29 protein-coding genes, 2 tRNA genes, 1 rRNA gene and 1 pseudogene are annotated in these 45,398 nt (G+C 66.4%); 21 read left to right on the top strand and 12 right to left on the bottom strand.

Annotation, left to right across the window (positions count from 1 at the left end; all coding sequences use genetic code 11):
* From AC1AYR_RS10580 to tgt, 4 genes and pseudogenes are all read right to left on the bottom strand, one after another.
* Positions 1-261: pseudogene (locus AC1AYR_RS10580) on the bottom strand (ISL3-like element IS2001 family transposase); the annotation flags it as partial.
* Positions 262-408: 147 nt separating this feature from the next.
* Positions 409-491 (bottom strand) — tRNA-Leu (locus tag AC1AYR_RS10575).
* 68 nt (positions 492-559) lie between these two features.
* The gene (locus AC1AYR_RS10570; protein WP_476512589.1) at positions 560-1,315 is read right to left on the bottom strand and encodes a nitroreductase family protein; all 756 of its coding nucleotides are present in this window, start codon (positions 1,313-1,315) and stop codon (positions 560-562) included.
* Positions 1,316-1,372: 57 nt separating this feature from the next.
* A complete protein-coding gene (gene tgt, locus AC1AYR_RS10565) occupies positions 1,373-2,734 on the bottom strand; it encodes a tRNA guanosine(34) transglycosylase Tgt (protein WP_476512588.1) in 1,362 nt (453 codons plus the stop codon).
* A 499-nt stretch (positions 2,735-3,233) separates the two neighbouring features.
* Between tgt and AC1AYR_RS10560 the strand changes: the two genes are divergently transcribed.
* Positions 3,234-5,111 (top strand): S1C family serine protease, encoded by a 1,878-nt coding sequence (locus tag AC1AYR_RS10560; RefSeq protein ID WP_476512592.1) that lies wholly within the window; start codon positions 3,234-3,236, stop codon positions 5,109-5,111.
* 751 nt (positions 5,112-5,862) lie between these two features.
* Positions 5,863-8,640: an HAD-IC family P-type ATPase gene (locus AC1AYR_RS10555; RefSeq protein ID WP_476512591.1), complete on the top strand. Its 2,778-nt coding sequence runs from the start codon at positions 5,863-5,865 to the stop codon at positions 8,638-8,640.
* Positions 8,641-8,921: 281 nt separating this feature from the next.
* Here the strand turns inward: AC1AYR_RS10555 and AC1AYR_RS10550 are convergent, their stop codons facing one another.
* Together AC1AYR_RS10550 and AC1AYR_RS10545 are read right to left on the bottom strand one after the other, a co-directional pair.
* Positions 8,922-9,917 (bottom strand): asparaginase, encoded by a 996-nt coding sequence (locus AC1AYR_RS10550; protein WP_476512587.1) that lies wholly within the window; start codon positions 9,915-9,917, stop codon positions 8,922-8,924.
* 115 nt (positions 9,918-10,032) lie between these two features.
* Positions 10,033-11,517 carry an amino acid permease gene (locus tag AC1AYR_RS10545; RefSeq protein ID WP_476512586.1) on the bottom strand — a complete coding sequence of 495 codons (1,485 nt, stop codon included), beginning with the start codon at positions 11,515-11,517 and terminating at the stop codon, positions 10,033-10,035.
* A 310-nt stretch (positions 11,518-11,827) separates the two neighbouring features.
* Here AC1AYR_RS10545 and AC1AYR_RS10540 point away from each other — a divergent pair, with 310 nt between their 5' ends.
* From AC1AYR_RS10540 to xylA, 4 genes are all read left to right on the top strand, one after another.
* Positions 11,828-13,300 carry an FAD-dependent oxidoreductase gene (locus AC1AYR_RS10540; protein WP_476512585.1) on the top strand — a complete coding sequence of 491 codons (1,473 nt, stop codon included), beginning with the start codon at positions 11,828-11,830 and terminating at the stop codon, positions 13,298-13,300.
* 212 nt (positions 13,301-13,512) lie between these two features.
* Entirely contained in the window at positions 13,513-14,895 is a 1,383-nt protein-coding gene (locus AC1AYR_RS10535) for a serine hydrolase (protein ID WP_476512584.1), read from the top strand.
* A gap of 90 nt (positions 14,896-14,985) precedes the next feature.
* Positions 14,986-16,017: a zinc metalloprotease HtpX gene (htpX, locus tag AC1AYR_RS10530; RefSeq protein ID WP_476512583.1), complete on the top strand. Its 1,032-nt coding sequence runs from the start codon at positions 14,986-14,988 to the stop codon at positions 16,015-16,017.
* A 646-nt stretch (positions 16,018-16,663) separates the two neighbouring features.
* Positions 16,664-18,010 (top strand): xylose isomerase, encoded by a 1,347-nt coding sequence (xylA, locus tag AC1AYR_RS10525; RefSeq protein ID WP_476512582.1) that lies wholly within the window; start codon positions 16,664-16,666, stop codon positions 18,008-18,010.
* Positions 18,011-18,875: 865 nt separating this feature from the next.
* On the opposite strand, the gene AC1AYR_RS10520 is transcribed toward xylA, so the two are convergent.
* Positions 18,876-20,426, bottom strand: coding sequence for a xylulokinase (locus tag AC1AYR_RS10520; protein WP_476512581.1), 1,551 nt, complete (start codon positions 20,424-20,426; stop codon positions 18,876-18,878).
* Positions 20,427-20,608: 182 nt separating this feature from the next.
* On the opposite strand from AC1AYR_RS10520, the gene AC1AYR_RS10515 reads away from it, so the two are divergent.
* The 4 genes from AC1AYR_RS10515 to rsmI all read left to right on the top strand — a co-directional run bounded on the left by AC1AYR_RS10515 (position 20,609) and on the right by rsmI (position 24,835).
* Positions 20,609-21,844 (top strand): ROK family protein, encoded by a 1,236-nt coding sequence (locus AC1AYR_RS10515; RefSeq protein WP_476512580.1) that lies wholly within the window; start codon positions 20,609-20,611, stop codon positions 21,842-21,844.
* Positions 21,845-22,009: 165 nt separating this feature from the next.
* Positions 22,010-22,083, top strand: a tRNA-Gly gene (locus tag AC1AYR_RS10510).
* 549 nt (positions 22,084-22,632) lie between these two features.
* Positions 22,633-23,700 (top strand): class II fructose-bisphosphate aldolase, encoded by a 1,068-nt coding sequence (gene fbaA / locus AC1AYR_RS10505; protein WP_476512579.1) that lies wholly within the window; start codon positions 22,633-22,635, stop codon positions 23,698-23,700.
* Positions 23,701-23,779: 79 nt separating this feature from the next.
* Positions 23,780-24,835, top strand: coding sequence for a 16S rRNA (cytidine(1402)-2'-O)-methyltransferase (gene rsmI / locus AC1AYR_RS10500; RefSeq protein ID WP_476512578.1), 1,056 nt, complete (start codon positions 23,780-23,782; stop codon positions 24,833-24,835).
* Between the two features lie 97 nt (positions 24,836-24,932).
* Here the strand turns inward: rsmI and AC1AYR_RS10495 are convergent, their stop codons facing one another.
* Positions 24,933-25,331, bottom strand: coding sequence for a variant leucine-rich repeat-containing protein (locus AC1AYR_RS10495; protein ID WP_476512577.1), 399 nt, complete (start codon positions 25,329-25,331; stop codon positions 24,933-24,935).
* Entirely contained in the window at positions 25,328-26,053 is a 726-nt protein-coding gene (locus AC1AYR_RS10490; RefSeq protein WP_476512576.1) for a hypothetical protein, read from the bottom strand. The genes AC1AYR_RS10495 and AC1AYR_RS10490 overlap by 4 nt, the downstream gene beginning before the upstream one ends.
* Before the next feature lie 237 nt (positions 26,054-26,290).
* On the opposite strand from AC1AYR_RS10490, the gene metG reads away from it, so the two are divergent.
* Positions 26,291-28,156 carry a methionine--tRNA ligase gene (gene metG, locus AC1AYR_RS10485; protein ID WP_476512575.1) on the top strand — a complete coding sequence of 622 codons (1,866 nt, stop codon included), beginning with the start codon at positions 26,291-26,293 and terminating at the stop codon, positions 28,154-28,156.
* Between the two features lie 740 nt (positions 28,157-28,896).
* Here the strand turns inward: metG and AC1AYR_RS10480 are convergent.
* Positions 28,897-29,178 carry a hypothetical protein gene (locus AC1AYR_RS10480; RefSeq protein WP_476512574.1) on the bottom strand — a complete coding sequence of 94 codons (282 nt, stop codon included), beginning with the start codon at positions 29,176-29,178 and terminating at the stop codon, positions 28,897-28,899.
* Positions 29,179-29,270: 92 nt separating this feature from the next.
* On the opposite strand from AC1AYR_RS10480, the gene AC1AYR_RS10475 reads away from it, so the two are divergent.
* From AC1AYR_RS10475 to AC1AYR_RS10455, 5 genes are all read left to right on the top strand, one after another.
* Positions 29,271-29,375: an oligogalacturonide transporter gene (locus AC1AYR_RS10475; protein ID WP_476512573.1), complete on the top strand. Its 105-nt coding sequence runs from the start codon at positions 29,271-29,273 to the stop codon at positions 29,373-29,375.
* 30 nt (positions 29,376-29,405) lie between these two features.
* On the top strand, positions 29,406-30,365 hold the full coding sequence (locus AC1AYR_RS10470) for a TatD family hydrolase (RefSeq protein ID WP_476512572.1): 960 nt from the start codon (positions 29,406-29,408) through the stop codon (positions 30,363-30,365).
* 159 nt (positions 30,366-30,524) lie between these two features.
* Positions 30,525-32,864, top strand: coding sequence for a KUP/HAK/KT family potassium transporter (locus AC1AYR_RS10465; protein ID WP_476512571.1), 2,340 nt, complete (start codon positions 30,525-30,527; stop codon positions 32,862-32,864).
* A gap of 111 nt (positions 32,865-32,975) precedes the next feature.
* On the top strand, positions 32,976-33,848 hold the full coding sequence (locus AC1AYR_RS10460; RefSeq protein WP_476512570.1) for a class II glutamine amidotransferase: 873 nt from the start codon (positions 32,976-32,978) through the stop codon (positions 33,846-33,848).
* 350 nt (positions 33,849-34,198) lie between these two features.
* Positions 34,199-35,008, top strand: a complete 810-nt coding sequence (locus AC1AYR_RS10455) for an HD domain-containing protein (RefSeq protein ID WP_476512569.1) — start codon at positions 34,199-34,201, stop codon at positions 35,006-35,008.
* 69 nt (positions 35,009-35,077) lie between these two features.
* Here the strand turns inward: AC1AYR_RS10455 and AC1AYR_RS10450 are convergent, their stop codons facing one another.
* A complete protein-coding gene (locus tag AC1AYR_RS10450; RefSeq protein ID WP_476512568.1) occupies positions 35,078-36,379 on the bottom strand; it encodes an ATP-binding cassette domain-containing protein in 1,302 nt (433 codons plus the stop codon).
* Positions 36,376-37,731 carry an ABC transporter permease gene (locus AC1AYR_RS10445; protein ID WP_476512567.1) on the bottom strand — a complete coding sequence of 452 codons (1,356 nt, stop codon included), beginning with the start codon at positions 37,729-37,731 and terminating at the stop codon, positions 36,376-36,378. The genes AC1AYR_RS10450 and AC1AYR_RS10445 overlap by 4 nt, the downstream gene beginning before the upstream one ends.
* A gap of 251 nt (positions 37,732-37,982) precedes the next feature.
* Between AC1AYR_RS10445 and AC1AYR_RS10440 the strand changes: the two genes are divergently transcribed.
* The 5 genes from AC1AYR_RS10440 to AC1AYR_RS10420 form a co-directional block, all read left to right on the top strand.
* Positions 37,983-39,599: an MFS transporter gene (locus AC1AYR_RS10440; RefSeq protein WP_476512566.1), complete on the top strand. Its 1,617-nt coding sequence runs from the start codon at positions 37,983-37,985 to the stop codon at positions 39,597-39,599.
* 288 nt (positions 39,600-39,887) lie between these two features.
* Positions 39,888-41,072, top strand: a complete 1,185-nt coding sequence (locus tag AC1AYR_RS10435) for a LacI family DNA-binding transcriptional regulator (RefSeq protein ID WP_476512565.1) — start codon at positions 39,888-39,890, stop codon at positions 41,070-41,072.
* A 524-nt stretch (positions 41,073-41,596) separates the two neighbouring features.
* The gene (locus tag AC1AYR_RS10430; protein WP_476512564.1) at positions 41,597-42,961 is read left to right on the top strand and encodes an MFS transporter; all 1,365 of its coding nucleotides are present in this window, start codon (positions 41,597-41,599) and stop codon (positions 42,959-42,961) included.
* Positions 42,962-43,320: 359 nt separating this feature from the next.
* On the top strand, positions 43,321-44,373 hold the full coding sequence (ilvC, locus tag AC1AYR_RS10425) for a ketol-acid reductoisomerase (protein ID WP_476512563.1): 1,053 nt from the start codon (positions 43,321-43,323) through the stop codon (positions 44,371-44,373).
* 885 nt (positions 44,374-45,258) lie between these two features.
* Positions 45,259-45,398, top strand: a 16S ribosomal RNA gene (locus AC1AYR_RS10420); the annotation flags it as partial.

Below are 45,398 nucleotides of genomic sequence, written 5' to 3'. Positions count from 1 at the left end.
CAGGTGCACCGCGTTCTGGCCGACCGGCACGTGCGCGAAACGGCGCCGCCACGAGGGACGGACACGTCCCGCGGCCCCGCATCCGCCGCAGTACCGGGCGGTCTCGTCCGGCGGGTCGCAGCCGATCAGCCACACGCCGGCACGCGAGCCCGACGTGACGTGGCGTTGCGAGACCGGATTCAGCCCGAGCCTGTCCAGACCGAGCAGCACCCGGCCGTCGAACGCGCTAGACTCGGAACCAAGCCGCGCGGTTTTCTTCACTTTTTCGATCACACACCGAATAAAACCGCACGGCCCATACACACCAAAATGCGAAGAGCCGGTTTTTGTAGGGTTTCCCATTTGCCGGCGGATACAGAAAACCCCGGAACCTTGGTGTTCCAACGTTCCGGGGTTTTGTTCCCTGCGTGCGAGTGGGGGGAGTTGAACCCCCACGAGCATACACTCACTGCCACCTGAAGACAGCGCGTCTACCATTCCGCCACACTCGCAGACAAGTGGATAACTTAGCACTGCTTCTACAGGAGACGCAAATCGAGTGTGTCTTCGGCGTGTCGCGCTAGCGCCACGTCACCTCGTGCGGAGCCGCCCCGACTTCGAAGTGGTATTTGGCGCAACCGAGGCCCACGTGCGCGAACAGGCCGTCCAGAGCCTCGGCGGTCACCGAACCGTCCGTGTTGAGCGTGAAATGGAACGGCTGTTGGCTAAGCGATGTGGGCGCGGCCATCGCCGCCTCCATGCCGCTCACGAACCAGTCCGGCCACGTGGCGGCATCCGATTCCGCCACGCTCGCCAATTCCTCCAGCGGCTTGCTCCGTCGCCGTCCGCCGGGGCGCGCGCCGTGGCCGAACGCGATCACCCACACCACGGATTCGCCGTCGTCGAGCGTCCACCACGCATCGGCCACCGGCACGGTCTCCGCGCCGTCCAACACCGCCCATGACGTCGCCAGGCCGAGCTGCACCGCACGCAGCACGAGTCGTTCGCCGTAGTAGCCGACACGCTCCTGCAGTGCGGCCGCCGCGGGCGAGACGGGTGTGCCGTCCTCATCCTTGAACGATTGCAGCGTGTCGCCGTCGCCGCCATCGCGCCCGATCAGCGCGATCGCGTTGTGCACGCCCTTGAACCGGCCGTAGTGCGTCTTCAGGCCGAGGAACGCGTCGTCCAGGCCGGCGGCCATCTGGATGTGCAGGCCGCTCGCCGCATTGCATGCGTCGATCTCGGCCTGCAGTGCGGCGAGCGTGTCCTGCGCCACCGGTTCGTCCGTGTATGCGCGAATCGCGTGGCGCGCGTCGATTGCTTCAAGAAGATTCATGATGATGCTTTCTGGATGATTGGGCTGTGGAGATGGTCAAGCCGGGATGGCGACCCATCACTTGCCGTAGAAGTGCGCCAGCGACTCGTTGCGGAATTCCTCGAAGTAGCCGCCGTCGATCGAGGCGCGGATGTCGTCGAGCAGCTTCACGAAGAAGCGCTCGTTGTGGATCGTGGCGAGCGTGAACCCGGTGAACTCGTGCGCGCGCAGCAGATGGTCCACGTAGGCGCGCGAATAATGCGCGCACGTGTAGCAGTCGCAGCCCTCCTCAAGCGGGCCGAAATCGAACTTGTGCTGCGCGCGTTTGATGTTGTAGCGGCCATGGCGCGTGAAAATCGCGCCATTGCGGGCGCAGCGCGCGGGCGCCACACAGTCGAACGTGTCGCCGCCGTTCTCCACGCACGCGAAGATGTCGTCCACGGATGCGATGCCGAGCACGTGGCGCGGTCGGTTCTCCGGCATCGCGTCGCAGATCCACGCGCACGTCTCGCCGATGATGCGCTTCTCGATCGCGCCGCCGATGCCCACGCCGTCGAAATCGAGCGACGCGATCTGTTCGGCCGCGTGCCGGCGCAGATCCTCGTAGTTCGCGCCCTGCACCACGCCGTACAGCGCCTGATACGGCTTGCCGAGGCGCGCCTCGGTGAGCCGCTGGTGCTCGGCCACGCACCGCTGCGCCCAACGGTACGTGCGCTCCACCGACTCCTCCTGGTAGGAGCGCGTGTTCATCAGCGTGGTGAGCTCATCGAACGCGAACATGATGTCGGCGCCGATCTTGTGCTGGATGCCCATCGAGATCTCGGCGGAGAAGCGGTGCTCGTCGCCGTTGAGCGGCGACTTGAACGTCACGCCGTCCTCGTCCACCCAAGCGAGACGCTCCTTGCCTTCCGCGATGATGTCGTCCGACTTCATGCCGGTCACGTCCATCGCGAGCGTCTTCTTGAAGCCGACGCCCAGCGACATGACCTGGAATCCGCCGGAATCGGTGAACGTCGGACCATGCCAGTTCATGAACTTCGCGAGGCCGCCGGCCTGGTCGAGCACGTCCTCGCCGGGGCGCTCGAACAGGTGGAACGCGTTGGCGAGCAGGCACTGCGCGCCGAGATCCTTCATCGATTCCGGCAGGACCGCCTTCATCGCGGCCTGCGTGCCCACCGGTACGAACGCGGGCGTCTTGATGTCGCCGTGCGGCGTGTGGATGATGCCGGTGCGGCCGTAGCGTGCGCCGCCCTTGCCTTTGCCGTCAGCGGCGTCCGCCAAGCGCGTGATGGTCTCGAAGGAGAATGCGGCACGGTCGCCGGGCTTGCCGGGCGCGGCGCCGCGCGGATGCTCGTTGAGGTCGATCGCGGCGGTGTCGCCGGTGGGGGCCGGGGTGCTCGCCTCGGCGTCGATCGTGGTGTTCGTGGGGTTGTCGGTCATAGCTTCACTTTAGGCGGACAATCGGATTGCGGGAATGGATTGCGGTGGCGAGGCGGCGAGGGGTGAGGGCGGGGAAACGCGGGCATTCATCGCACGTCGCGTTGGATGGATTGGAGAGGCGTTTGCGGGAAGTCGGTAGAAGATTCTCCCGGCACTTCCAATGAACATTCAGGAAACATCCAGAGCCACTGCCTTTACTCTTAGGTAGCAATACGAACCGACGGCAGGCTTGCCGAAGCACGTACCGTGCAGAACCGCGCAGAACCGTGCAGACACCGATACGGAGCCGCCGTTCCTATGCGTTCATATGAAGGAGCAGACGATTATGGCTGATGAGCAGAACAGCTGGAACCCGCAGGGTGGCCAGAACGCGCAGCCGCAGAGCGCGCAGACCCCGGCCGCGCAGCCGCAGACGCCGCAGTACGAGTATGGTGCGCCGGCCGCATCGCAGGGACAGGACGCGCAGTCCACGCAGAGCTTCGCTCCGGCCTCGAACGGTATGCCGGCTGCGAACGAACAGCCCACCGAGGCCATCGACCCGTCGGCCGTGCAGGGCGCACAGGCCGCCGCGGCCTCCGGCGCCGCCCCCACCCAGACGTTCCCGGCCGCATCGACCACGCCGATCGCTCCGATCTCTACCACGCCAGCCACGGCATCGGGCACCCCCGAAATGACTCCCGACTACGCCGCCGCCAGAGGCGAGCAGACCGTGGTCTCCTCCGCGCCGGCCTCCTCGGCCGATTCCGCGGGGCAGCCCCAGCCGGTGTCTCAGCCGGCATCCCAGCCCGCGTATGGCCAGTACCGTCCGGCTCCCGAATACGGCGCCTACGGCCCGACTCCCACGCAGCCCGGCGCTCAGGGCGCTCAGGATGCTCAGGGTGCCCAGTCCGGTCAGCCCACGTCCGCGCAGGACCGCAACCCTTACGCCACCCCCGGTGCGGGTGCGTCCGGTAACCCGTTCGCGCCGCAAGGCCAGTTCGGCGGCGCTTCCGGTGCCGGCTTCGGCGGTCCGGGCACCCCGAACAACGGCAACCCGTTCGGCCCCAATCCGAACAATCCGAACGACCCGAACAACCCGAATGGCCTGAACGGCTTGAACGCCGCCGCCCGTCCGAAGGCTTCCAACGGCACGGTACGTGGCGTCGTCATCGGTGTGGTCGCCGCGCTCCTGTCCGCCGGCCTGTGCCTCGGTGTCGGCTACGCGGCCATCACCAGCGGTGCCGTCAAGGTGCCGACCACCAGCTCCCTGGCCAACGTCGACTCCAGCACGTCCGGCTCCGGCTCCGCCACCGCGAAGTCCGGCGAAGCCCCCGACTGGCAGGCTGTCGCCAAGGCGGTCTCCGGCTCGGTCGTCTCCATCCAGACCCAGCTGTCCGACGGCACCGCGCAGGGCTCCGGCGCGATTCTCGACACCGAGGGCCACATCGTGACCAACAACCACGTGATCTCCGGCGCCCAGCAGATTCAGGTGACGCTGTCCAACGGCCAGATGTACTCCGCGCAGGTCGTCGGCACCGACACCACCACCGATCTGGCGGTCATCAAGCTCGACAATCCGCCGAGCGACCTCAAGGCCGTCGAGTTCGCCGATTCCGACAAGCTCGCCGTCGGTGAGAACATCATGGCCGTCGGCAACCCGCTCGGCTACGACGACACCGCCACCTCCGGCATCGTCTCCGCACTCAACCGCCCGGTCACGGTGATGGACGACAACAACAACGACATCGTCACCAACGCCGTGCAGATCGACGCGGCCATCAACCCGGGCAACTCCGGTGGCCCGACCTTCAACGCGGCCGGTCAGGTGATCGGCATCAACTCCTCGATCGCCTCCACCTCCAGCTCGTCGTCCTCCAGCACCTCCGGTTCGATCGGCATCGGCTTCGCGATCCCCTCGAACCTCGTCAAGCGCGTCGCCAACGAGATCATCGAGAACGGCTCCGTCAAGCACGTGGCGCTTGGCATCACGATCACCTCCGACACAGTCGAAGCGGACGGCGTGACCCGCGCCGGCGCGAAGATCACCAAGGGTTCCTCCAGCTCCGCGGTCGTTTCCGGTTCCCCGGCAGACAAGGCCGGTCTGAAGGAAGGTGACACGATCGTCGCGTTCAACGGCAACGCGGTGTCGAGCAACGCCTCGCTGCTCGGCTTCGTGCGTGCCGCCGCCCTCGGCGACAAGGCGACGCTCACCATCGTGCGCGACGGCAAGACCATGGATGTCGACGTAACGCTCGACCAGCAGGAGGAGAAGGTCAACGGCTCCAACCGCTCCGACTCCAACAGCGGCTCCGGCAGCCAGAACGACAACGGCTCCGGTTCCGACGGTTCCGATGGCTCCGGCAACGGCAACAACGGATTCCCGTTCAACATGTGGTGATTCCCACACATGTGGTGAGCTCCACACGCGGTGACCTTGGCACATGGTGACCGCTAACAGTCAGCGGGGGCCGGTGGTTTTTCCACCGGCCCCGCTTCATTTGGCTCCTGATTGATTCCTTTGGTGGCTTGTGCGGGCCCCTCGCGTATGGGCCTATCGAAAACCGCGGAATGGAGCCATCGCCGAATAGCCGGATCTACGGGACGGCCGTACGGGTTACCAAAAGAACGAATCAGGAACCAAATGAAGGTCCGCTCGCGCGTTTCGTCCTTCTCCTAGGTCTCCACACGAGCCCTGTAGTTCCGCCTCGCGGGTTTTGCGATGTCTCCATCCCGCTGTTAAGCTGTCTGGCGATAACCGAATATCGATTCTTTACGCCGTGTATCGAGCAGCGCATCATACGGGGATTGCCCGCCGTCGATGCCGCCGATGGGTTAACAAGGCGTGACCGCACCAGCCGTGCGCCACGCTTTCGCATACCATCGGACCGATCCGGACCCGAGCGGAGCAAAGCGGCACGCCCGGCCCGTACCAACGTAAGGAGCATCAGATGAGCCAGCTCATCCCATCCCGCACCGATTCAGGCGACCAAACCGCCCCATTGAACCAGCATGCCGATTCGCATGCCGATAGGCGAACCCACACTGTTCCCGCGGCGGCTCTTCCAACTTCCTCGACTCTTCCAACTTCCCCGGCTGCATCGCATCGCGGCGTCGTTCCCGCGGTCGTCGACCTGTGCTGCCGCCTGCCGATGCTGCCGGTCGTCATCCTCTCCGCAATCCCGATCGCGCTGCTGTGGAACGTCCGCCCATGGAGTGCTATCGCGCCTGCCGCCCATTTCGGATTCGCGCGCGCGTTCGCCGCATTGCCCCATCCGTCGCTCGGGCAATGGGTCGTCGTTGCACTCGTCGCCTACACGGTCGCCGTCACCGTTATCGGCATGATCGACGACATCCGACACGGCCAGGTGGGCATCGACCTGCTCGCCGTTCTCGCCATGCTGTCCACGCTCGCAGTGGGCGAATACTGGGCATCCTGGGCGGTCGTGCTCATGGTCACATCCGGCGAGGCGATTGAGGAATACGCGCAGGCGAAAGCGGAACACAGTCTCACCGCACTGCTCGACGCGGCACCGCGCACCGCGCACGTCGCGAACCTGCCCGGCGTGGGCAGAGGAACGCCGCGTGGCTCCAGTAATCGCGACGCCACCGAAGCGCCCCGCGCCGCGCGCAACGTCGCGCCGATCCGCGACGACGACGGATTCCGCCACGTGACGGCCCATGACATCGCCGACGGTCGGAGAAGTGGTTCGGCCGCCCGCCGGGGTGCATTGGGCGGCGGCCGTTCCGTCGGGTCCGTGAAGGAGCCCGTGAAGGGGTCCACGGATGGGGCCACGGAGGATGTGTGCGTGTTCACCGGCCGCGAGCCTGAAACGTGCGACCCGGCTGTCGCGCGCGCCGACGCTCGCGTGCGACCGAACACGGACGCGCGATTCGACACCGTTCCCGTCGAACAGGTGCGTCTCGGCGACGTGATCATCGTGCTTCCCGGCGAAACCGTGCCGGTCGACGGCGAACTGTTGTCCGGTGCGGCCACGCTCGACCTGAGCGCGATCAACGGCGAGCCGGTGCCGCGCGAGGTGTATGCGGGCGCGCGCGTCATGTCCGGCGCAGTGAACGGTTCGACGACGCTCGCGATGCGCGCCGTCGAAGTCGCCGCCGACTCGCAATACCAGCGGATTCTCACGATGGTGAGCCAGGCGCAGGAGTCGCGTCCGGCGGTCGTCAGGACCGCGGATCGGCTCGCCGTGCCGTTCACGATTCTGTCGCTGCTCATCGCCGGTGTCGCATGGGCGGTGGCCGGCACGCCGCTACGGTTCGCGCAGGTGCTCGTGCTCGCCACGCCCTGCCCGCTGCTCATCGCCGCGCCGGTCGCGTACATCGCTGGTACGTCGCGTCTCGCCGCCGCGGGCGTGCTCATCAAGACGCAGGACGTGATCGAGAATCTGGGACGCGTCACGCAGGTGTTCTTCGACAAGACCGGTACGTTGACCGTCAAGCAGCCGCAGGTCGTGCGCGTGGAGATGGTGGATGGCGGTGCCGTCGGTGATGTCGGCGTTGCGGGAGGCGCCGATGCCGCAGATGCTGTGAGTGGTGCTGTGAACGGTGCTGTGAACGGTACTGAGGATGCTGCTGCGGGGGATGCCGCCATAAGCGGTTCGCGCGCGCCGAAGCTCGACGAGGATCATGTGCTCATGTTCGCGGGCGTGGTCGAAAGCTATTCGGTGCACGTGCTTGCGAAAGGCATTGCGGCGGCCGGACAGGCGGCGTTGGGACGGCTGCACGCGCGGTATGCGGCCGGTCGGCGAGACTGCCCGGAACCGGAGGCGAGCCGGCCCGGGCACGGCCGCGACTATCCGGTCGTGACGAACGTGAAGGAGGAGCCCGGCAAGGGGATCTCCGCCGAAGTCAACGGGCACGCCGTGCGCGTCGGACGATTGGCATTCGCGGAGGCCGGCGAGGACGGGTTCGTGGCGGTCGATAGTGCAAGGCTGGCTGACCGGGTTAATGCGCTTGAGCGGGTTACCGAGGTGGGCCCGTCCGTGACCACCCCCAGTCGGCTTTCAGCCGACAGCCCCCGCCGGCGGGGGCGGGACGATGGGGGAGTCGTTGGGTCGGATTGGTCTACGGTCACCCCCAGTCGGCTTTCAGCCGACAGCCCCCGCCAGCGGGGACGGGAAGAGGGCGTCGTCCGGGATGCTGTCGGTGGTGGATTCCGTCTGCGGGGGCGGGAGCAGAGAGGCCGCGCGAGGTTCGGGATGCTGGCGGCGGACGAGATGGCGTCGTATGTGGCCGTGGATGGGCGGCTGGTCGCGCGCATCGTGCTACGCGACGTGCCGCGCGCGAACGCGAAAGCCGCGCTCGCGAAACTGCACGGCCTCGGCGTCGCCAAGCTCACGATGCTCACCGGCGACAAGCGCGCCTCCGCCGAAATCATCGCGCGCGAGGTCGGCATCGACGAGGTGCGTGCCGAGCTGTTCCCCGAAGACAAGGTGGCCGCGGTCCGCGAGGCCACGTGGGGGAGCGGTGCCGGGCGCTCTGGAAGTGCCGGGGGAACTGGCCGCGCCGAGGGAGCCGGCCGCGTGGGACGCGTCGGACGCGCCTCGTTGGGCCGTGCGGACGCACCCGTCACGATGATGGTGGGCGACGGCGTGAACGATGCGCCGGTGCTGGCGGCCGCGGGCATCGGCGTGGCGATGACCGACGGCACGTCCACCGCCGCATCCGAATCGGCGCAGGTCGTTGTGATGAACGACGACATCGCCGCCGTGCCGCGCGCCATCGCGATCGCCCGTCGCACGAAGCGCGTGATGCTCCAGGCCGTGGTCGCGGGTCTTGCGCTCGCGGTCGTCGGCATGGTGGCGGCCGCGTTCGACCTGATTCCGGTGGTCGTCGGCGCGTTCCTGCAGGAAGGCATCGACGTGGTGAGCATCCTGTGGGCGCTCACCGCCGTGTTGGATTGGGATTAGGGGGCGCCTCGTGCGCGCTGCGTGTGCGGCGCGCACGGGCGTTCGAGGGGCGTCGGGGCGGATAGTGGTCGGACGCGCGTTTTCTGGGTTGCCTATCCGCGTATCCACAGACGAAAAACCGGTGTCCCCGGGGATTTTCCCGGGAACACCGACCTAGGGAATGCGCACTGTGCTGAAGAGGCGCGTGGAGCCGACAGTTGCTGCGGCTCCGGTTACACGGGACTGCATGGCGATTATGGCCGTGCAGTCCCGTGGCTCGTGCACCGTATATCCCGCCGAATTCACACGGTGATCTCGCCGGCGATGGATCGCGGAATCCAGGCGGCCAGATCGCTGCCGGTCAGGCCCTGCGAGAGCAGGAACACGATCTTCGCGTAGGCGGCCTCGAGCGTCATGTCGCCCGTGCCGACCGCGCCCGCGCGCGCGATGGCGTCGCCGGCCTCGTAATGGCCGAGCAGCACGTTCGCCTGTTGGCACTGCGACGCCACCACGACGGGCACGCCTTCGTCCAGCACTTTCGCGAGCACGTCGGTCAGACCGGGTTCGGTGCACGGCACGTTGCCGACGCCGTACGCGCGGATCAGCACCGCTTCGGGCCGCGGCGTGAGCATGGCCTCAAGGCGCGCGGCCGTGATGCCCGGCGCCATGTCGATTACGGCCACGTCATGCCGCGTGTACGGCAGCGGATCGTACCAGCCTTCGCCGCGGCCCTCGTAGGATTCCCAATGCCAAGGCGCGCCGGTCTGCGCGAGCAGTCCGGCCGACGGCGCGTCGAAGCCCTCGAACGCCCACGACGACACCTTGCTCACGCGGTTGCCCGCAATCAGGTGGTGTCCGAAGAACAGCGAGACGCCGTGCGCGCGGCCGCTGATCACCGCGTTGAGCGCGCCGGTCACGTTGGCCGTGGCGTCGGTCTCGACCATGCCGAGCGGATACTGCGATCCGGTGAACACGATCGGCTTGCCGAAGCCGGTGAGCGCATACGACACCGCGGCCGACGAGTAGCTCATCGTGTCGGTGCCGTGCAGCACGACGAACGCGTCGGCGTCGTTGCGGTGGGCGCGCAGGTCGTCGATGATCGCCTGCCAGCTGTCCGGTGTGGCGCATGACGAGTCGATCAGCGGGTCGAGTTCGGTGTACGAGACCTGATCGGCGCCGATTTGCGTGCCGTCAAGCAGGCCGCGCAGCCAGCCGAGCATGTCGGCGCCGGGGGCCAGTCCGTGCGGCGAGGCGACCATGCCGATCGTGCCGCCCGTATAGGTGATGTGAATGCGCATGATGCGTCCCTGCCCTTCGTTGTTTCTTGTGGTTTCGCGGGTTTTGCGGTTTTGTGGGTTCCTGCGCGGTTGCGGGCCGCGGGTTTCGCGCGTCCCGCAACCGCGCAGGTCGCGCCTACTTGGCGGCTTCGACCTCGTCGACCGCGTCGGCGTCGAGCATTTCGTCCAGCAGGTTGCCGTCGATGCGGCCGCGCACGTAGAACCAGCCGATGACCATGGCGATGACCACGACCACGAACAGCGCCAGCGTCCAACGGCCGGAGACGCTCGTCAGGTTCGAGATCACGACGATCGCGAAGAACACCAGCGACACGTAGTTCGTGTACGGGGCGCCCGGCATGCGGTAGTCGGGGCGCGTCTCCTCGCCGGCCTTCACCTTCTTGAGGAACGCGAGATGCGTGACGAGGATGGCGGCCCATGTGCCGGCGATGCCGATGCCGGCCAGGTTCATGATGATGTCGAACGCGTCGGACGGCAGCACCGCGTTGAGCACCACGCCGATCAGGCCCAGGGCGGACGTGATGATAATGCCGCCGTACGGGATGTGGTGCTTGTTCATGCGGGCAGCGAACTTCGGGCCGGAACCGGCGATGGCCATCGAACGCAGCGTGCGGCCCGTGGCGTACAGGCCGGCGTTCAGCGACGAGAGGGCGGCGGTGAGCACGACCACCTGGATCACGTCGCCCGCGTGCGGGATGCCGATGCCGGAGAAGAACGTGACGAACGGCGACTCGTTCGACGAGTACGCGGTGTACGGCAGCACGAGCGCCATCAGGATCACGGAGCCCACGTAGAACACGAAGATGCGGATGATCATCGAGTTGATGGCCTTGGGCAGCACCTTCTTGGCCTCCTGCGCCTCGCCGGCGGCGACGCCCACCATCTCGGTGCCGCCGAACGCGAACACCACACCCAGCGTCAGCGCGAACACGGGGGCGATGCCCATCGGGAAGAATCCGCCGTGCTCGGTGATGTTGGCGATGCCGGCGTGCGTGTCGCCGACCGGGGCGCCGGTGACGATCGCCCAGATGGCGATGACCATGAACGCGATGATCGTGAACACCTTGATCGCGGCGAACCAGAATTCGGCCTCGCCGAACATCTTCACGCTCATCATGTTGAGCACGAACACGAGGGCCAGCGCGCCCAGCGCGAGCAGCCACTGCGGCACGTCGGCGAACGCCTTCCAGTAATGGAAGTACACGGCCACGGCGGTGATGTCGGCCATGACGGTGGTGGACCAGTCGAGGAAGAACATCCAGCCGGTGATGTACGCGCCCTTCTCGCCCAGGAACTCGCGGGCGTAGGAGACGAACGCGCCCGACGACGGGCGGCGGATCGCCAGTTCGCCCAGCGCGCGCACCATCAGGAACGCGAAGATGCCGCAGATCGCGTAGGCGATGGTCAGGCCGGCGCCGCCCTGCGCCAGACGGCCGCCAGCGCCCAGGAACAGGCCGGTGCCGATCGAGCCGCCGATGGCGATCATCTGGATGTGGCGGGGCTTGAGCTCCTTCGCGTAGCCGGCGTCGCCCTTGTCCCGTGTGACGGTGGTTCCAGGTGCGGGCTCCGAAGCCTTCGTCTTTTCGGTTCTCTCACTCATGTGAATCTTGTCCTTTTGCTCTGTGCTCTCTGTCTCGGTGGTGTGCCGATTCGCGCGTGCCGGTCGATGCACGTCATGGACGCGGCATCATGGCACGCGGTCGGTGAACATGATATGACGCTCGATGACCGTTCACGTGAACAGGTCTCGTGAACGGGGGAGTGCCTCCGTCAGTCGGCTGAAGCGCGCGGACGCGTATGGAATGCATATGGAATGTGCGCGGGATACGCGCGAAACGCGCACGGAATATGCGTGAATATGCGGAAAACAGGGGTTCCGCGATTCGGTGGCCTGCGATACCCTGTAATGCGTGACTGAATCTTCGAATACCACTGAAACCGCCGCGAACGAACTCCGTATCGCCGTGATCGGCGCCGGCCCCGCAGGCGTCTACTCCTCCGACATCTTCCTGCGTCAGCTCAAGAAGCTCGGCGAGGAGCTGGGCCTCGGCACGAAGGCCCGCATCGACCTGTTCGAGAAGCTGCCCGTGCCGTTCGGCCTGGTTCGCTACGGCGTGGCCCCCGACCACCCGTCCATCAAGTTCATCGCCTCCGCGCTCGAGAAGACACTCGACAATCCGGACATCCACCTCTACTGCGACGTGGAGTTCGGCAAGGACGTCACGCTGGAGGACCTGCTCGCCCGCTACGACGCCGTGCTGTTCGCCACCGGTGCCGTCAAGGACAAGCCGCTGCGCATCCCCGGCGCCGACCTCGACGGCGTGTACGGCGCCGCCAAGTTCGTCGAATGGTACGACGGCTATCCCACGGGTGCCCGCGAGTGGCCGCTCACCGCGGAGAACGTCGCCGTGATCGGCGGCGGCAACGTGGCCATGGACGTCGCGCGTGAGCTCATGCGCAACGCCGACGACCTCAAGGCCAAGACCGACATCCCCGACAACGTCTACGAGGGCATCGGCCGCAACAAGGCCAAGGTGCTCCACCTGTTCATCCGCCGCGGCGTCGCCCAAGCGAAGTTCAGCGTGCAGGAGCTGCGCGAGATGGAGAAGCTGCCCGGCGTGCAGCTCATCATCAACGAGGACGACTTCGAGCTGGACGACGACACCATCGAGGTCGCCGGCAAGGACAAGCTCACCCGCCAGATGGTCGAGGAGCTGTTCGCCATCCGCGAGATGGCCGAGGACATGGAGGATGACGGCGACGTCGACTACGAGGGCAACCCGGCCGACCGCAAGTACTACGTCCACTTCAACTCCGCGCCCACCGAGATCCTCGGCGAGGACGGCAAGGTGAAGGCCATCCGCGTCGAGCGCACCGAGACCGGCGCCGACGGCGTGATGCACCGCACCGGCGAGTTCACCGACTACCCGGTCGAGGCCGTCTATCACGCGATCGGCTACCAGCCGGCCGAGGCTCCGGGCATCGCCTACGACAACCACGGCGCCCACCTCGCCAACGCGAACGGCGACGGCCGCATCACCACCGAGGCCGAGGGCGGCGAGGTGCGCGAGCGTCTCTACGCGACCGGTTGGGCCAAGCGCGGCCCGGTCGGTCTGATCGGCTCCACCAAGTCCGACGCGCTCGCCATCGTGACCAACATGCTCGAGGACCTCGCCAAGGCCGCCGAGGGTGGCCGCGTGGCCGCCGACCGCGACCCCGAGTCCATCGACCGCCTGCTGGCCGGCCGCGGCGTCAAGCCGATCGACTTCGCCGGCTGGAAGAAGGTCGACGCCTTCGAGCGTGCCGAGGGCGCGAAGGAGGGCCGCGAGCACAAGAAGGTCATCGAGCCCGCTCAGATGCGCGAGCTCGCCCACGCCGAGTGATTGCGCGCGAATCGACGCCCGCTCAACACCCCCGCTCGATACCTCCCAATCCCCCGAAGCCGCGATTGACGGCAATCCCGGATTCATCCGGAACCCGTCAATCGCGGCTTCGTCATATTCTCGTACCAAGTACCAAGACATCATCGAACGGTTCGACGTCCCCGCGATTCCGCGCACGCCACCCGTTTCGCACATCGGGAAGGTGATCCGTCATGAAGCAGCCGCGTTCCGCCGGCTCCTCGCGCAAGGGGAGTGGGTCTGGCGGCACACGCTCGTCGCGCGGCGGATCGTCCCTGCCGCAATCGCGTGGTTCCCGTGGCGGCTCCCGCGGCGGAGTCCGCGGCGGTGCCGGCGGCGGCACCCGTTCGCGCAACGGCGTGAGCGCGGGAAACCGGCGCAACGGCACGCGGCGCAACCACGCGACGCAATACCAGCGCGCGTCGAAACGCATGCGCGCCGTGTACCGCCGCCGCCGCATTGTCGTCGGCGCGTCGGCGCTCGCCGTCATCATCCTCGTCGTCAGCGTGATCGCGCACGTGCCCGGCTGGGTGGCGGGCGCGGGCGACGCCGTGGATGCCGCGACCGGTCATCCCACGCTGGTGCGCGCGACGGTCTCCAAGCCGCGCGCGCACACCGCCGCGGAACGCGCGGTGGCGGCGATCGGCAAGCTCGACGGCGCGGCGGACGTCTCCACGTCCGGTTTCACGCTATCCGACGACGATCGTGCGACGCTCGACCAGGCCGTCGCGGCCGTCACCTCCGCCGGATACCACGTGTCGGTCACGATGGTCGACATGACGACCGGCCGCGCGCTCGCCGTGCACGGCGGCGACGCACGCTACTCCGCTTCGGCGATCAAAGGACCGTACATCCTCTCGCTCGCCGCGACCGGCACGATCGATCTCGACGCGGTCGCGCAGTCGTCGGACGCCGATCCGACCGGACTGGGCGCGAACGGCAAACCGGTCTCCACGGCAGGCTCCGACAAGACCGGCGCGACGGGCGGCACGTCCGGCGAAGACGAGTCGGCGATCGCGTCGGACATGACGCTGACATCGACCGGCGCGGGCGTGAACCAGCTCATCGCGCAGGCGATCACCGTATCCGACAACAGCAGTTTCGCGGCGCTCCACCGCACATACGGTTCCGGCTCGTTCGCGGCGTGGGCGACGCGCGCGCACGTCGACGCCGACGTGAAAGCGCACGCCTATCCGGACATCTCGTCGGCGGACATGGCGCGCATGTGGGCGATGGGATGCGGCTACCTGTTCGACGGCGATTCGACGATCGCAGTGCACGGCTCGACGCCCGCCACATCCGACGACGCGCGGCAGTGGCTTGCGGGCGAGTTCACGGACACGCTCAACTCGAGCATCCACAACGCGCTCGGCGATGCGGACGGGTATACCGTGTACACGAAGGCGGGGTGGATCGACGACGGCGACTACCATGCGCTCAACGACGCCGGCATCGTCGCGAACGGTTCGGGCAGATACGTGCTCGCGGTGATGACCGATGCGGCCGGTCAGTATGATCTGGTCGCCGGATTGGTGGGGGCGCTGGATGGCATCCACTCGTCGGCGATGGTGAAGTGAGCGGCTTCGCTGGTTTTCCGGTTCTTTGGTTTTCCGGTTTTCCGGGCGATGTCCAGTGAAATTTCAGATACCCCCGATAGCGTGAGCCGTATGGACGGCAAACTGCGTGTGCATGGCCATTGCAATGGCCTGAAGACGACCCTGCTTTTCGGGTTGATGTGGGGCGTCATCATGCTGGTATGGTGGGCCACCGGCGGCTCGCGTGGGACGCTCGGCATCTTCATCCTCATCGGAATCGGCAGCACGTTCTTCTCCTACTGGTTCTCCGACAAGCTCGCCATCGCATCGATGGGGGCGACGGAGGTCAGCGAGGCGGAGGCTCCCACGCTGTACAAGATCGTCCGCGAGCTTTCCGCCACAGCCGGCAAGCCGATGCCGCGCATCTACGTGGCGCCGACGATGAGCCCGAACGCGTTCGCCACCGGGCGCAACGAACGTCATGCGGCCGTCTGCTGCACGCAGGGCATCCTGCGTATCCTCAACGAACGCGAGATTCGCGGCGTGCTCGGCCACGAGCTCATGCACGTGTACAACCATGACATCCTCACCTCGGCGGTCGCTTCGGCGATGGCGACGGTCATCACGTATCTCGGCTATTCGCTCATGTATTTCGGCGGTGGCACGTCCCGCGACGACCGTGACGGCGGTTCCGGTGGACTCGGACTGATCGGCGTGCTGCTCAGCGCAATTCTCGCGCCGATCGCCGCTTCGCTGCTGCAGATGGCGATCTCCCGCACACGCGAATACGATGCCGACGAAGACGGCAGCCGGCTCACCGGCGACCCGGAGGCGCTCGCCTCCGCACTCAACAAGATTTCGTATGGAGCGCAGACCACGCCGATGCGTAAGACCGCGGGCACGCAGTCGGTTTCCGCGATGATGATCGCGAACCCGTTCTCCGCCGCCGGGTTCTCGAAGCTGTTCTCCACCCATCCGCCGACCGAGGATCGTATCGCGCGCCTCATGCAGATGGCGCAGGAGATGCGCGCCGCCCAGGTCGGTTTCGGTGCGGGCCGTGCCGGCTGGGGGGCCGGTGCCGGTTGGGGCGCTGGTCAGGGTGTTGGGCAGGGTGCCGGACAGGGAGTCGGTCAGGGGTCCGGCCCTGCCCAGGTCCGGTACTGAGCGGGCCTATTCCCGGTCCTGCCCAGGTCCGGTACTGAACTGGCTCATTCCCGGTCGAAATCCCTGTTAGCGCCAATTCTCTCGGTCAAGACCTCTACTAGTGCCGATTCCCTCGGTCAAGACTCCTGTTAGTGCCGTTTCCCTCGGTTGGGACCCCTGTCGGTGCCGTTTCCCTCGGTTGGGACCCCTGTCGGTGCCGATTCCCCGGCCGAAACTCCCGTTATCTTCGATCTACAGCGTCAAACACCCGTTTGGAGGCCTCTGAACCGTCCGTTTGGCGCTGTAAAAACCGGATAACGGGGGTTTGTGCACGGGGTGGGTGCTTGGGCAGTGGTGCTTGGTCGGGAGCCCCCGCCGGCGGGGCTTTGAGGCGGGTGTGGTGTGTCGGGGTGGTATTGGGGCGGCGATGCTTGGGGGTGGCGGTTCCGAGGTGGCGGCCGATATGGCGTATCGAGGTGGCGGCTGGCGTTGGAATTCCGCCGCAACACGCCACGTGCATCCCATTAAGTTCATTCGTTTGATAAAGATTGTTTAATCATTTAACATATGAATCGTCAGCCGGAAACGGGCGGCGGCGCAGAAGTACAAGGCGCCGCGCGGGACCGACGCAAGCAACGCAGTGAACAACACATCAAAGGAGACTGCAATGGGTCTGTGGGACATCGACAAGATCGAATACGTCGGCCGCAAGGGCGGCGCCAAGGAAGGCCTCGGCTTCCGCTACTACGATGCCGACAAGGTCGTCGCCGGCAAGAAGATGAAGGACTGGCTGCGCTTCGCGGTCGCCTACTGGCACACCTTCGACCAGCGCCTCGTCGACCCCTTCGGCGACGGCACCGCCGAGCGCCCGTACGACAAGTACACCAACCCGATGGACCTCGCCCTCGCCAAGGTCGACTACGCCTTCGAGTTCTACACCAAGCTCGGCGTCGAATACTTCTGCTTCCACGACCGCGACATCGCCCCGGAAGGCGACACCTTGCGCGAAACCAACGCCAACCTCGACAAGGTCGTCGACAAGATCGAGGAGAACATGAAGTCCACCGGCGTCAAGCTGCTGTGGAACACCCAGAACCTCTTCACCAACCCGCGCTTCGTCTCCGGCGCCGCCACCTCGCCGTTCGCCGACATCTTCGCCTACTCCGGCGCCCAGGTCAAGAAGAGCCTCGAGATCGCCAAGCGCCTCGGCGCCGAGAACTACGTGTTCTGGGGCGGTCGTGAAGGCTACGAGAACCTGTGGAACACCGAGATGCACCGCGAGCAGGCCCACATGGCCCAGCTGTTCCACCTCGCCGCGGACTACGCCAAGGAAATCGGCTTCACCGGCCAGTTCCTCATCGAGCCGAAGCCGAAGGAGCCGACCTCGCACCAGTACGACTTCGATGCGGCCGCCGCGCTCGCCTTCCTCAAGACCTTCGACCTCGAGGACGTCTTCAAGCTGAACCTCGAAGGCAACCACGCCAACCTGGCCGGCCACTCCTACCAGCACGAGGTGCGCTTCGCCCGCGAGAACGGCATCCTCGGCTCCCTCGACGCCAACCAGGGCGACAAGCTCATCGGCTGGGACATGGACGAGTTCCCGTCCGACCTGTACGACTGCGTCGCCGTGATGTGGGAGGTTCTCGCCAACGGCTCGATCGGCCCTCACGGCGGTCTGAACTTCGATGCCAAGCCGCGCCGCACCTCCTTCGCCGCCGACGACCTGTTCCGTGCGCACATCGTGGGCATGGACTCCTACGCCGCCGGCCTGCTGGTCGCCGCCAAGATGCACGAAGACCACTACATCGAGGATCTGCAGGCCGACCGCTACAGCTCCTACGAGTCCGGCATCGGCAAGTCCATCGAGGACGGCACCGCCACGCTCGCCTCCCTGGAGGAGTACAGCCTCGACAAGACCCAGGCCGAGCTGCGCGCCGCCACCAAGTCCGACCACCTCGAGCAGGTCAAGGCCACCATCAACAACTACATCATCGACGCGCTGGCCGAAGCGTGAGCTGAAAGCCCGGTGGGCTTTCGGGTAGCTTCGGGCGAGACTGAGGCGGTAGCTGAGGTCGAGCTGATGTGTGGTGCGCGTAGCGCTCCGCGCTTGCGGGCCGAAGCGTGAGCTGAAAGCCCGGTGGCTCCTTCGGCACGGCTTGTAACGGTGAAGGCCCGTCTGTGGTTCACTCAGTGTGAACCACAGACGGGCCTTTTCGTATTGCTCCCGCTAGAGCGCGCGAGGATCGGCCCGGCATCGGCTGGAGGTAGCCCGGTATAGGTGGGATGGGTGGGCATTGATAAGTGAAGTGAACAGTGGTTCAGTGGTTCGGCGGTTCAGTGGTGCTGTGGGCGTGGGGGTTGCGGGTTGGTTCGGCGGCGCAGTTTGGCGGCGCAGGGTTCGGTGTGGGGTTGGTTCGGTGGCGATGCGGGTTGGGATTATGCTCCCGCTGGCGGGAGCTGGCCGCCGTAGGCGGTCTGAGGGTGGTTGGGTTGGGGTGCCCTGCGGGGACCACCCCCAGTCGGCTTCGCCGACAGCCCCCGCCGGCGGGGGCGAGAAATGTGGGCGGGGAAATCTCACGTGTGCCGATACGCCTTGACAGCCCCCGCCAGCGGAGGTGAGGAATTGGTTTGGCGGAGGTGGAGTTGTCCTGACGGTGGTCGGTGGGGCGTGGGGACTGGTTTCCCGCCGGTGTGCCGAGGTTGGGATTATGCTCCCGCTGGCGGGAGCTGGCCGCCGTAGGCGGTCTGAGGGTGGTTGGGTTGGGGTGCCCTGCGGGGACCACCCCCAGTCGGCTTCGCCGACAGCCCCCGCCAGCGGTGGCGAGGAGGGTAGTGGAGACAGAATTGGTCTCCACTGCCGGGGCGGGGTGGGAGGGCGTTTAGCCGCGGGCTTGTACATAGGACTCATATACGGCTTCGGTGGGCTCGCCGGTCTCCACGCCGTCGATGGTGAGCTCCCATGCGGGCGGTTCGATTTCGCCGGACGGTTCGGATTGTCCGGACACTCCGGCGAGCACCCAGACGGCCTGACGGGCGGCGCCGATGGCCACGTACTCGTCGGTGGCCGGGCGGGTCACGTCCATGCCCAGGATTGACGGGGCGAGCGTGCGAATCGCCTCGGACTTCGCGCCGCCGCCAATCAGCAGGATGCGGTCGATCTTCGCACCCAGCGAACGGATCAGCTCCAGGCAGTCGCGCTGCGAGCACAGCAGCCCCTCGACGAACGCGCGCGCCAGGTTCTCCTTCGTGGTGTTACGCAGGGTCAGACCGGTGAGCGATGCGGTCGCGTCCGGGCGGTTCGGCGTGCGCTCGCCGTCGAAGTACGGCACGAGCGTGATGCCGCCGGCGCCCGGCTCGGCTTTGAAGGCCAGTTCGGCCAGTTCGTCGTAGTCCACGCCGAGCGCGGCGCGTCCGGCGTCGATGATGCGCGAGCCGTTGATCGTGCAGGCGAGCGGCAGGTAGTGGCCGGTGCAGTCGGCGAAACCGGAGACCGCGCCGGTCAGGTCGTACACCGGATTCTCGGCGATTGCCGCGGCCACGCCGGACGTGCCGAGCGAGATCGATACGTCGCCGACGCTCATGCCGAGGCCGAGCGCGGCCATCGCGTTGTCGCCGCCGCCGGGGCCGAGGATGCATCCGCCGTTGACGTCCTTGCCGGCGATGGCGGGGGATGCCTTCACCGCGGCCGCTTCGCGCGGGCCGAGCACGGTGGGCAGCACGATGGCCTCGGCGTGGGCGCGTGCGGCCTCCTCACCTTCGGCGGCGGCCAGCACCATGGCGATGAGGTCGCGGCGGTACTCGTCGTGCGCGGCGTCGTAGTAGATGGTGCCGGACGCGTCGGAACGGTCGGTGAACAGCTTGTCGAGGTGCGCGTCCTCGCCGTCCGCCACGGGGCCGTAGCCGGCGATGCGCCAGCTCAGCCAGTCGTGCGGCAGGCAGATCGCGGCGATGCGCTTCGCGTTCTCGGGCTCGTTTTCGGCGACCCATGCGACCTTGGTAAGCGTGTAGGAGGCGACGGGGGAGGAGCCGACCGCTTTGACCCAGCGCTGCTTGCCGCGCGCGACGATGTCCTCCGGTTCGTCGTCGCCGGCGGGTGCGGCCGAACCGAGGCGTTCGATGAGCGCGGCGGCCTGCGGGGCGGAGCTGGTGTCGTTCCACAGCATCGCGTCGCGGATCACGCGGCCTTGCTCGTCCAGAATCACCATGCCGTGCTGCTGTCCGCCGACGGCCAGCGCGGCGACGTCGTCGAGTCCGCCGGCCTGTTCGGCGGCGGTGCGAAACGCCTCCCACCAGTGTTCGGGGTCGACGGACGTGCCGTCCGGATGCTTGGCTTGCCCGAAGCGCACGAGTTCGCCGGTCGCGGCGTCGGTGACGCGTACTTTCGTGGATTGGGTCGACGTGTCCACGCCGGCCACGAGCGTTCTGGTCATATGTTCCTCCTCGACGAGCATGGGCGTCTGGGCGGTCGGAGGGGTACGCCGACGCGCCGCGCCCAATAAGTTAGACGATTAAACTATAGTGTGGTTCGGTGATGGAACGCAAGCGAAGGCGCGCGCGTCGCATACCATGAATCAGATGACGCCGTACGACGAATAGGAAGAGGCGAAGGAACATGGCCGGTCCAAGGAGAATCAACCAGGACGATCTGCGCAACCACAACCTCTCCGTATCCCTCGACGCCCTGCTGTGCGCGAAGGAGCCGCTCAGCCGCGCCGACCTCGCCAAAGAGACTGGACTCACCAAGGCGACGGTGACGCTGCTCGCCGGACTGCTGATCGAATCCGGCGTGATCGAGGAGGGCGAACCATCCGTCGCCGCATCCCACGGACGCCCCAGCACCCCGTTGCGTATCCGCGGCGGCCGCATCGCCGGCATCGGTCTGCAGATCAACACCGACGGCTACGGCTGCCTTGCCCTCGACCTCAACGGCGATGTGCTCGGTCGCCAATGGGTGGACGCCGACATGACCGCCGCGAACCCCGACGACGTCTTCGCGGCACTTGACGGCATGGCCGCCGAACTGGTGGACACGCTCGACCGCCGCGGCTGCACGGTGGTCGGCGCGGGGCTCGCCCTGCCCGGCATCATCGCCGGAGACCGGCTGCTCATCGCGCGCAATCTCGGATGGAAGGATCTGGACCTCTCCCGCTTCGACGTCGTGCGCCGACTCGACGCCATCCCCGACAACGAAGCGAAGATGGCCGCCGTCGCGCAGATCCCCGGCTACGCCACCGCGTGCGCGGACTTCCTGACCACAGTGGGGCGGCGCGACTCCTTCATCTACGTCTCCACCGACATCGGCATCGGCGGCGCCGTCGTGCGCAACGGCGAAGTGGTGCGCGGGTCGCACGGATTCTCCGGCGAAATCGGGCATATGTCCGTCGCGATGGACGGACCGCGATGCACGTGCGGGCGCAACGGTTGCCTCGAAATGTACGCAGGACGTCGCGCCATGGTCGAAGCCGCCGGCATCGGCGACGATGCGGACGCCACCAGAATAGAGTTCGCCGACCGGCTCCTCGACCGTTGGCGTTCCGGCGATCCGCGGGTGATCGCAGTGGTCGACCAGGCAGTGGACGCGCTCGTCTCCGCCATCGCCTCGGCGGTCAACATCATCGACGTCGACACCGTGGTGCTCGGCGGCCTGTGGACGCACTTCGGCGAGGACCTGTCCGCCGTGATCGAACGCCGGCTGCGCGACGAAATCGTCGGTCCGCCCAGCATGACGGTGAAGGTCGCCGCGGCGCAGGTCGGGCAGAATCCGTCACTGTACGGCGCCGCCGAGCGCGGTCTGCGCCGGTTCGTCGACGCCCCGCTGCGGTTCCTGGCGGGTGGTGCCGGCGTGTGATTGGTGGCGGGGTGGTGTCGCATGACCCGTGACGGGAGGACTCCCGTTGCCGGGCGGTCGTGTAGGCGTCATGTGGGGTGATGGACGCCCGAGTAGTGAGACGGTGCGGTGTCAAGTCCCGCGCCGTGTTTACACTGGTGGCTCGCGTCCAAAAGACGCACCCTTGCGGATGTAGTTCATCGGTAGAACGAAAGCTTCCCAAGCTTTAAAGGCGGGTTCGACTCCCGTCATCCGCTCCAGTTGGAACCGGCGGGCCATCGCCGGTTTTTTCGTCTCGGGCGTCGCAGGGCATCGCAGCCATTACGTGCGGAGTTTTGGGTATTACGTGCGCAGTTTTCGAACGAATGTGTGGAGTTCTATGGCGAACGTGTGGAGTGGGTTCCGGAAGACGGCGTCATATTGCGTCGTCGTGAACGACAAGATCCTTGGAATCATGCGGATTTCCGGGGCGGGCGGAGGCCGTCGCCGTGCGGTCTTCAGAAGGTCGGTCCACACGTTCGTTCCCAAACTCCGCACATTCCCTTTGGAACTCCACACGTTCGTTCCCAAACTCCGCACATTTCCTTTGGAACTCCACACGTTGTGCCGCTCCTGGAAGCCGTCCCCTCCCGCCCCCTCTGGAAACTCGCACGTTCATCCAGGGGATTCGCATGACGGCCCGTTGCCGCGCGGTGCCGCCGCCAGTGCACATGGCCGTGGGGCGTCGCGCATGTTACGTGTGCGAAAATTCACAGCGTCCGGTGAACATTCCCGGCGCATCGGCCAAGCGATGGCGCGATAATGGCCGTATGACTATCGCAACTCCCGAACGTTATGCTGAAATGCTCGACGCCGCCCGTCGCGGCGGCTACGCGTACCCCGCCATCAACGTGACGAGCACGCAGACCCTGAACGCCGCCTTGCAGGGCTTCGCCGAAGCCGAATCCGACGGCATCATCCAGGTGTCCGTTGGCGGTTCCGCCTACTTCTCCGGCCAGAGCGTGAACGACCGCGTCACCGGATCGCTGGCGTTCGCCGCGTTTGCGCACGAGGTTGCAAAGCAGTACCCGAACATCACCGTCGCGCTCCACACCGACCACTGCGCCAAGCAGTACCTCGACGAATGGGTGCGCCCGCTGCTCGCGCACGAGGCCGACGAGGTCGCGCACGGCAAGGAACCGACCTTCCAGTCGCATATGTGGGACGGTTCCACCGTGCCGCTCGCCGAAAACCTCGACATCGCCGAGGAATTGCTCGACAAGTCCGTCAAGGCGCACACCGTGCTGGAGATCGAGATCGGCACGGTCGGAGGCGAGGAGGATGGCCACCGCGCCGAAATCAACGAGAAACTGTATTCCACGCCGGAGGACGGTGTGAAGGTCGCGCAGCGTCTGGGGCTGGGCGAGCGCGGACGCTACATGGCCGCGTTCACGTTCGGCAACGTGCATGGCGCGTACAAGCCGGGCGTCGTCAAGCTGCGTCCGGAACTCCTCGGCGACATCCAGCGCGAGGTCGCCACCGCCGTGGTCGACGGCCGCGTGGCGTCCGCCGCCGGCGCGGTCGACTTCCCCAACGGCAAGCCGTTCGCGCTCGTGTTCCATGGCGGCTCCGGCTCCCGTCCGGAGGAGATCGCCGAGGCGGTCAGCCACGGCGTCGTCAAGATGAACATCGACACCGACACCCAGTACGCGTTCACGCGCGCGGTGGCCGGCCACATGTTCGAGCACTACGATGCGGTGCTCAAGATCGACGGCGAAGTCGGCGAGAAGAAGTTCTACGATCCGCGTTCGTGGGGTCGCGAGGCGGAATCCGCGATGGCCGCGCGCGTGGTCGAGGCGTGCAAGGAGCTCGGTTCCGCCGGCAAGGCGCTCAAGTAACGGCGGATGACGCGGGTGACGGCGGGAGACGGCGGATGACGTATCCCGCGCGTCCGAGGGTGTGGGAGATACTGGAGGCATGACCAGCATGACCAACGCGGCGGATGCGACCGTGAACAGCGTGAACGACACGACCGTGAACGATGCGACCGGCATCGTCGCCATCGACGATATCAACGGCGTCGACGATGCGCATGACGTGAACGCGCCGGCCCCGGCATCCGCGCGAGCAGCCGCCACCGTGTCCGTCGCCATCCCCGCGGGCACGGTGGTGCTCGCCGCCACCCCGATCGGCAATGTGGGCGACGCGTCCGCGCGTCTGCGCGCGTTGCTCGAACACGCCGACATCGTCGCCGCCGAGGACACGCGCCGCCTCTACGACCTCGCGAACCGTCTCGGCGTGCATGTAAACGGCCGCGTCGTCGCCTACCACGACCACAACGAGCGCGACAAGGCCGACGGCCTGCTCGACAACGTGGAGACCGGCGCGACCGTGCTCGTCGTCTCCGACGCGGGCATGCCCACGATCAACGATCCGGGGCTCGCGATCGTGCGCCGCGCCATCGAACGCGGCCTGCCGGTCACCTGCGCTCCCGGCCCGTCCGCCGTGCTCGACGCGCTCGCCCTGTCCGGCCTGCCCACCGACCGCTTCTGCTACGAGGGATTCCTGCCGCGCAAACACGCCGAGCGCGTGCAGCATCTGCGCATGCTGCAGGGCGAGCGCCGCACGATCGTGTTCTACGAGACGCTGCATCGCATCGACGATTCGATGGACGATCTGCTCGACGCGTTCGGCCCGAACCGTCGCATGGCCCTGTGCCGCGAACTGACCAAGGACTACGAGCAGATCCGCCGCGGCACGATCGCCGAAATCCGCGATAGCGTGCGCGAGGATCCGCCGCGCGGCGAGATGGTGCTCGTCGTCGCCGGCGCCTCCGACGAGGAGGCGGCCGCCGTCGCGCCGAGCACGCTGTCCGTCGAGGACTTGGCCGTGCTCGCCATCGACCGCGCGCTCGAGGACGGTCTTCGCATCAAGGAAGCGATCACGCAGGTCGTCGGCGAGCACCCGCTGCCCGACGGCACGCTCGCCAATCGCAAGCAGGTCTATCAGGCCGTGCTCGCCATCAAACAGTAGGCGTATGGAACGCACCGTCGCGCCGTGCGCGTGCGCGTGCGCGGGAGCGTCGCGCCCCGCGCATGCACGCGGGAGTGCGCGGCATCCGCGTGCGTGATCAGCGCGCTCGACACCGGTGACCGTCGAGGGCATCCAACGAATCCAGCAGTACGGTGAGCGCGCGTTTCACGCCCGGCCCACCGGCCTGCGACACGTATTCGAGCAGCGTCGCGTCCGCTTTCGGATTGGCGACGAGCCACCGCCGCAGCTCCGGTGCGGTGCGCGCGATATGCCACAGGATGTCCGTATCCGTCGCCGGATCGGCGGCCACGCTCGGCGTGAGCTCCAGCGGTGGCGCGGGAGGCTCGAGCGTGGCGGCGCGGGCGGCGTCTGCGCTCGCCGCCGCCCGCGCCAGCCGCTCGAGACGGTCGGTGCGGTCGAGCGTGTGCAGTCGCCGCGACGGGTGCGGTGCGCGTCGGCGGCTCCTTGTCCGGCGGCCTGCGGCGCGGCGGTTCATGGCGCGGTTCCGACGTGACGGTGATCGTAGGAGCGTCGCACGCCGGAGAGGAACGCGCGGGTGCGCGGCATCGTCGACATGCAGGGATTCTCGTTGAGAATCGTCGCGCAGTCGTCGGGCGTGAAATCGTAGGCGTCCATGAGATCGACGACTTTGTCCGCGTATTCGGTCGGGTGTGCGGCAGAGACGAGCAATGAGGCGACGTCACACGCGGTGCGTGTCGGATCGGTGACGCGCAGATTGCCGAGCGTGACGAGATTGCGTGGCGTGACTTTGCGCGTGAACGCGCGGACCCGATGGCCGAAATGCTGCATGCGGAAATGCGATTGCGACAGCACGTCGAGCGTGCGTGGGAAGTCGCCGCCCATCCACACCCACATGGCGGTGAGCGCGCAGGCGACTGTGGAATGCGGGATGATGCGGTGCACGATCGTGGCGCGGCCGTACAGGGTGGCCGCGTGCTCCGACCAGTAGCCGCTTTGCTGATCGTCCAAGGTGGTGATCGTGCCGTTGGCGGCGAGGCGGCTGAGACTCATCGGGCCGGGCAGATCGCGTTCGCGCAGGATGGTCGGCACGAGTGGGGTCGTGCGCAATCGGGGCGGTGATGCCGGTGGCGCGGGCGGCGGTGAGTTCGTGGTTTCCTGGGTTTCCGTGGTTTCCGTGATCTCCGTGATTTCCGGGGAGGTGGCGGGGTGGGCGATGTTCGTCGATGCGTTCGTCATTGAGTGTTCCATGACCATACCGTAGGGCGTGTGCGGGGCGTGCGCCAGTCGCGCGCTGACGGATGGTAGCCGGGTGGATAACCCGGTGGATGGGCGCGCGGTTATCCACTGCGTTCGGCGGCTGTGCCGTCACCGTATGAATCCGTATGAATCCGAATGAATCCGACCAGGAGGGGCCGGAATCGGGGACGGCCCGTGTGGGCGGCGTGTCCCCGCCGCGCCGGATAATTCGGTCTTATGAGTCATATTCTGGTGAATGTTGCATGGCCGTACGCGAACGGCCCCCGCCATATCGGCCACGTGGCCGGTTTCGGCGTCCCTTCCGACGTGTACGCCCGATACGAACGCATGAAGGGCAATGACGTGCTGATGGTCTCCGGCACGGACGAGCACGGCACTCCTATCCTCGTCGAAGCGGAGAAGGAAGGCCTGAGCGCGCAGGAGCTCGCGAACCGCTACAACCGCGTGATCGCCAAGGATCTGTGCGATCTGGGTCTGAGCTACGACCTGTTCACCCGCACCACCACCGGCAACCACGAGCACGTGGTGCAGGAGATGTTCACCCAGTGCCTGAAGAACGGCTACATCTACAAGGGCACGCAGCAGGTGGCGATCTCCCCGTCCACCGGCCGCACCCTGCCGGATCGCTACATCGAGGGCGAATGCCCGATCTGCCACACCGAAGGCGCGCGCGGCGACCAGTGCGATGCCTGCGGCAACGAGCTTGACCCGGACGAGCTCATCAACCCCGTCTCCAAGATCAACGGCGAGACGCCGCGCTTCGAGGAGACCGAACACTACTTCCTCGACCTGCCGGCGCTCGCCGAGGCGAACCTCGCCTGGCTGAACACCCGTGAAGGCTGGCGCACCAACGTCATCAACTTCTCCAAGGGCCTGTTCAAGGAGGTCAAGCCGCGCGCCATCACCCGCGACATCGACTGGGGCATCCCGGTGCCGGTGAAGGGCTGGATCGACAACCCGAACAAGAAGCTGTACGTGTGGTTCGACGCAGTGATCGGCTATCTGTCCGCCTCGATCGAATGGGCGCGTCGCCAGGGCGACCCGGAGCTGTGGCGCCAGTGGTGGAACGACCCGTCCTGCCCGGCCTACTACTTCATGGGCAAGGACAACATCACGTTCCACTCCCAGATCTGGCCCTCCGAGATGCTCGCCTACAACGGCCAGGGCTCCAAGGGCGGCGAGACCGGCAAGCTCGGCCCGCTGAACATGCCCGAGCAGGTCGTCGCCTCCGAGTTCATGACGATGGAGGGCAAGAAGTTCTCCTCCTCGCGCGGCATCGTCATCTACGTCAAGGACATCCTTTCGCGCTACCCGGTGGACGCGGTGCGCTACTACATCTCGATCGCCGGTCCGGAGAGCTCCGACTCCGACTTCACGTGGGCCGAGTTCGTGCGCCACAACAACGAGGAGCTCGCCTCCTCGTGGGGCAACCTGGTCAACCGCGTCGCCAACCTCATCGCCAAGAACTTCGGCGAGATCCCGGCGCTCGACGAGGATTCGATGACCGACGCGGACCGCGCGCTGCTCGCCGATACGCGCGCCGCGTTCGCCACGGTCGGCGGCTTCATCGAGAACCACCACCAGAAGGCGGGCCTCATCGAGGCGATGCGCGTGGTCGGCGACATCAACAAGTACATCTCCGCCACCGAGCCGTGGAAGATCAAGGACGACCCGGCGCGACTGGGCACCGTGCTGCACGTGGCCGCGCAGGCCGTGTCCGACGCGAACCACCTGCTCGCCCCGTTCCTGCCGCACGCCTCGCAGAAGGTGTGGGAGGCGCTGGGCGGCAAGGGCGTGTTCTCGCCGCTGCCGCGCCTCGAGGAGGTCGAGGACCTCGACAAGCCGGGCTTCGAGTACCCGATCATCACCGGCGACTACAAGCTGGGCGAGACCGTGCACCCGTGGGAGAGCGAGCCGATCGAGGTGGGCGCGCCCGTCGCCAAGCCGACGCCGATCTTCGCGAAGATCCCGAAGGAGGCCGTCGAGGAGGAGCTTGCGCGCTTCGACGAGGCGCTCGCCGCCCGTCGCGCCGCCGAGGCCGAACGCCTCGCCGCCGAAAAGGCCAAGCTCGCCTCCGAGTGAACGCAAGCGGTCACAAAACCGTCACATAGCGCTCAGAGGTTTCTCAGGAACGCGCATCGTTCCTCCAAGGGAGAGTGGGTTTACTGATACATGTCAGCGGTTGGGAGTTCCTCCCGAAGTGAATATCACTGGCGAGGTTCCTCCGAACCCCATAACTGAACCCTTCTTCTCTCTTCTCTCTCACCCGGCGGCTTCTCCCCGCCGGGTTTCTTTTTTTGATTTGGATGATCGACTTGCCGGAACCGGACTGGTTTCTGTTTCCATGCTGGGGACTTCCGGGCTATGGGACTTCCGTAGGCGATTGGACGCTTCCGTTGGAAACCGTACGGGATATGGGATGGGGATGGCGGTACAGAATCGTTGATATTCCGCGGATGAGGTGGTATGTGAAGACCGGCCGTACCCCGTTCGGTTTCCAACGGAACATGATAATCGCCTACGGAATACTTCCGCTCCTGTCCAGTCTCATCAAGCAATGCGGTTCTCTCCCGGGCTGCCACGGATCCTTCCAAGTCCGTCACGGTTCCCTCCATGGCTTGCCGTTTCCCCGTAGCAAACCGTGGAGCGAGCCGTGATGGTCCCGGACCGGCCCGTGACGACCCCGGATTGTCCCCCATCACGGCGGACGCCACACGAACTAGGCTGGACGATATGGCGAGTGAAAGCGAAAAGGCATCCCCGCGCGAACTCGTGCGCAAGATCGCGATGCGCGAGGCCGTCGGATTCGGCATCGGCGACTTCTACGGCGGCGGGCAGCTCACCATCATCGCCACGTACCTCGCCCTGTTCTGGACGCGGTTCTGCGGCATGGGCATCGCCGCCGCACAGGCCGTGATCGGCGTGAGCGCACTCGTCAGCGCCGTCGCCGCGCTGTGGTTCTTCGCGTTCAAATCGTTGTGTGGGTACCTGCCGTGGGCCGTGTTCCCGTACATCGCCGACATCGACCAGATCGTCACGCGGCGGTACCGTTCCGCCACGTTCTCCGGCATCCAGGCGTCGTTCCGCAAGTTGTGCTCCGGCATCGCGACGATCCTCGTCGGGGTAGTGCTCGGCGCGGTCGGGTTCGACGCGGTTCGTCATCGACAAGCGCACCGACGGCGTGGTGCTGCGCGAGGTGACGCGACTGCGCAACGGCGGCGCGAAGGCCGACGCCGATCCGGAGACGCGCGCCGTGGTCGAGCGGCTGGCCGGCGTGGACTACGAGGACTGCTGGCGGTAGCGGCGGCCGGGCTCGCTAGACTGGGCGGTTATGAGCAAGCATCATCATCGCGACCGGAGTTGGGCGCCGGCGCCGGACGTGCTGCCGGAAGGGGCGCACGTCATCGACAACCACACGCACGTCGCGTCCGTCGTGCCGTTCGCACGCGCGATGAGCCACGAGGCCGCCGCGAAGGGGCAGCCGGACGTGCCCGTGTATAGCGTCGACGAACTGCTCGCGCAGGCGGCGGCGGTCGGCGTGACCGGCATCATCGACTGCGGCTGCGAACTGCCGAACCTCGCGCGCGCCGTCGAGATGGCCGTCGAGCATCCGGGCGTCGTGCACGCGGCCATCGCCATCCACCCGAACGAGGCCGTCCGCCACGGCCACCGCGCGGTGGCCGGGCCGGACGGACTGCCCGTCACGTACAAGCCGTACCACGACGTGCCGTTCGACGAGGCCATGGCCGAGGTCGAACGGCTCGCACGCGCGTATCCGGACCAGGTCGTCGCGATCGGCGAGACCGGCATGGACCTGTTCCGCACCGGCGAAGGCGCGCTGGAACTGCAGCGCGAGGCGTTCCGCGCGCACATCGCGCTCGCCAAGGAGCTCGGACTGCCGATGCAGATCCACGACCGCGACTCGCACGCGCAGGTCATCGAGACGCTGCTCGCCGACGGCGCGCCCGAACGCACCGTGTTCCACTCGTACTCCGGTGACGCCGAGATGGCCGAGATCGCGCGCGAGCACGGCTGGTACCTGAGCTTCTCCGGCACGGTGAGCTACAAGGGCAATGAGGGGATCCGCGAGTCGCTGCGCATCGTCGGTCTCGACCACGCGATGGTCGAGACCGACGCGCCGTACCTCACGCCGATGCCGTACCGCGGGCGCACCAACGCGCCCTACATGATCCCGTACACGCTCGCAGCGATGGCCGATGCGCTCGGGGTCCCGCTCGCCGAGGTCGCGCGCGGGACGCGGGAGACGACGCGCGCGGTGTACGGCGTGTGATTGCGCGGCGGTGCTGTTGCGGCGGTTTGGTGAATTTGTGGTGATTCCGTTATGGGTCTACGATGTGTGTCCGAAGAAACGCGAGTGTGACGCAAGAGACGACAAGAGCATCATGGGCGACAGTCAGTGGGAGGCCGCCCAGCACGGAGGATTGAGCGTATGGCTGACCGCAATCAGCAAGTCAAGCGCGCCCGCAAGGTGGTAGGCGGCACCGCGACCGAAAAGAACGCAAGACCCAACAGGCCGGCGCCGGACAGGGAGCGGCAGGAGAAGGCCAAGGCCGAGAAGGAGGCGCTGCTCAGGGCCGACACCTTCACCAACGCGCCGAAGGTCTCCCGCCGCACTCTCACCAAGGAGGAACGCGAGGTCCTCGTCAAGCAGGCGGAGGCCGAGAACAAGGAGGCCGCCAAGCTCGCCACCACCGCGGCGAAGGGACGCTTCGGCCGCTGGTGGGCGCGTCTGCAGTCCGGGCCGAACAAGGTCAGCTGGGGCATGATGATCGTCGCGCTCGGCGTGGTCTACGGCGACATCGGCACCTCGCCGCTCTACACCGCGCAGACGTTCCTCGCCGGCCAGGGCGGCATCGGCAGTGTCGACCGCGAGGCCGTGCTCGGCATGCTCTCGCTGGTGTTCTGGTCGATCACGCTGATCACCACCGTCAAATACGTGCTCATCGCGATGCGCATCGACAACAACGGCGAAGGCGGCATCTTCGCGCTGTACTCGCTCATCCGCCGCCGCGGCGCGTGGCTCGCGATCCCCGCGATGGTCGGCGGCGCCGCGTTCCTCGCCGACTCGGTGCTCACGCCGGCCGTGTCGATCAGCTCCGCAGTCGAGGGCCTGCAGACCCTGCCGCCGCTCGAGCAGCTGTTCGACGAGAATCCGAGCCTCACGCTGATGATCACCGTGGTCATCATCGTCGTGCTGTTCATGGTGCAGTCGCGCGGCACGGAAAGCATCGGCCGCGTGTTCGGCTCGATCGTGCTCGTCTGGTTCAGCTTCCTCGCCGTCGTCGGCCTCGTGAACCTCTCGCAGGACTGGACGGTGTTCGCCGCGCTCAACCCGGTGTACGGCGTGCGCTTCCTGTTCAGCCCGCACAACGACGCCGGCATCGCGCTCATGGGCACCGTGTTCCTCGCGACCACCGGCGCCGAGGCGCTCTACTCCGACATGGGCCATGTGGGACGCGGCAACATCTACTTCACGTGGCCGTTCATCAAGGTCGCGCTCGTGTGCTGCTACTTCGGGCAGGGCGCGTGGATCCTCGCGCACAGCCGCGACCCGCACTACACGACGATGAAATCGTTGAACCCGTTCTTCCAGATGATGACCCCGAACGTGCGCTACGTGGCGGTCGTGCTGTCCGTCACCGCCGGCGTGATCGCCTCGCAGGCGCTCATCACCGGCGCGTTCACGATGGTCTCCGAGGCGACGCGCCTCAACTGGATGCCCCACCTGCAGGTGCGCTACCCGGCGCGCACGCGCGGCCAGCTGTACATCCCCGTGGTCAACGCGGTGCTGTGCGTCGCGACGCTGCTCGTGCTCGCCATGTTCAAGGATTCCGAGCACATCTCCGCCGCGTACGGGCTCGCGCTCACCATCACGATGATCACGACGACGATCCTGCTCGCCGTGTACCTCTGGTACGCGGGGCGGCGTCTCGGCGCGATCGTGTTCCTCGTGCTGTTCCTCGCCATCCAGATCATGTTCTTCATCGCGTCGATGGCGAAGTTCCTGCACGGCGGCTGGTTCACGATGCTGCTCACCATCGCGATCCTGTTCGTCATGTACACGTGGAACGAGGGCACGAAGCTGGAACGCGCGCAACGCCGCCACATGCGCCCGAAGGACTTCCTGCCCACGCTGGAGAAGCTGCACGGCGACTTCCGCATCCCGTACTTCGCCGACAACATCGTCTATCTGACGTCCGACAGCGAGACGAAACGACTCGACACCGACATCTTCTTCTCCATCTTCGCCGACCATCCCAAGCGCGCCCGCGCATGGTGGGCGGTGAGCGTCGAGACCACCGACCAGCCGTTCACGCGCGAATACGAGGTGCAGAACTTCGGCACCGACTTCCTGTTCCGCGTGCGCATCCGGCTCGGATTCAAGGTGTCGCAGTCGATTCCCGCATACCTGCACCAGATCATGCACGACCTGTCGAAGAGCGGCGAGCTGCCGCAGCAGAAGTCGCTGTACCCGAAGGTGGACTCCGATCCGAACATCGGCACGATCCGCTACGTGCTCATCCACAAGGCGCTCATGCCCGAATCGAAGGTCTCCGCGCGCGGGGCGCTGTCGCTGCAGACGAAATACGCGATCCGCCACGTCGCCGGCTCGCCGGTCAAATGGTTCGGACTCGCGCCGTACAATCCGCTCGTCGAGGTGCAGCCGCTGTTCGTGTCCACGCGCAGGCCGCCGCGGCTGAAGCGTATCGAACGCGCGGAGGCGGCCGGGAGCGAACCGACCACCGGAGAGCTGCCGCCAGTGCGGTAGGCGTCGGTGCGGGCGCAGTGGCGTCGTGCGGCAGATGCGTGGTGAAACCTATAAGCAACGCTTATAGCGGCGGCCGCGCGTCGAAACCTGTGCGCGTTATGGTAGCCAACTATGTGCAGATTACTGGGTTACGCGACGGCAGGGTTCAACCTGAGCCTCAACGCAATCCTAGGCACGGAGGGTGTGGACGCCTATCGGGAGATGAGCGAGATCCACAACGACGGCTGGGGTTGCGCGATGCTCTACGAGCCGATCGAACGACCCGGCACACTCGACGGCGGTGCCCCTTCTCCCGAGACCGGCACCAAGCTGTACAAGACCACCGTGGCCGCGCGCCTCGACCCGGTCTTCCCCGAACTTGCCTCCGAGCCGGCGCGAGGCGGGCTGTGGCATCTGCGTCTCGCCTCCTCGAACCTGCCGCTCATCCTCGAGAACCAGCAGCCGTTCTTCGCGAACGGGCTGAGCTTCATCCACAACGGCGACATCTCCGACTCGCACGGCCGCAACATCGTGACGAACCGCCAGTATCCGGTGAACCACAGCGTGTTCCTGTCCACCGGCGGCCGCTCCGACTCCGCGATCTTCTTTGCCGTGATCCTCGAATACATCGGCTTCGGCTACGACCTCGACGAGGCCGTGGCGCAGGCCGTGCGCGAACTGCGCCAGGCGTACCCGCGCTCCAGCTACAACTGCATGATCCAGTCGCAGGACCAGTTCATCGCGCTGAACGCGGCCGGCCGCGAACGCACGTCGTCGCGCATCGTCGAGATCTACGACCAGTACGGCCAGGGCGAGAAGGCGCAGGACTACCGTGTGATGCGCTACCGTGCGCTCACCGACGAGGAGGGTGCGCCGGCCGGCATCGTCGTCGCCTCCTCCGGTTTCGACCAGACCGAGGCCGACGGCTGGCAGGAGCTCGAGAACGACCAGATGATCGTCGCCTCCAACCGCACCGGCGAGTGGTCGATGCGCTCCATCGACTAGTCAGTGACCTCCGACAGCTAGTCAGTGACCTCCGACAGTCGATGGATTGCACGTAGTTGCGCTTCATTTGGTTCTTTGGAGCTTCCTTTGGTAAGTTTTCGCGCCTTGCTTGTGCATACCGATTGAGGAATCGGCGGTATCGCACGGTTTGTTGAGACGATGAGGCGTAGCTGTCGCCGTTCGGTTACCAAATGAACGTGAAAAGAACCAAATGAGTCGAATGATGCGGCGCCACCCGTGCGGATAATGAGGATGGAGCCCTCGGGAATCTTCACAACTCGTGGATTCCATCGGCTGCATGGCTACATGAGGTGTTCCTGCGCGTTCCGTGGCCGCCATACAATGGCGGTATGGTTCCCACGCTTGAGCAGATCGAAGAGCTTCACCACAAGATCGCGCCTTCCGAAGAGGCGTACAACCTGATTCACACGCATTGCGTGATCGTCGCGCGCATCGCCCGCATGCTCGCCCACCGCCAGAACATGCTGTTCGCCCGCCGATGCACGCTGCCGAAGGATGCGGCGGAATTGGCCGCGCCGTCCGCCGCAGGTGCGGAGGAGGTGCTTGCCGGGATCGAGGCGGGGGAGTCCGGCGCCGCCGGCGCGGCCGGGGAATCCATTGTGCGCAACCTCCTCGCCGTGCCGCCGTCCGACGGGGTGACCGGCGGGCATGTGCCGCCGCGGCTCATCGACGAGCATCTGGTCACCATCGGCGGCCTGCTGCACGACATCGGCACGTACAAGGTCCTCAAGCACGACGGTACCGACGGAGAGCCGCTGAAGTTCGCCGGCAAGAAGTACATCAAGCACGGACTGCTCGGCTACGAGTACCTGCTGGAGAACGGCGTGGATGAGGAGATCGCGCAGTTCGCGCGCAACCACACCGGTGTGGGTCTCACGCGCGACGACGTGATCCGCCAGGAGCTGCCGTTGCCGCCGGCCGACTACGTGCCGGTCAATCTTGAGCAGGAGACCGTGATGGTGGCGGACAAGTACAACAGCAAATCGCTGCCAGCCAAGTTCGTCACCGCGGAAAGCTATACGAAGCGCGCGGCGCGCTTCGGCGAGGAGAACAAGCGCCGTTGGCTGGAGCTCCTCGACCAGTACGGTGTGGTGGACGTGCGGCCGCTGGCCAAGGAATACCACATGGTCATCGTGTGATCTGGTATCTGGTATGACTCGGCCCCCTCGCGTGAGGGGGCCGATCGCGTTCGGGGGAGAACAGAAACCTCAGTCGGCCAGATGGAAGGTCTGGTCGGCGGCGGCCGCGACCTCGTCGGAGGCGGTCACGATGATGACGGCGCGCTTCGGGTCGCGGGCGTGCGCGATCGAGGCGAGCAGCTCCAGAATCGCGGCGGCCCCGTCATCGTCCAGTCCCTTCGTCGGCTCGTCGATGATCACGACGTCCGCCTCGCAGCTGATCGCGCGGGCGATCGCCACGCGGCGCTGCTCCACAAGCGGCAGCTCGCCCACCGGACGCCCGCTCGTCGCCTCGGAGAATCCGACGCGTTCGAGCAGTTCGCGTGCAATCACCGGCTTCGGCTTCAGATACGTGCGCCCCGACGCGTCCATCGCATAGCGCACGTTCGCCTCGGCGTCGAGATCGCCGCGTACCGCGTACCGCTGCGGCACGATGCCGAGACGATGCCCGCGCAGCTCGTTGATCTCCAATTCCACGAGGTTCGAGCTTTTCGTCATCGCCGTGCCGGAGGTGGGCAGCTGGTAGCCGCCGAGCACCTCCATCAGCGTGACGCGCTGCTCCGGATCGTCCTCGTCAGGCAGCACGCGGATCGCGTACAGCGAGCCTGCGTAGCATGCGATCGACACGTTGTCGAGCACGTGACGCCCGGTCTTGCGGTTCGTCGTGGTCGCATGGTTGAGCGAGAACGTCGGGTACGACTTGAGCAGCACGCGGTCGCCGACCTGCTGGTCGAGCGCGCGTTCGGAGCGCTTCACCGATGCCTTGACCTCGTTCGGGTCCGCGGCCGCGTCGAGCGTCGCGTTCTTCGCGGCCAGCGCGAGCGTCTCGTTGACGCGTCGCGCGTTCGCCGCCGTGGCCGCCGCGCTCGTCTCCCGGGGGTTCGCGTCGGCCGCCTTGTCTTCGGCGGTGTCAGCGGTGTCGATGGTGTCGGTGGTGTTCGCGGGTTTGTCAGTGTCGCCGTCGGCCGCTTCGGCGTTGGCACCCGGTTCTCCGGCACCTGCCGCGTCGGATTCGCCCGCGGTGGCCGTTTCGCCGGAAACTGCCACCTGCGCGGCGTCGCCTTCCGTGTCATCCATGATGGCGTCCGTCTCGTCGATGGCGGCCGGTGCGAACGCGATGTCAGCATCGTCATCCTCGTCGTAGACGATGCTGAACTCGACCGGCTGCGCGTCGGCGTCGGCAATGCCGTCGTCCGTCTCGGCCTCGCCGGTGACATCCGCCTCGCCGGTGACATCCGCCTCGTCCGTGGGCTTGTCGACTACGGTCTCATCGGCCGCGACATCGTCCTGCTCGGTGACCTTCTCGTCCTTGTCGATGTCCTTCTCGCTCATGCCTTGTCCTCCGAAATCTCCGATGCCTTGAACAGATTCGCGTTGGGGAACGTCGCCGGACGCAGCATTGCGACGATCGCGAGCACGACGACGATGCCGATCGACTCCCAGACCAACGGCCAGACGATGCCGGACGTGACGGGCGTGGCGTGGCCGCCCGCCAGCGCGGCGCCGATCGCGCCCGCGCTCAGGCCGCCCGCCACGAGACCGATCACGGCGGGGATCACGGTGAGCATGAACGTCTCGACCATGAACTGCCAGCCGAGGCGCGGCTTCGTCACGCCGGAGACGAGCGCCATGCCGATCTCGTCGGTGCGCCCGAACCAGGTGCGCGCGATGGTGAGCGCGGCGAGCACGATGCAGCCGCCGAGCGCGACCACCCACAGGATGATGCGCGTGCGGGAGGCGGTCGCGGCGAGCGGTTCGATCGACTTCGTGTACGTCTCAAGCGACGGGGATTCGAGCGTGTAGCCCTTCGGCAGCTTCGCCTTCTTGACGAGCTTGACGAACTTGTTGTAGGTGGCGACGTCGCTGAAATCGAAGATGATGTCGAGCTTCGGCATCGACCATGTGTTCTTCGCCTTGGCGTCGTCGAGCTTGTCGAGGCCGAGCGTGTACGTGGTGGCGTAGGCCGTGTAGATCACGTTCTCGCGGTTGTCCTTCGCGTACTCGGACTTGGCCGTCGAGCCGTTGCCGTCGTCCGAATCCTCGTACTGGTAGATGCCCTGCACGGTAAGCTCGTAGGTCTTCGACTTGTCGGTCGGATCGCCGACCTTGAACGTGTCGCCGACCTTGAGGCCGTTCTTCTCGGCCACGGACTTGGAGATCAGCGCGCCGGTGAATGAGGTGTCGGTGAACTTGAGCGCCTTGCCGTCGACGATCGTGTACTGGCCGTAGTCGTTGTCCTGCTTGGTCTTGCCGTCGTAGAAGGCGCGCAGCTGGAACTCGCCGCCCGTCTTGTCGGCGGAGGTCTCCGTGTCGGCGGTGCCGGCGAGCGCCTTGAACTTCGCGGTCTGGCGCACCGGCAGCGTCTCCATGAACGTGTACGTGAACGAGACGGCCTTCTCCTGCGCGGCGACCGCGTACGGGGTGTAGTCGTCGAACGTGAGGTAGCGCGAGGTGGTCGCCTTCGCATCGTCGGACTTCATCGCGGCCTGCGTGGCGGCGGTCGGGCGCAGCACCGCGTTCGGCGTCTGCGCGTCGTAGGCGCTGCCGTGCGCCGTATCGTTCTCCTGCACGATCGCGATCGATGCGATCGTGCCGAACGATACGAGCAGCGTGACCACCACGGTCAGCGCCGAAATCGCCCAGCGGCGCGTCACGGCACGCCAGGCGTTGGTGAGAACGAACATGACTCTCCAGTCCTCTTGGGTCCCTATGCCCGCGTGCGCGCGGACGTTCCGATTCAACAGTAAGACAGTAGGTCGGCAAATGTGGATGTTCTCTTATCCGAGGCTGTGAGCTGGCTGGGAAGGCGGCGGGAATGCGGCAGGAAAGGAGGGAGCCGGCCGGGAAGGCCGCGACGGGCGCATGTGATTGCATGAACCGGGGGCCGCGAAGTGGGACAATGATAACTGGGATACACCGAGGGAAGGAGCCCACCATGATGGAGCCGTACACGCGGCCGGGCATCGACGACCGGCCTGATCTGGACAAGGCGCTGAGTCCCGAAGACAAGGCGTCGGTCGCCCGTCTCGCCGCCGACCCTCACCGTCTCGCCCCGGAATCATCCGTCGAACAGCCGACCGTGCAGGCGGCGCGACTCGCCGCCGAAGGCACCGGCTCGGTCGTCGCCGCGGCATCCGTCGACGCCGCCGTGCCCGACTACGCGTCATCGTTCCTCGACATGCGCGATCCGATGGTCTCCGCGGACGGCCAGCGCCCGGACGCCGCGCAGGTCACGCGGCTCAAATGGGCGTTCGCCATCTGCTCGCTGCTCGCCGCCGCGCCGTGGGCCGCCGTCAACCTCGTAGGACTGCCGAATCAGATCGCACGCGGCGCCGGATTCGACATGGGCAGTGCGGACCCCGCCGCCGCCCTGCGCGCCGTCTCCCTCGCGCCCGTACTCGCCGGCCTGATCATCCTCGGTGCCGTGTGGAGCCTCCTGTTCACGCCGCTCGTCGCCGCACTGTCCGACCGCACGCGCGTGGCCGCGGGCCGTCGCACGCCGTGGCTCGTCGCGGGCGGCGTGCTCTCCGCGCTGGTCGCGCTTGCGCTCGGCGCGACGACCGGCATCGCCGCCATCGTCGTCCTGTGGACCTTGTTGCAATGCACCTACGCGATGATCGTCGTACCGCTCGCCGCTGCCGTGGCCGAGCGCGTGCCCGACAAGTTCCGCGACGAGATCGAACGGTGGAACGCGATCGGCGTGATCGCCGGACAGGCGACCGGCGGCGTGGTCGGTGGCCTCGCCATCGGATTCGGCGCGTTCAACCCGTTCCTGTGCGCGGCCGTCATGTTCGCCCTCTCCGGTGTGGTCACCGTGCTCGTATGGCCGCGCGAACCGTCCAGCGTCGAGCAGCCGCACATGCGGTTCGACTGGCATGAGGTGTTCGGCGCGGCGTCGCTGCGTCTGCCGCGCGGTGCCGCGGGAACGGATGCGGCGCGGTTCCGCCGTCTGTGCTGGTCGCGCGTGTTCATGACCGCCGCCATCGCGACGACCGGCGTGTACCTGTGGTACATCGTGCGGTTCGCCGTGTACGGCGACGATCCGGCGCTCACCGCCGCGCCGATGACCCTGCCGTCCGGCACGCTCATCGCGCTGCTCGCGCTCGCCACGTTCGCCGGTACGCTGCTCGCCACATATTCGGCCGGAGCGGTCACCGACAAGTTCGCCGAAGGATTCGGCTCGTGGTGGCGCGGATCGCGCGCGTCCGTGGTGTGCGTGTGCGCGCTGTACGCGGTCGGTCTGCTCGCCGGATTGACGATTCTCCATGTCGGCGGCGAACGCAGCCTTACGGTCTTCTCGTTCGTGGCCGGATACGCTTCCGGCCTGTACGACGCGCTCGTCCAGCCGCTGGTCGTCGAGACGCTGCCCGATCCGCGCGAGTCCGGACGTTACCTGCGCGTGTACGCCAACGCCAGGCCGCTGGGACTGGCGCTCGGTGCCGGTCTGGGCGCGGGCGCGGTGGCGGTGGTGCCCGCGTCGTTCGGGTACGTGGCGTTGTTCCCCGCGGCGATCGTGTGCGTCGCGGTGGCGGCGGTTCTGCTGCGCAGGTGACCACCCTCAGTCCGCGTTGCGGACAGCTCCCGCCAGCGGGAGCGGGGTAGTGGGTCGCGTTCGCGGTGGCGGCGGTTCTGCTGCGCAGGTGACCACCCTCAGTCCGCGTTGCGGACAGCTCCCGCCAGCGGGAGCGGGGTAGTGGGTCGCGTTCGCGGGTGGCTTCCTCCGGCGGGAGCGGGGAACGGCGGGCCTGTGACGGGTCGGCAAGCGGGTGCATGTATCATCCAATCGTGGTGTGAAGTGACATGGTGTCACCGTGATGGGCGATGAAAGGCGGGCGGGAACATGGTCGGTATGCGTGATGTGGCGAAGCGGGCGGGGACCTCGGTGAGCACGGTGTCGCTCGTCGTCAACGGCACCGGTTACGTGTCCGACGAGATGCGCAAGCGCGTGCAGAACGCGATGGACGCGCTCGGCTACGTTCCCAACGAGCTCGCACGCAACTTCTACCGCGACCGCACCAACATGGTCGGCGTGATCGTGCCGACCATCCGCCACCCGTTCTTCGCGACGCTCGTCGCCGCCCTCCAGCGCGGGTTCTCCGCGCGCGGGATGCGCGTCGTCCTGTGTTCGGTGGCGGACACCGGCAAGGACGAATCCGAATACATCGACATGCTGCGCCGGCACATGATGGACGGCATCGTCATGGCCGCGCACACGCGTCATCCCGCGGACTACTGGACGTCGATCGGGCGCCCGGTCGTCGCGTTCGACCGGTATCTCGGCGAAGGCGTGCCGTCCGTGCGCTCCGACCACGAGGAGGGCGGACGCATCGTCGCGCGCACGCTCATCGCGTCCGGCGCGCGGCACGTCGCGATGGTCGGCGGCCCGCGCGCGCAGTTCCACGACCTGGAGGACGCCGCGGAGGATGTCGCGGACGCCGGTCGCGCCGCGGGCGAGGCCGCCGCCGGTGCCGCCGCGCCGCATCCCGAATCCACGTTCCCCACCGTGCGCTACTACCTCGCGCTGGAACGCGAGCTGGACGCGGCCGGCGTCGCGCACGAATACGTCGAGTCGGGCGGCGTCGACGATTTCGCCGGATACGTCGCCGCCGTGCGCGGTCTGTTCGACCGGCGCGAGCGGGCGGGTGCCGGCGGCGTCGCGCGTGCCGCGACGGACGCCGCCGTGCCGCCGTTCGACGCGGTCGTCGGCAACGACGTGGTCGCCGCGCTCGCCGCGCAGGAGGCGGCGCGGCGCGGCATCCGCGTGCCCGACGACCTGCAGATCGTCGCGTACGACGGCACGTATCTCGTCGACGCGGCCGGCGTGCGGCTCACCACCGTCGCGCAGGATTTCGGCGCGATCGCCGAGCGGATCGTCGACCGGATGGTCGCGCTGATCGGGGATGGCGGTGATGGTGATTCCGATGATGTCGCGGGCGGTGCCGGTGAGTCCGGCGGCGACACGGCGGGGGAGCGCGGCGTCACGCTCGTGCCGCTCACGTTGCGCGAGGCGGACTCGACGCGGTGATCGGAGGCGGTGACGATGCCGTGCTGCCGTGCGGGCGCCGTTCCGCCGTGGCCGTGGCGGAATCGCCTGACATGCGCGTGAACGCGGGGTAACGGGGAATCGCACGGGAACGACGATGGTCACATAGTGAACATCGGGGGCCGGCGGCGGAACGGCGCTCCTATGGTGTGGAACCAGTTCGAGCGATAACCGCTCGGAGGGAAAACTTCTAGACCGAAAGGAGGCCGCCGCGATGACTGGATACACTGCCGACACCACCGTTGATGAGTCCGCTATGACGCTCGTCAACGTCGCTCTGCTGTCCGCACGAATTATTATTCCGTCTTCGCTGGCGGCATGATTCGGCTTACAAGCTTGAGCCCCGTCAGCGAAGGCAGGGCGAGAGCGATTGATGTTGCTTCAAGCCCTGCATGAGATGCGGGGCTTTTTCATTGCCCGTCCACCACGATCCACAAGATCCGGGTGCGCGATGGAATTCCTGCGAAACAGAGAGAGAAACCCCATCCAATTCAGGAGACAATCCCATGAGTGCAGTCGAGGCAACGACTGAAAACGCAGCTGAAGGCAAGCTGCAGGCGATGGCCCACGATTCCGTGAAGACCGTCATCGCCGCCTCCATGGTCGGTACGGCCATCGAGTTCTACGACTTCTACGCCTACGGCACCGCCGCGGCGAACTACTTCCCGCACATCTTCTTCTCCGCGAAGGACAACCCGACCGTCGCGCTGCTGATGAGCCTGCTGACCTTCGCCATCGCGTTCATCGCCCGCCCGCTCGGCTCCCTCGTGTTCGGCCACTTCGGCGACCGCATGGGCCGCAAGACCACGCTGGTCGTCTCCCTGATGACCATGGGCGTCGGCACGTTCCTCATCGGATGCCTGCCGACCTACAACCAGGCGGGCGTCTTCGCCGTCGCCATCCTGTGCCTGCTCCGCTTCGTCCAGGGCATCGGCCTGGGCGGCGAATGGTCCGGCGCCGCGCTGGTCGCCACCGAGAACGCCCCCGAGGACAAGCGCGCCCTCTACGGCTCCTTCCCGGAGCTCGGCGCCCCGATCGGCTTCTTCCTCTCCAACGGCACCTACTTCCTGCTTGAGACCTTCAACGACTCCGACGCGATGCTCGCCTGGGGCTGGCGCGTGCCGTTCCTGCTCTCCGCGGTGCTCGTGATCATCGGCCTCGTCGTCCGAGTCCACATGGAGGAGACCCCGATCTTCCGCATGGCCCAGGAGCAGAAGAAGGTCGTCAAGTCCCCGCTCACCGAGGTGTTCCGCAAGTCCTGGAAGCAGGTCCTGCAGGCCACGTTCCTCGTCGCCGTCACCTACACGCTGTTCTACACGCTCGCCACCTGGTCCCTCGCATGGGGCACCAAGGAGCAGGGCGAGGGCGGCGGTGGCCTCGGCTTCACCAACCAGGAATATCTGCTCATGCTCATGATCGCCATCTGCGTGTTCGCCGCCTTCATCGTGATCTCCTGCGTGAACGCCGACAAGTGGGGCCGCAAGCGCGTGATCATCACGTCCTCCGTGCTGCTCGTCGTGTTCGCCGCGCTGTTCCCGTTCCTCCTGAACGGTGAGATCGTCGGCCAGCGCAACTTCTTCGCCAACATGGTCTTCCTGTGCGTCGGCTTCGCCCTCATGGGCACCGCGTTCGGCCCGATCGGCGCCTTCCTGCCCGAGCTGTTCGACGCCAACGTGCGCTACTCCGGCTCCGGCATCGGCTACAACCTCGCCGCCATCGTCGGCGCGGCCTTCGTGCCGACCATCGCCACCTGGCTGAGCTCCCACTGGGGCGTCCACTCCGTCGGCATCTACCTCGGCGTGATGGCCCTGTGCTGCCTCGTCGCCGTGCTCTCCTGCCATGAGACGAAGGACGTCGATTTCACGAAGTGACATCGACGGCAGGTTTCTGCCTCGCCGCTGTCGCGGTTCGGCCGAGCCTGCGGACAGTTCACTGGACTGTCCGCTTCACGGCTCGGCCCGGACGTCGATTTCACGAAGTGACACGGCCAACTTTCCACCTTGAGGTGGCCGACATTTCGACGTGATTCCATAACTGAAAATTCAACTCAATATTTGGACGCGGGCGACCGCGCCAACCACTGCGGGACTAGAACTAGTCCCCAGTGAACCGATGACTTTCCTCGCCTAAGGACACAATCCTTTCCCGCCGAAGGCCGTCAGCAATCTCACCGATTGTCGGACGTGCAGTTTTCGTTCGGCATACTGAACAACATAAAGGAGTGCCAATCATGGCAGCAACTATCTGGTACGAGAAGGACGCCGACCTCTCCGTGTTCGAAGGCAAGAAGGTCGCCATCCTCGGCTACGGTTCCCAAGGCCACGCCCATGCGCTGAACCTGCGTGATTCCGGCGTCGACGTCGTGGTCGGCCTGCGCCCGACCTCCAAGTCCGTCGAGTTCGCCAAGGAGCAGGGCCTTGAGGTCAAGTCCGTCGGCGAGGCCGTCGCCGAGGCCGACGTGGTCATGATCCTGCTGCCGGATCAGTACCAGGCCGCCGTCTACAAGAAGGACGTCGAGCCGAACCTGAAGCCGGGTGCCGCTCTGGCCTTCGCCCACGGCTTCAACATCCACTACGGCTACATCAAGCCGTCCGAGGATCACCCGGTGTTCATGGTCGCCCCGAAGGGCCCGGGCCACATCGTGCGTCGTGAGTACGCCGCCGGCCGTGGCGTCCCGGTGGTCGTGGCCGTCGAGCAGGACCCGGATGGCAAGACCTGGCCGCTGTGCCTCGCCTACGCCAAGGCCCTCGGCGCTCTGCGCGCCGGCGCCATCAAGACGACCTTCACCGAGGAGACCGAGACCGATCTGTTCGGCGAGCAGGACGTCCTCATGGGCGGCATCAACCACCTGTGCGACATGGGCTTCGACGTGCTGACCGAGGCCGGCTACCAGCCGGAGATCGCCTACTTCGAGGTCTTCCACGAGCTGAAGATGCTCGTCGACCTCGCCAACGAGGGTGGTCTCAACAAGGCCCGTTGGTCCTGCTCCGACACCGCCCAGTACGGCGACTACACCTCCACGGTCATCACCGAGGAGACCAAGAAGCGCATGCAGTACCAGCTCAAGCGCATCCAGGACGGCTCCTTCGCCAAGGAGTTCATGGATGACCAGGCCGCCGGCGCCCCGAAGTTCAAGGAGCTGCAGGAGGAGTACTCCCACCCGCACCTCGAGACCGTCGGCCCGAAGCTGCGCGCCATGTTCTCCTGGAACAACGGCCCGGCCAAGGATCAGGACGAAGCCGAGTCCTTCAACGGCAAGATCGCTCGTACCCAGGTTCAGTGAGCTTGGTTGCGTCGCGTGAGCGGTAACTGCGGATTAGCGGCAAAGCTAACCGCGTAACGTAGGGCCGCCACTTCGATGGGAATCGAAGTGGCGGCCCTTTCGCGTTGCCGTGTGCCCTGTGGCGGTTCTTGGCGCGATTCTCGTGCGGAAAACGAGGGTTTTCCGCACGAGAATCGCACGAGAATCGCGCCAAGTGAGGGGGCTAGGCGGTAAATAGCGCCGACACGCGGTTTCCCCATACGGTCGTCCCGTTTGGTGTGTGGTGTGTTGTTTCCTCCCGCTGGCGGGAGGTGGCGCGTGAGCGCCGGAGGGTGGTTTGGCGGTGCTGTGGTGGGTGTCGGTTGCTGGTTTGGTGGGTTGTGCTGTGGCGAGTTGTGCTGTGTCGCGTGGTGTTGTGCCGTGGTGGTGTGGTTGTTTCCTCCCGCTGGCGGGAGGTGGCGCGTAGCGTCGGAGGGTGGTCCGGTGGTGCGGGGGTGTTGTTGGTTGGTCTGGTGGGAGTGGTGTGTGTTGTCTGTTTTCGACACGCCGGTGTTTTGGCTTGTTTTCGGGGGTTTGGGGTTTGTTGTGTGGTGTTGGGTTGCGTGGTTGGTTGTGGTGGTGTAGATTGTTCTTTCGCTGCCGCTGGGCGGTCGGGGGTTTCCTTGGTTGGTTTCCTTCGGGTTTGCTTGGTGTGTGTGGTGGTTTGAGAACTCAAGAGTGTGTTGTACTACTTACTTCTTTATAGTCAATGATTGCCAGTCCGATTCCCGCTCCGGTTTTTGCTGGAGTCCACGAGGGTGGTTGATGGGGGTCGGGGTTTTTGTGCGAACCGCTTTTCCTTATTAAGTGGTTCCGTCTTTTTTCTTTTTTGAGAGTCGTTTTTCGATTTCTCTTCATGAAGGTTTTTTTGTGGAGGGTTCGATTCTGGCTCAGGATGAACGCTGGCGGCGTGCTTAACACATGCAAGTCGAACGGGATCCTGCCAGCTTGCTGGTGGGTGAGAGTGGCGAACGGGTGAGTAATGCGTGACCGACCTGCCCCGTACT

The sequence above is a fragment of the Bifidobacterium sp. LH_417 genome, from assembly GCF_056357035.1.
This window is presented reverse-complemented; position numbering and strand designations above follow the sequence as displayed.

Excerpts from the sequence above, each read along its gene's own strand:
- AC1AYR_RS10570 (WP_476512589.1), bottom strand. The coding sequence starts at position 1,315 with ATGAATCTTCTTGAAGCAATCGACGCGCGCCACGCGATTCGCGCATAC.
- tgt (WP_476512588.1), bottom strand. The coding sequence starts at position 2,734 with ATGACCGACAACCCCACGAACACCACGATCGACGCCGAGGCGAGCACC.
- AC1AYR_RS10560 (WP_476512592.1), top strand. The coding sequence starts at position 3,234 with ATGCCGGCTGCGAACGAACAGCCCACCGAGGCCATCGACCCGTCGGCC.
- AC1AYR_RS10555 (WP_476512591.1), top strand. The coding sequence starts at position 5,863 with ATGCTGCCGGTCGTCATCCTCTCCGCAATCCCGATCGCGCTGCTGTGG.
- AC1AYR_RS10550 (WP_476512587.1), bottom strand. The coding sequence starts at position 9,917 with ATGCGCATTCACATCACCTATACGGGCGGCACGATCGGCATGGTCGCC.
- AC1AYR_RS10545 (WP_476512586.1), bottom strand. The coding sequence starts at position 11,517 with ATGAGTGAGAGAACCGAAAAGACGAAGGCTTCGGAGCCCGCACCTGGA.
- AC1AYR_RS10535 (WP_476512584.1), top strand. The coding sequence starts at position 13,513 with ATGAAGCAGCCGCGTTCCGCCGGCTCCTCGCGCAAGGGGAGTGGGTCT.
- htpX (WP_476512583.1), top strand. The coding sequence starts at position 14,986 with ATGGACGGCAAACTGCGTGTGCATGGCCATTGCAATGGCCTGAAGACG.
- xylA (WP_476512582.1), top strand. The coding sequence starts at position 16,664 with ATGGGTCTGTGGGACATCGACAAGATCGAATACGTCGGCCGCAAGGGC.
- AC1AYR_RS10520 (WP_476512581.1), bottom strand. The coding sequence starts at position 20,426 with ATGACCAGAACGCTCGTGGCCGGCGTGGACACGTCGACCCAATCCACG.
- AC1AYR_RS10515 (WP_476512580.1), top strand. The coding sequence starts at position 20,609 with ATGGCCGGTCCAAGGAGAATCAACCAGGACGATCTGCGCAACCACAAC.
- fbaA (WP_476512579.1), top strand. The coding sequence starts at position 22,633 with ATGACTATCGCAACTCCCGAACGTTATGCTGAAATGCTCGACGCCGCC.
- rsmI (WP_476512578.1), top strand. The coding sequence starts at position 23,780 with ATGACCAGCATGACCAACGCGGCGGATGCGACCGTGAACAGCGTGAAC.
- AC1AYR_RS10495 (WP_476512577.1), bottom strand. The coding sequence starts at position 25,331 with ATGAACCGCCGCGCCGCAGGCCGCCGGACAAGGAGCCGCCGACGCGCA.
- AC1AYR_RS10490 (WP_476512576.1), bottom strand. The coding sequence starts at position 26,053 with ATGACGAACGCATCGACGAACATCGCCCACCCCGCCACCTCCCCGGAA.
- metG (WP_476512575.1), top strand. The coding sequence starts at position 26,291 with ATGAGTCATATTCTGGTGAATGTTGCATGGCCGTACGCGAACGGCCCC.
- AC1AYR_RS10480 (WP_476512574.1), bottom strand. The coding sequence starts at position 29,178 with ATGCCGGAGCACAACTTGCGGAACGACGCCTGGATGCCGGAGAACGTG.
- AC1AYR_RS10470 (WP_476512572.1), top strand. The coding sequence starts at position 29,406 with ATGAGCAAGCATCATCATCGCGACCGGAGTTGGGCGCCGGCGCCGGAC.
- AC1AYR_RS10465 (WP_476512571.1), top strand. The coding sequence starts at position 30,525 with ATGGCTGACCGCAATCAGCAAGTCAAGCGCGCCCGCAAGGTGGTAGGC.
- AC1AYR_RS10460 (WP_476512570.1), top strand. The coding sequence starts at position 32,976 with ATGTGCAGATTACTGGGTTACGCGACGGCAGGGTTCAACCTGAGCCTC.
- AC1AYR_RS10455 (WP_476512569.1), top strand. The coding sequence starts at position 34,199 with ATGGTTCCCACGCTTGAGCAGATCGAAGAGCTTCACCACAAGATCGCG.
- AC1AYR_RS10450 (WP_476512568.1), bottom strand. The coding sequence starts at position 36,379 with ATGAGCGAGAAGGACATCGACAAGGACGAGAAGGTCACCGAGCAGGAC.
- AC1AYR_RS10445 (WP_476512567.1), bottom strand. The coding sequence starts at position 37,731 with ATGTTCGTTCTCACCAACGCCTGGCGTGCCGTGACGCGCCGCTGGGCG.
- AC1AYR_RS10440 (WP_476512566.1), top strand. The coding sequence starts at position 37,983 with ATGATGGAGCCGTACACGCGGCCGGGCATCGACGACCGGCCTGATCTG.
- AC1AYR_RS10435 (WP_476512565.1), top strand. The coding sequence starts at position 39,888 with ATGGTCGGTATGCGTGATGTGGCGAAGCGGGCGGGGACCTCGGTGAGC.
- AC1AYR_RS10430 (WP_476512564.1), top strand. The coding sequence starts at position 41,597 with ATGAGTGCAGTCGAGGCAACGACTGAAAACGCAGCTGAAGGCAAGCTG.
- ilvC (WP_476512563.1), top strand. The coding sequence starts at position 43,321 with ATGGCAGCAACTATCTGGTACGAGAAGGACGCCGACCTCTCCGTGTTC.